This window comes from Candidatus Uhrbacteria bacterium (assembly GCA_016187485.1).
Classification (GTDB): Bacteria; Patescibacteriota; Patescibacteriia; order UBA9934; family UBA10169; genus JACPJO01.
In genome coordinates, this window is sequence record JACPJO010000004.1 from 114,859 (window position 1) to 171,320 (window position 56,462).

At 55.9% G+C, this 56,462-nt stretch carries 56 protein-coding genes and 2 tRNA genes (2 of these 58 only partly in view); 22 read left to right on the plus strand and 36 right to left on the minus strand.

The window, feature by feature from the left end; translation table 11 throughout:
• The 3 genes from murA to HYW18_02000 form a co-directional block, all read right to left on the minus strand.
• On the minus strand, positions 1-1,144 hold the 5' portion of the coding sequence (gene murA / locus HYW18_01990) for a UDP-N-acetylglucosamine 1-carboxyvinyltransferase (protein MBI2484899.1). It extends 161 nt beyond the left edge of the window; only the first 1,144 of its 1,305 coding nucleotides appear in the window; its start codon is at positions 1,142-1,144; its stop codon lies beyond the left edge, outside the window.
• 48 nt (positions 1,145-1,192) lie between these two features.
• Entirely contained in the window at positions 1,193-1,924 is a 732-nt protein-coding gene (locus HYW18_01995) for a hypothetical protein (protein ID MBI2484900.1), read from the minus strand.
• Between the two features lie 469 nt (positions 1,925-2,393).
• On the minus strand, positions 2,394-2,786 hold the full coding sequence (locus HYW18_02000) for a hypothetical protein (protein MBI2484901.1): 393 nt from the start codon (positions 2,784-2,786) through the stop codon (positions 2,394-2,396).
• Between the two features lie 339 nt (positions 2,787-3,125).
• Between HYW18_02000 and HYW18_02005 the strand changes: the two genes are divergently transcribed.
• The gene (locus HYW18_02005) at positions 3,126-3,725 is read left to right on the plus strand and encodes a nucleoside-diphosphate kinase (GenBank protein ID MBI2484902.1); all 600 of its coding nucleotides are present in this window, start codon (positions 3,126-3,128) and stop codon (positions 3,723-3,725) included.
• A 20-nt stretch (positions 3,726-3,745) separates the two neighbouring features.
• Here the strand turns inward: HYW18_02005 and HYW18_02010 are convergent, their stop codons facing one another.
• The 4 genes from HYW18_02010 to HYW18_02025 all read right to left on the minus strand — a co-directional run bounded on the left by HYW18_02010 (position 3,746) and on the right by HYW18_02025 (position 10,988).
• A complete protein-coding gene (locus HYW18_02010) occupies positions 3,746-6,055 on the minus strand; it encodes a DNA internalization-related competence protein ComEC/Rec2 (GenBank protein ID MBI2484903.1) in 2,310 nt (769 codons plus the stop codon).
• On the minus strand, positions 6,000-7,334 hold the full coding sequence (locus HYW18_02015; protein ID MBI2484904.1) for a UDP-glucose/GDP-mannose dehydrogenase family protein: 1,335 nt from the start codon (positions 7,332-7,334) through the stop codon (positions 6,000-6,002). Before HYW18_02015 ends, HYW18_02010 begins: the two co-directional genes overlap by 56 nt.
• A 106-nt stretch (positions 7,335-7,440) precedes the next feature.
• Positions 7,441-9,753 carry a leucine--tRNA ligase gene (locus tag HYW18_02020; GenBank protein MBI2484905.1) on the minus strand — a complete coding sequence of 771 codons (2,313 nt, stop codon included), beginning with the start codon at positions 9,751-9,753 and terminating at the stop codon, positions 7,441-7,443.
• Between the two features lie 53 nt (positions 9,754-9,806).
• On the minus strand, positions 9,807-10,988 hold the full coding sequence (locus HYW18_02025; protein ID MBI2484906.1) for an aspartate aminotransferase family protein: 1,182 nt from the start codon (positions 10,986-10,988) through the stop codon (positions 9,807-9,809).
• 90 nt (positions 10,989-11,078) lie between these two features.
• On the opposite strand from HYW18_02025, the gene HYW18_02030 reads away from it, so the two are divergent.
• Together HYW18_02030 and HYW18_02035 are read left to right on the plus strand one after the other, a co-directional pair.
• Positions 11,079-11,849, plus strand: a complete 771-nt coding sequence (locus tag HYW18_02030) for a hypothetical protein (protein ID MBI2484907.1) — start codon at positions 11,079-11,081, stop codon at positions 11,847-11,849.
• 478 nt (positions 11,850-12,327) lie between these two features.
• Positions 12,328-12,822: a hypothetical protein gene (locus HYW18_02035; GenBank protein ID MBI2484908.1), complete on the plus strand. Its 495-nt coding sequence runs from the start codon at positions 12,328-12,330 to the stop codon at positions 12,820-12,822.
• 107 nt (positions 12,823-12,929) lie between these two features.
• On the opposite strand, the gene HYW18_02040 is transcribed toward HYW18_02035, so the two are convergent.
• From HYW18_02040 to HYW18_02055, 4 genes are read right to left on the minus strand one after another with little or no spacing between them, the layout of a single operon-like run.
• On the minus strand, positions 12,930-14,147 hold the full coding sequence (locus HYW18_02040; protein ID MBI2484909.1) for a Glu/Leu/Phe/Val dehydrogenase: 1,218 nt from the start codon (positions 14,145-14,147) through the stop codon (positions 12,930-12,932).
• Positions 14,148-14,177: 30 nt separating this feature from the next.
• The gene (gene trxB / locus HYW18_02045; GenBank protein MBI2484910.1) at positions 14,178-15,101 is read right to left on the minus strand and encodes a thioredoxin-disulfide reductase; all 924 of its coding nucleotides are present in this window, start codon (positions 15,099-15,101) and stop codon (positions 14,178-14,180) included.
• A gap of 1 nt (position 15,102) precedes the next feature.
• On the minus strand, positions 15,103-15,420 hold the full coding sequence (trxA, locus tag HYW18_02050; protein MBI2484911.1) for a thioredoxin: 318 nt from the start codon (positions 15,418-15,420) through the stop codon (positions 15,103-15,105).
• A gap of 57 nt (positions 15,421-15,477) precedes the next feature.
• A complete protein-coding gene (locus HYW18_02055; protein ID MBI2484912.1) occupies positions 15,478-17,511 on the minus strand; it encodes a translation initiation factor IF-2 in 2,034 nt (677 codons plus the stop codon).
• Between the two features lie 60 nt (positions 17,512-17,571).
• Between HYW18_02055 and truB the strand changes: the two genes are divergently transcribed.
• The 4 genes from truB to HYW18_02075 all read left to right on the plus strand — a co-directional run bounded on the left by truB (position 17,572) and on the right by HYW18_02075 (position 21,154).
• Positions 17,572-18,231, plus strand: coding sequence for a tRNA pseudouridine(55) synthase TruB (truB, locus tag HYW18_02060; GenBank protein MBI2484913.1), 660 nt, complete (start codon positions 17,572-17,574; stop codon positions 18,229-18,231).
• Between the two features lie 172 nt (positions 18,232-18,403).
• Positions 18,404-19,954, plus strand: a complete 1,551-nt coding sequence (rny, locus tag HYW18_02065; GenBank protein ID MBI2484914.1) for a ribonuclease Y — start codon at positions 18,404-18,406, stop codon at positions 19,952-19,954.
• Between the two features lie 3 nt (positions 19,955-19,957).
• A complete protein-coding gene (locus HYW18_02070; protein MBI2484915.1) occupies positions 19,958-20,755 on the plus strand; it encodes a YmdB family metallophosphoesterase in 798 nt (265 codons plus the stop codon).
• A 33-nt stretch (positions 20,756-20,788) separates the two neighbouring features.
• Positions 20,789-21,154, plus strand: a complete 366-nt coding sequence (locus tag HYW18_02075) for an HU family DNA-binding protein (protein ID MBI2484916.1) — start codon at positions 20,789-20,791, stop codon at positions 21,152-21,154.
• On the opposite strand, the gene lysS is transcribed toward HYW18_02075, so the two are convergent.
• The 3 genes from lysS to HYW18_02090 are packed head-to-tail and all read right to left on the minus strand — an operon-like array spanning position 21,108 to position 24,456.
• Positions 21,108-22,583: a lysine--tRNA ligase gene (gene lysS, locus HYW18_02080; GenBank protein MBI2484917.1), complete on the minus strand. Its 1,476-nt coding sequence runs from the start codon at positions 22,581-22,583 to the stop codon at positions 21,108-21,110. The two genes, HYW18_02075 and lysS, sit on opposite strands and share 47 nt — an antisense overlap.
• The gene (locus tag HYW18_02085; GenBank protein MBI2484918.1) at positions 22,580-23,938 is read right to left on the minus strand and encodes a hypothetical protein; all 1,359 of its coding nucleotides are present in this window, start codon (positions 23,936-23,938) and stop codon (positions 22,580-22,582) included. Before HYW18_02085 ends, lysS begins: the two co-directional genes overlap by 4 nt.
• A 44-nt stretch (positions 23,939-23,982) precedes the next feature.
• On the minus strand, positions 23,983-24,456 hold the full coding sequence (locus HYW18_02090) for a hypothetical protein (GenBank protein MBI2484919.1): 474 nt from the start codon (positions 24,454-24,456) through the stop codon (positions 23,983-23,985).
• 94 nt (positions 24,457-24,550) lie between these two features.
• Here HYW18_02090 and HYW18_02095 point away from each other — a divergent pair, with 94 nt between their 5' ends.
• Positions 24,551-25,624, plus strand: a complete 1,074-nt coding sequence (locus tag HYW18_02095) for a hypothetical protein (GenBank protein MBI2484920.1) — start codon at positions 24,551-24,553, stop codon at positions 25,622-25,624.
• A gap of 91 nt (positions 25,625-25,715) precedes the next feature.
• Here HYW18_02095 and HYW18_02100 read toward each other — a convergent pair whose 3' ends face one another.
• Both HYW18_02100 and HYW18_02105 read right to left on the minus strand, forming a co-directional pair.
• Positions 25,716-26,699 (minus strand): hypothetical protein, encoded by a 984-nt coding sequence (locus HYW18_02100; GenBank protein MBI2484921.1) that lies wholly within the window; start codon positions 26,697-26,699, stop codon positions 25,716-25,718.
• An 85-nt stretch (positions 26,700-26,784) separates the two neighbouring features.
• Positions 26,785-26,861: transfer RNA gene (locus HYW18_02105), tRNA-Arg, on the minus strand.
• A gap of 75 nt (positions 26,862-26,936) precedes the next feature.
• On the opposite strand from HYW18_02105, the gene HYW18_02110 reads away from it, so the two are divergent.
• Positions 26,937-27,012 (plus strand) — tRNA-Lys (locus HYW18_02110).
• Between the two features lie 219 nt (positions 27,013-27,231).
• A complete protein-coding gene (locus tag HYW18_02115; GenBank protein MBI2484922.1) occupies positions 27,232-28,050 on the plus strand; it encodes a tyrosine-type recombinase/integrase in 819 nt (272 codons plus the stop codon).
• 417 nt (positions 28,051-28,467) lie between these two features.
• Here the strand turns inward: HYW18_02115 and HYW18_02120 are convergent, their stop codons facing one another.
• The 4 genes from HYW18_02120 to HYW18_02135 all read right to left on the minus strand — a co-directional run bounded on the left by HYW18_02120 (position 28,468) and on the right by HYW18_02135 (position 32,856).
• On the minus strand, positions 28,468-28,806 hold the full coding sequence (locus HYW18_02120) for a hypothetical protein (GenBank protein ID MBI2484923.1): 339 nt from the start codon (positions 28,804-28,806) through the stop codon (positions 28,468-28,470).
• A gap of 39 nt (positions 28,807-28,845) precedes the next feature.
• A complete protein-coding gene (locus HYW18_02125) occupies positions 28,846-29,199 on the minus strand; it encodes a hypothetical protein (GenBank protein MBI2484924.1) in 354 nt (117 codons plus the stop codon).
• Positions 29,200-29,266: 67 nt separating this feature from the next.
• Positions 29,267-30,175, minus strand: coding sequence for a hypothetical protein (locus HYW18_02130; GenBank protein MBI2484925.1), 909 nt, complete (start codon positions 30,173-30,175; stop codon positions 29,267-29,269).
• Positions 30,176-31,524: 1,349 nt separating this feature from the next.
• Positions 31,525-32,856: a hypothetical protein gene (locus HYW18_02135; protein ID MBI2484926.1), complete on the minus strand. Its 1,332-nt coding sequence runs from the start codon at positions 32,854-32,856 to the stop codon at positions 31,525-31,527.
• Here HYW18_02135 and HYW18_02140 point away from each other — a divergent pair.
• Complete coding sequence (locus HYW18_02140) at positions 32,737-33,498, plus strand: recombinase zinc beta ribbon domain-containing protein (GenBank protein MBI2484927.1); 762 nt, start codon at positions 32,737-32,739, stop codon at positions 33,496-33,498. The genes HYW18_02135 and HYW18_02140 overlap by 120 nt on opposite strands.
• Before the next feature lie 144 nt (positions 33,499-33,642).
• On the opposite strand, the gene rnc is transcribed toward HYW18_02140, so the two are convergent.
• From rnc to HYW18_02180, 8 genes are all read right to left on the minus strand, one after another.
• A complete protein-coding gene (gene rnc, locus HYW18_02145; protein MBI2484928.1) occupies positions 33,643-34,347 on the minus strand; it encodes a ribonuclease III in 705 nt (234 codons plus the stop codon).
• Between the two features lie 9 nt (positions 34,348-34,356).
• Positions 34,357-34,833, minus strand: coding sequence for a transcription antitermination factor NusB (gene nusB, locus HYW18_02150; protein MBI2484929.1), 477 nt, complete (start codon positions 34,831-34,833; stop codon positions 34,357-34,359).
• Positions 34,834-34,881: 48 nt separating this feature from the next.
• Entirely contained in the window at positions 34,882-35,169 is a 288-nt protein-coding gene (gene rpmF / locus HYW18_02155) for a 50S ribosomal protein L32 (protein MBI2484930.1), read from the minus strand.
• Between the two features lie 34 nt (positions 35,170-35,203).
• Positions 35,204-37,687 (minus strand): DNA gyrase subunit A, encoded by a 2,484-nt coding sequence (gene gyrA / locus HYW18_02160; protein ID MBI2484931.1) that lies wholly within the window; start codon positions 37,685-37,687, stop codon positions 35,204-35,206.
• 9 nt (positions 37,688-37,696) lie between these two features.
• Positions 37,697-37,897 carry a hypothetical protein gene (locus HYW18_02165; protein MBI2484932.1) on the minus strand — a complete coding sequence of 67 codons (201 nt, stop codon included), beginning with the start codon at positions 37,895-37,897 and terminating at the stop codon, positions 37,697-37,699.
• Between the two features lie 2 nt (positions 37,898-37,899).
• The gene (locus tag HYW18_02170; protein MBI2484933.1) at positions 37,900-38,538 is read right to left on the minus strand and encodes an MBL fold metallo-hydrolase; all 639 of its coding nucleotides are present in this window, start codon (positions 38,536-38,538) and stop codon (positions 37,900-37,902) included.
• Between the two features lie 3 nt (positions 38,539-38,541).
• Positions 38,542-39,213 (minus strand): hypothetical protein, encoded by a 672-nt coding sequence (locus HYW18_02175; GenBank protein ID MBI2484934.1) that lies wholly within the window; start codon positions 39,211-39,213, stop codon positions 38,542-38,544.
• A gap of 119 nt (positions 39,214-39,332) precedes the next feature.
• Positions 39,333-39,692: a hypothetical protein gene (locus tag HYW18_02180; GenBank protein ID MBI2484935.1), complete on the minus strand. Its 360-nt coding sequence runs from the start codon at positions 39,690-39,692 to the stop codon at positions 39,333-39,335.
• Positions 39,693-39,903: 211 nt separating this feature from the next.
• Between HYW18_02180 and HYW18_02185 the strand changes: the two genes are divergently transcribed.
• Genes HYW18_02185 through HYW18_02200 form a run of 4 tightly spaced genes read left to right on the plus strand, consistent with a single transcriptional unit; the run spans position 39,904 to position 45,624 of the window.
• Positions 39,904-41,034, plus strand: coding sequence for a S1 RNA-binding domain-containing protein (locus HYW18_02185; protein MBI2484936.1), 1,131 nt, complete (start codon positions 39,904-39,906; stop codon positions 41,032-41,034).
• A gap of 57 nt (positions 41,035-41,091) precedes the next feature.
• Positions 41,092-42,948 carry an ATP-dependent zinc metalloprotease FtsH gene (gene hflB, locus HYW18_02190; protein ID MBI2484937.1) on the plus strand — a complete coding sequence of 619 codons (1,857 nt, stop codon included), beginning with the start codon at positions 41,092-41,094 and terminating at the stop codon, positions 42,946-42,948.
• On the plus strand, positions 42,926-43,894 hold the full coding sequence (locus HYW18_02195; protein MBI2484938.1) for a hypothetical protein: 969 nt from the start codon (positions 42,926-42,928) through the stop codon (positions 43,892-43,894). Before hflB ends, HYW18_02195 begins: the two co-directional genes overlap by 23 nt.
• On the plus strand, positions 43,891-45,624 hold the full coding sequence (locus HYW18_02200) for a type II/IV secretion system protein (protein ID MBI2484939.1): 1,734 nt from the start codon (positions 43,891-43,893) through the stop codon (positions 45,622-45,624). The genes HYW18_02195 and HYW18_02200 overlap by 4 nt, the downstream gene beginning before the upstream one ends.
• Here the strand turns inward: HYW18_02200 and tsaE are convergent.
• From tsaE to HYW18_02215, 3 genes are all read right to left on the minus strand, one after another.
• The gene (gene tsaE / locus HYW18_02205; protein MBI2484940.1) at positions 45,601-46,059 is read right to left on the minus strand and encodes a tRNA (adenosine(37)-N6)-threonylcarbamoyltransferase complex ATPase subunit type 1 TsaE; all 459 of its coding nucleotides are present in this window, start codon (positions 46,057-46,059) and stop codon (positions 45,601-45,603) included. The genes HYW18_02200 and tsaE overlap by 24 nt on opposite strands.
• Positions 46,056-47,060 carry a tRNA (adenosine(37)-N6)-threonylcarbamoyltransferase complex transferase subunit TsaD gene (gene tsaD / locus HYW18_02210; GenBank protein ID MBI2484941.1) on the minus strand — a complete coding sequence of 335 codons (1,005 nt, stop codon included), beginning with the start codon at positions 47,058-47,060 and terminating at the stop codon, positions 46,056-46,058. The genes tsaE and tsaD overlap by 4 nt, the downstream gene beginning before the upstream one ends.
• A gap of 74 nt (positions 47,061-47,134) precedes the next feature.
• On the minus strand, positions 47,135-48,586 hold the full coding sequence (locus tag HYW18_02215) for a hypothetical protein (protein ID MBI2484942.1): 1,452 nt from the start codon (positions 48,584-48,586) through the stop codon (positions 47,135-47,137).
• A gap of 102 nt (positions 48,587-48,688) precedes the next feature.
• On the opposite strand from HYW18_02215, the gene HYW18_02220 reads away from it, so the two are divergent.
• From HYW18_02220 to HYW18_02245, 6 genes are all read left to right on the plus strand, one after another.
• Positions 48,689-49,540 (plus strand): class I SAM-dependent methyltransferase, encoded by an 852-nt coding sequence (locus tag HYW18_02220; protein ID MBI2484943.1) that lies wholly within the window; start codon positions 48,689-48,691, stop codon positions 49,538-49,540.
• The gene (locus tag HYW18_02225; GenBank protein ID MBI2484944.1) at positions 49,534-50,205 is read left to right on the plus strand and encodes an RluA family pseudouridine synthase; all 672 of its coding nucleotides are present in this window, start codon (positions 49,534-49,536) and stop codon (positions 50,203-50,205) included. Before HYW18_02220 ends, HYW18_02225 begins: the two co-directional genes overlap by 7 nt.
• Positions 50,206-50,323: 118 nt before the next feature.
• Entirely contained in the window at positions 50,324-50,779 is a 456-nt protein-coding gene (locus HYW18_02230) for a hypothetical protein (protein ID MBI2484945.1), read from the plus strand.
• Between the two features lie 111 nt (positions 50,780-50,890).
• Positions 50,891-51,649: a TrmB family transcriptional regulator gene (locus HYW18_02235; GenBank protein MBI2484946.1), complete on the plus strand. Its 759-nt coding sequence runs from the start codon at positions 50,891-50,893 to the stop codon at positions 51,647-51,649.
• Positions 51,628-52,101 (plus strand): NUDIX domain-containing protein, encoded by a 474-nt coding sequence (locus HYW18_02240; GenBank protein ID MBI2484947.1) that lies wholly within the window; start codon positions 51,628-51,630, stop codon positions 52,099-52,101. Before HYW18_02235 ends, HYW18_02240 begins: the two co-directional genes overlap by 22 nt.
• Before the next feature lie 81 nt (positions 52,102-52,182).
• The gene (locus HYW18_02245) at positions 52,183-53,046 is read left to right on the plus strand and encodes a glycosyltransferase family 2 protein (protein MBI2484948.1); all 864 of its coding nucleotides are present in this window, start codon (positions 52,183-52,185) and stop codon (positions 53,044-53,046) included.
• A gap of 59 nt (positions 53,047-53,105) precedes the next feature.
• On the opposite strand, the gene HYW18_02250 is transcribed toward HYW18_02245, so the two are convergent.
• Complete coding sequence (locus HYW18_02250; protein ID MBI2484949.1) at positions 53,106-53,969, minus strand: CAP domain-containing protein; 864 nt, start codon at positions 53,967-53,969, stop codon at positions 53,106-53,108.
• A gap of 90 nt (positions 53,970-54,059) precedes the next feature.
• Between HYW18_02250 and HYW18_02255 the strand changes: the two genes are divergently transcribed.
• The gene (locus HYW18_02255; protein ID MBI2484950.1) at positions 54,060-54,353 is read left to right on the plus strand and encodes a hypothetical protein; all 294 of its coding nucleotides are present in this window, start codon (positions 54,060-54,062) and stop codon (positions 54,351-54,353) included.
• 68 nt (positions 54,354-54,421) lie between these two features.
• Here the strand turns inward: HYW18_02255 and HYW18_02260 are convergent, their stop codons facing one another.
• From HYW18_02260 to HYW18_02275, 4 genes are all read right to left on the minus strand, one after another.
• Positions 54,422-54,754, minus strand: coding sequence for a hypothetical protein (locus HYW18_02260; GenBank protein ID MBI2484951.1), 333 nt, complete (start codon positions 54,752-54,754; stop codon positions 54,422-54,424).
• 312 nt (positions 54,755-55,066) lie between these two features.
• Positions 55,067-55,597 carry a hypothetical protein gene (locus HYW18_02265; GenBank protein MBI2484952.1) on the minus strand — a complete coding sequence of 177 codons (531 nt, stop codon included), beginning with the start codon at positions 55,595-55,597 and terminating at the stop codon, positions 55,067-55,069.
• Positions 55,598-55,726: 129 nt separating this feature from the next.
• Complete coding sequence (locus HYW18_02270; protein MBI2484953.1) at positions 55,727-56,341, minus strand: hypothetical protein; 615 nt, start codon at positions 56,339-56,341, stop codon at positions 55,727-55,729.
• A gap of 4 nt (positions 56,342-56,345) precedes the next feature.
• Positions 56,346-56,462, minus strand: partial view of an NUDIX hydrolase gene (locus tag HYW18_02275; protein ID MBI2484954.1) — the 3' end only. Its footprint extends 465 nt past the window's final position; 117 of the gene's 582 nt are visible here — the last part of the coding sequence; its start codon lies beyond the right edge, outside the window; its stop codon occupies positions 56,346-56,348.

The window sequence follows — 56,462 nt, forward strand, 5'->3', positions numbered from 1 at the left end:
TCTGGATCTCGTCCGCCCGCAGAGCGGTGGGACCATTAATTACGGCCGAGTGCTTACTGTTCCCTCCACGAAAGCGGCAAGAAATTTCCCCAAGACAATTCGAGAATAAGGTCACATCCGCTCCCATGCGGTTCAGTGTTTCTGTATACCCAAAGCGCGATTCGTAGACGGTTTCGTGCACAATGGATGTCCCCGTCGCCTGCGTGAGCACCACGGCAAACGGCGCTTGCCAATCGGTGCGAAATCCCGGATACGTATCCGTCTCAAGTTTAATGCTCGAAAGAGGCCGCTCCGTCCAAAAACGAATACCGTCCTCGCGAATATCGAACAATCCGCCGATACGACGCACGGTGTTTAAAAAAGTCATAAGGTGTTCGTGCACCGCACCCTTCACAAACACATCCCCTTTCGTCGCAAGCGCAATGCAAGCAAAACTCGCTGCTTCGAGCGGGTCGGGCATAACCTTCATGACACATCCGCCGAGCCGCTCCACGCCGACGATCTCCACGACACGCCCGGCGCCCACTTCGATAATCGCCCCCATCTTCTGCAACATTTTGATGAGTTCTAGAATCTCCGGCTCCACCGCCGCGTTGCGAATAACCGTGCGGCCTTTCGCCAAAACACCGGCAAGAATACCGGTCTCCGTTGCCCCCACCGAAGGATAAGGTAGGTCGATGAGCGCACCTTGAAGCGGGCGCGGGGCACGCGCCCTATACCCGTCGGGACGCTCTTCCACTTCCGCACCCATCGCGCGCAACGCTTCGATATGCCACTGCACCGGCCGCTTCCCAATACGATCGCCATCAACAACGGGAACAAACGCTTCCCCTACCCTGTGCAGGAGCGGCGCGATAGCTAAAATGCTTATCCGGTTCTTCGCGGAAAGTCCGCGCACTTCCCCGCTTGGCACGGAACGCGTCTCAAGAGAGAGCGTGTGGTCCTGCCACAGGGCACGCGCACCGACCGATTCCACAATTTCCTGCGTGATCGTCGTCTCTCGATGCCGCGGAACATTCTCGAGCACAACAGACTCTTCAGTGAGGAGAGAAGCGATCATCATCTTTGATGCGGCATTTTTTGCCCCGGAGACCTCCACGCTCCCTTTGACCGGCTGGCCTCCCTCGACACGAAATAATTCCATAGATTGGTCACCAGCATACCAGAAACGGACGGTTTCGGACACGTAATTCTACACGTTCATCGGTTGCTGTTTCTTTACCACCTCAGAGAGAAAAAGCGGCAGGACACGAGACGCCTCAGGCGAGGGCCGGAGGCGAAGCATAACGTACTCAAGCTCACCGGGCGCACCGGCATACGTCTCATGGTACCCAATCAAACGCGCGGCGAGATCATCTTTATCAGACTCCGCCTGAAACTCCAACGCGTAAATCCCCTCGCCCGGAAAACTCCAGGCCATCGTGGAACACCCGTCAGAAGAAAGCAAAACGGCGGCTTCCTCCGGCGGACGTTCCATGCGATCCACATGCGCCAATTGGACAACAAAAGTGTCAGGAAGGTGTCGGAAGATCGGGTCCTGTGCCGCGGCCACGCATTTTCGGACGGTGTAGGAGCCGACCTCCCGGTGCTCTTCATCATGCGAGACGGATCCTCCAAAGGCAATCGTCAAAATGTGCGCGCCAAAATTGATACCAAGCATGGGGATACGGCGGCGGCGCGCTTCATGCGCGAAACACGAAAAAGACTCAACGCGTTCTCGTGATTCGCGCAGAATGCACGTTTTTCCCGTCGCTCCGAGGATGATCGCATCTACTCCAGAGAGACGAATATCTTCCAAAGTTGTTTTGTGACTATCTATACCGTGAATATCCGAAGGAGGGAGACCGAGGCACTCTGTGATGCACGCGCGTTCGTGAGCGCGCATCTCCGGCTCAACACGGGATTGAATCAAAAGAATCTTCATACAACAGTCAACTCTAGCGCGACCAAGCAATCTGTCAATAAAAACACGGAAAACAAACAACGTCGCGTTTGACTTCCCTTGTCGTAAAGTCAAAGCGACGTTGCATGGCGACCCCAGAGATTGCACGGGCATTGAATCCACCTTTCGGAGGACGGTATGTGAACGGACGTCTCTGACAGCCGAAGCCGTCTTCACGTTGTTTACATGGCCCTTACCCGCGTGACCAGCCCTCTCTCCTCGAAGAGAGGGTATCGGACAAAATGGTTTGAAAGTGTGCCCGCGGTTCCTCTGAAGTCACTTAAGAGTGTATCACTCAAATATGGATTTGTCGTGAGACGCAAGGAAAAATACTCCGTGGTTATCCCACCTGTATCCACAGATTATGCACAAACGAAAGACCAGCCGAGGCTGGTCGAGCAGAAAGAAGGTACGAATAGGCCAGAATGCTACGGGTCGAGCTCCCCGATAGCTAGACGGAGCAGGCGCCCCAGTGGCGACCGCTGTTGGCCGCACGGCGGGTGCCGCGGCGAATGACGGCGTACGTGCCGGTGTTGGCGCGCACGCGCTCGAGACCGAGGACGCGGCGCAAGTTCTGGTAGAGGCCCTTGGGCTCCTCGAAGCGCCACGCGTTCACGGCGATGCGGCGCTTGGCCCCGCGCGCCCACTCGGGCGCATCTTCCGGGCTCTCCTCCACCACCCAGCCCCGTCCGAGCGGCTTGCTGTAGATGGCCGTCACCTCCACTCCGGCGAACGCCTCACTGTCGAGCAGGAAGTGCACCTGAACCTTCAGGCGCTTTTCGAGCATCTTCGTGAGGGCGTCGAAGTGCGGGTCGTCGGCCACCACCACCGTGCTATCAGGCATGAAACTCTCTCCCTTATGATTCAAGCCGGGCCTTGAATCACGACACGAGGGAAAACGTGCTCCGGAGACGATGCACCGCATGCACCGTCTTCGGAACATTTTCATCAAAAACCGCGCTCTACTCCGAGCGCGGCTTCATGGTCTCTTTTAAAGATAGCTTACCCATGAGCCCGCTCGTCTGCATAATCAAAGGCAACAAACGCAATGTTCGTGTAGAGCTTAAATGCCTTTGTGCCCATGCAAGCTGTCATATCTGTATTTAGGTTATCAGAACACGAGAATGCGTCAAGGCTTGCTTTTCCACAGAGATTTGTATATTATTTTGGCCAAATTCTTCTTATGTCTAGCCAACATCCAAAACAAGAGCGTACATTCCTCATGGTAAAGCCCGATGGTGTGAAGCGCGGCCTCACGGGCGAGATCATTCGCCGGCTTGAACAGCGCGGCCTCAAAATCGTCGCCCTCGAAATGTTCCAGGCGACCCTGGAGCAAGTAGATAACCACTATCCCAAAGAAGAAGCGTGGATTCGCCGCTTGGGACAAAAGACGCTGGCGACGTACGAAAAGTACGGGTTTGATGTGATGACAGACATGGGAACGAAAGATGATTTGGAACTTGGAAAGATGGTGCGCGGGTGGCTCATCCAGTTTATGGTGAGCGCGCCTATGGTGCGCATGGTCATAGAGGGCGTTCACGCCGTGGACATGGTACGGAAAATTTCAGGTCCCACAATGCCCTATGCCGCCGAGATGGGAACTATTCGCGGAGACTACTCGGTAGACTCTGCCGCTGCGGCAAACAAAGAAAAGCGTCCGGTGCATAACATCGTGCACGCCAGTGAAACGGCCGAAGAGGCGGCGCACGAAATCGCCCATTGGTTCGGAAGTGGAGACCACATCTATACATACTCTCGAGGAGAAGAAGAGATGATGTTTTAGGCGGATCCTGTCAGCAAACCTCAAAAAGATAACGCATGGGTGGTGAGGATCGGTTCCTCACCTTTTGATTTTACAAAAATGTCTCCGTCGGTGTCGGTACGAAAAACCTGCACCCGAAATCTTTTAAGCCGCTCAAGCACCGACGCATGCGGGTGTCCATACCGATTATTCTCGCCAGCAGAAATAATCGCCGCCGTCGGCGTCGTCGCCCCAAGAAGTCCGGCAGAAGTAGAGGTCTTACTTCCATGATGTGCGGTCTTTAGCACGTCTATATGTCCCAGGCGATCCACAAGCGATACCTCAACAGGGGAAGAAATATCTCCCGTGAGGAGGAGCGTCGTCTCTCCATAGGTCAGGCGAAGCACGAGCGACGCGTCATTGCGATCCTTTGCGGCACGGAGACGGTCCGGTGAGGGAGAGAGGAGATCGAGCACAACGGATGATTCGGTAAATGTTTCTGGCGCCGTGACGACATGCAGACGCTCCGGGACATCCTGCTTAAGAGCCCGTATCGTGGGAGAGGTACGATCGATCTCTGGGAGAAGGATGCGCTCAATGTCGTAGCGACGCACAAGCTCCTCGGCACCCGTTACGTGATCCGCATCGGCATGCGTGAGCACAAGCGTATCAATGTGGCGATCAAACCACGGCAGGATCTGTCCTACTTTCCAGAGCACCGTATTGTCAGGTCCGGCATCCACAAGCCAACGCGCACCGTTCGGAAACTCAAGAAGCGTGGCGTCTCCTTGCCCAATGGAGAGGGAGAAGACCCGCAGATCATGATGCGGGATAGCCCGCCAGAGACTTGGCAGAGAAAGAACCAGGAACAGGCCCGCAAGCGCGAAGACTGGGTACGTTGTGCGAGACGTTGTCCCAGAAAAAATGCGGCGCAAGAGAAAACGGATGGAGAAGGCGCTCCCAAGAAGGATCGCCAGCAAGGCAAGCGGGTGCTCACGAGGAGTGAATGAGGCAAACGGCAAACGCGCAAAATGGCCTGAAAGTTCGAGGATATAGGAAAGGCCACCCACCAGGGGCAACGCCAAGGCTCGCGCAAGAAAGACAGAAACAAACGAGAGTCCAAGCACTCCAAGTCCGAGTCCCATGACAAACGGGAGGACAGGCAAGACAAACAGGTTGGCCAGCGGTGCCACAAGCGAAAACGTTGTAGAGGAGAACGCCAAAATGGGGGCCGTGGCAAGAATGGCGGCCAGTGAGCTTGCAAGTGCGCTTCGCAGCCCACCCGTCGCTGGGACCCAAGAAAGAAGCCCGTTGAGCTTCTCTTCAAACAACAGGAGGCCAGTCACCGAAGCAAAGGAGAGTTGGAAACCGAGGTCGTCACGCAAAAGCCTCGGTTCAAGAAGAAGCATGAGCGTGAGAGCAAATAAGAGAACATTACGCGTCGAAGCACTTCGTCCGCCGGCACAGCCAAACAGAACAATCGCTCCCATCACCGTGGCGCGAATAATCGGCGCCTCCGCACCGGCAAGAAATACATACCCGAGAAGAACAAGCACCGTAAGAGCCGTCGCCTTTTTTCGTGAGAGGAAAAACGATATAAAAAGAGAGAACGCGAATGAGGAAAGGAGCGCAACGTTCTGCCCGCTTGCCACCACAAGATGGGCCAATCCAGCACGACGAAACGCCTCCTCGATGGGAGCTGGGAGCAAATCCTCCCCTGTGAGAAATCCAAGAAGAAGGGAGGCGTAAGGCTCGTGTAGAATAGTCGCCGCGTGATTTCGTACCGCAAGCTGCACGCGCTGGACGGGCGAAAGCAGACGAGATCCGGCAAACCGCGCCGGTTCTTCAAACGTACGACAGATCCCATAGATGCCCCGCACCGCAAGAAAACGATCGTAGGCAAAACCGTCAAACGGTTCTGGCCGTTCGATACGGCAAGAGATAGAGAGCCGTTCCCCGCCCACAAGACGAGGAGAACGCGGTACATAGGCAAGAACCTCTCCATACGCATCGCTCGCAAACGTAAAACGCTGCGAGGAACCGCGCACCGTGGGAAGACTCCCCACCCACCCAGACAGAACAATACGTTCTTTGGGGAATGCCGGAGGGGAAGTCTGCGAGAGAATTTCAAATCGGAGAAATCCACCCCACAAAAACCCCACAAAAGAAATAAGGCAAAGCGCGGCGCGCCATTTCATGCGCAACCCTGCCGCACACAACAAGACAGAAAGGCCAACAAGGATTGTCGTTGGTGAGATAACAAAGGAGGCGATCGCCACCCCAAACGGAACTCCCGCAAACACGCAGGCAAATTGATTACTCTTCCGTTTGAGCCACTCCTCCAAGTCCCACCCCATGATAGCGAAGACCATAGGGGGTCATGTTCATATCTGCAAGTAAGTTTCGACCGTCAAAAATATCTTTGCCGCGCATAAGTGTCGCGAGACGTTCGAGGGAGACAGCGCGGAACATCGGCCACTCCGTGAGAATGCACAGCGCCTCAACTCCGGCCACCGCTTCAAGCGGCGAAGATGCGTAAGAGACCGATGCCCCAAGCACGCGCTCGGCATGGGGCATGGCCTGTGGATCAAAGACGACCACGTCCGCTCCCTCGGCATAGAGACGCGCAATGATGTCCACAGATGCAGACTCACGGACATCATCTGTGTTTGCCTTAAACGCCAATCCCCATACGGCCAACGTCTTTCCGGTGAGTTCTCCAAGCGTTTCTCGCACGCGCGCAACAAAGCGTTCGCGCTGGCGACGGTTCACCTCGATCGTCGCCGCAAGTAGGCGAAAGTCCACACCGGAACTCCCCGCGATCTGTGCAAGCGCGCTCACGTCTTTAGGAAAGCACGATCCTCCATAACCGATCCCGGCGCGCAAAAAGGCGCTCCCGATACGCGGATCCTGTCCGATGCATTGCACGATCTCGCGGATATCGGCTCCTGTACGCTCGGCAACTTCGGCAATTTCATTTACAAAGGAGATTTTCGTGGCGAGAAACGCATTGGCAGCATACTTTGCGAGTTCTGCCGACTCGAGCGATACCACAATCTTCGAGCACTCAAACGGCGCGTAGAGTTGAAGAAGAATATCGGCTCCCCACTGTTCGTCAGCACCCACCACAATACGGTCCGGTTTCATAAAATCCTCGACCGCTGTCCCCTCGCGGAGAAACTCCGGATTCGACAGTACCGTGACATGCACTTGCTTCGCACTCCGGCCCACTTCCTCAAGCGCTTCCTCCACAATGGCGCGCAGATGACGGTTCGTCCCCACCGGCACGGTACTCTTGGTCACAAGGTAGATGTCGTGGTTCAGAGCAAGCCCGATGGCGCGCGCGGCCGTTTCGATCGCAGAGAGATCCGCACTCCCGTTTTCTTTGGGCGGCGTTCCAACACACAGAAAAACAAAACTGGCGTCACGAAGTGCCTGCGAGAGGTCGGTGGTAAATAGGAGATGCTCGTTTGCCACGGCTGACCTCACCAGCTCCGAAAGTCCAGGTTCAAAGAATGGCATGCGGCCGCTCTGAAGAGCCGTAACTTTGCCCATATCCGTATCAAAACACACCACGCGATTGCCAAGCGAAGCCAGAGCTGCGCCCGTGACAAGTCCTACATAGCCCGTTCCGATAATGGTGATGTCCATAAGGCAGAAACGCTACCACAGTCCCTTGAAAAGACAAACTCCCCAGCCATTTCAGCATTGGGGAGTTTGTACTGTGCTGTCATTCCATCACGAAAAACTGCTTTTGTCAATCCTCTTTTGTGGACAAAACGACAAAGTTAATGAGCCGGCCGGGAACAAATACGACGCGTGCCACCTTCCTATCAGCAAGATGCCCGCCCACCTGCCTGCGAGCCTGCGTTTCCACATCCGCTTGACTCGTGTCTTTGGAAAGAGAGATGGTCGCACGCAGTTTTCCATTTACCTGTACCGCGAACTCAACGGTGACATCTTGTGCAAGCGCGGGATCATACGACGGCCATACACCATCAAAGATAGAGACCGAGTGTCCGAGCTTCTCCCAAATCTCTTCTGCAAGGTGCGGCGCATAGGGAGCCAGGATTTTCACAAACATCTCGAAAGATTCCCGGCGCACCCCATCCTGCATCGCATTGGCACAAATCATCATCTGCGCAATCGCGGTGTTAAACCGCATGGCGTCCGTGTCTTCACTCACTTTTTTTATCGTTTTGTGAATTTCCCGCTCAACCTCCCCAACCTTTTCAACTTTTCCAGCCTTTCCAACATCTCCAACCTCCTCGCTCACCCTCCACACCCGATCTAGAAATCGTCGCACACCGAGCACCCCATTCGTGTCCCACGGCTTCGCCTCTTCAAACGGCCCCATGAACATCTCATACATCCGCAGCGTATCGGCACCGAACGCTGCAACCACCTCGTCGGGATTGATGACGTTGCCGCGCGACTTGCTCATCTTCGCCCCATCGGGACCGAGAATCATACCTTGGTTGCGCAGTTTCAAAAACGGCTCGTCAAAAGAAATAATACCGAGGTCCTTGAGCGCGTAGCAGAAGAACCGCGCATAAAGGAGATGCAGCACCGCATGCTCGACCCCGCCTACGTATAGATCCACCGGGCACCAATAGTCCAGAGACTTCGCATCGGCAAACTTCTTTTCATTCGTCGGATCGACATACCGCAAGAAATACCAACTGGAGTCCACGAACGTGTCCATCGTATCGACTTCAAAACGCCACCCCTTGCCATACAGCTTCTCCGCACGCTTGGCGTACTCCTCTGATCGCGCAATGGGAGATTCGCCCGTGGGTCGAAAATCCACATCGGTGGGAAGCAGAAGCGGCAAATGTTTTTCTTTCACGGGGTGTGGCTGGCCCTCTGGATCGTAGACAATCGGAATGGGCGCGCCCCAAAAGCGCTGACGCGACACAAGCCAGTCGCGTAGACGGTACGTCGTTTTCTTAGTTCCAAAGTTATTCTCTTCTGGAACAATATTTTTGATGGGAAGGTTGTAGATCTCGGCAAAAGCGCGGTCACGTTCGTCGTGTGCAGGAACAGCCATGATAGCGCCCACTCCATAGGACGCGAGGACATAATCGGCAATCCATATGGGAATGTTCTCCCCTGTTGCCGGATTGATGGCATAGGACCCCGTAAACACGCCGGTCTTCTCGCGAGAAAGTTCGGCGCGTTCGAGCGCGGTTTTTTTAGCAGCAGATTTTTTGTAAGCTTCCACCTCCTCTTCGCGCGCACTTGTTGTAAGTTCTCCCACAAGCGGATGCTCGGGCGCCAACACAAGATACGTCGCCCCAAAGATGGTGTCAGGACGCGTGGTGAACACACGGACAGCTGCCGGCTGCCGGTTGCCAGCTACCAGAAGAAAATCAATCTCGACGCCCTCGCTTCTGCCAATCCAATTCCTCTGCATGGCCTTCAACCGCTCCGGCCAATCAAGATGTTCGAGACCAGCCAGCAACTCCTCGGCGTACTTTGTGATGCGGAAGAACCACTGCTCGAGTTCCTTTTGCACAACAGGGTTGTGGCAACGATCACACCTCCCGTCTACAACCTGCTCGTTCGCAAGCACCGTGTGGCACGACTCACACCAATTCACCGGCGCCTTTGCTTTGTACGCCAAGCCCGCTTCATACAGTTTCAAAAAAATCCATTGCGTCCATTTGTAATAAGCGGGATCGGCCGTGGAGAGAGTGCGCGACCAGTCAAAGGAGAGGCCGACAGATTTCATTTGCCGCGTGAAATTCTCTATCGCCGCCTTTGTCGTCTCTGCAGGATGAGTACCGGATTTGATGGCATAGTTTTCTGCCGGTAAACCGAAAGCATCAAACCCGATGGGAAAGAGCACGTGCTTCCCCTCCATCCGCGCTTTGCGCGTCATGATATCCACGCCGGTGTAGGATTCCACATGCCCCACATGGAGTCCCGCTCCCGAAGGATACGGAAACATAACCAAGTGATACCGCGCATCCTCGCGTTTCCTTTTTTCCTCTGTCACTTCTCCCGCATGATTCTTCTCCCATCTTTTTTGCCATTTCGGTTCAATCTCTCGGTGATTGTAGGGCATAACGGAGAAAGTATAGCAGGGACCAGAGACCGGGGGCCAGCGACCAGAAGAAGCTAAAGCGCCAGGGCGTTCACTGCGTCGTGGAGGATGCGCGCTGCCTGGCGAGCTTCGCTTGAAGAGAGGGAGAGCGGTGGGGAGAAGAAGAGCGTGCGAGAATCGGAAAACGCGACGAGCGCTCCTCGACGCACACAGCGTAAAAAGATGAGGGGTGCGATGGGACGCTTGAACTCGATGGCGAAGACCATGCCGATGCCACGTACCTCCTTCACCTGCTTGAGCGCCTTCAGGGGCTCGAGAAGTTTGAGAAGCTCGGCGCCAACGCGGCGAGAATTTTCAACAAGCCTCTCATCCCGGATAAGCCGAACATTTTCTCGCACCGCCGCCAAATCCTGCGCGAGCCACCCAAACGTCGCATAGACGGGAATACCCCTGGCGCGTCGCCACACACGTTCGGTGACAAGTGTTGCCGCCATCGTAGCGTATCCGCCCGTAAATGATTTTCCAAGACAGATAATGTCGGGCTCAATTCCCCACCACTCGCTTGCAAACATTTTTCCGGTACGTCCCACCCCTGTGGCCACCTCGTCCATGACAAGAAGCACACCGTGCTTGCGACAGACTCTCTCGATGGCGGGATAAAAATCAGCGGGAGGAATGAAGCAACCGGCGTTTGTCCAAATCGGCTCGCTCATGAACGCGGCGATGTTGCGGCGTCGGCAGAGTTTTTCAAATTGCTTTACGACCTTGCGCGCCTCATCGTCCGTCTTTGGAAGCGGAAGCGAGACAAATCCCGGCAGACGTGGCGCCATCGTTCTCTGCCACGCGTACCCGAGCGAGGCCGCTCCGTAGGTGTGCCCGTGCCAGGTGTCGCCAATAGAGACGACTGTTTGTTTTCCCGTCGCGGCGCGTGCGCACTTGATGGCGAACTCCACCGCTTCCGAACCGCTCGTACAGCGAATGGCACGGTTCATCTTCCCCGGAGCCATACGGCAGAGTTCCTTCGCAAACACTTCCTGATCGTCGTCGTGGAATAGCGCCGGAATGTAAAGGCCCCGACGTCCTTGCGCCGCGATCGCTCTCGCCATCCCCGGATGCGCCCAGCCGACGGTCGCCACACACCACCCGCCGACGAGATCGAGATACTTCTTCCCTTTCTTATCCCACAGAAACGACCCTTTCCCCTTCACGATACGGACGGGATTGTAGTCAAAAACTTGAGCGATGTGCGAAGTCATAGGCCCTAAGTATAACCTTGACCCGATGAAAAAACCACGCTATCCTATGGCGTCCGTGGCAATCACGCCCCGGATACATGTGGAGGGGCCATGCCCCATCAAAAGGACGAAGCTAGCCTGAAGGCACTCATCATCGTCGTGGGAATCGCCCTCGTGGCGACCAGCGTGTGGTTCGTCGTGGCCACCGACCTCCGTTTCGAGGACATCGGGCCCGCGGCAAGCAGGGAGCCCACCCCGCCGCCCGAGGCGGTGGTGGAGCCGGTTCCCGTCGACGTGAACACTCCGGAGTGGGATAGCCCTCTCGAAGGACTCCATGTCGTCTCCCTGCGGCCTGGGTACGAAGGCGAAACGGCATTCGTCGCCATCAAGCTCGAGTCGGAGGGCAGTAGCATCGTCACGGTAGGCGCGTGCCCGGACGACCCGAACCCCCAGGTGGTGGTGGACCAGAGCGCCGTGGGCGGAGAACCGCCCGAACAGGACGGCAACGTCAGACGCGTGGACGGCCTCACCGGCAAGACGCTGCCGCCGCGCGCGATGTGCGCCACGTCGTACCTGGTGCAGATTGCCAACCAGCAGGTTGCCGTGGACAAGCCGTTTTTCCAGGTGATCGTGCCCGTCGAAGAGCTTCGCCAGGGGCTCAAGATCACGGCTCCTGCGAAGATCACGAAGGTCACCCACGACAAGATCCTCTTCCCACGGATAGAGAAGTTCTCAACCCGTACCGAGTACACGTTGGAAGGTGAAGCGACTCACGTGGTCCGCGACGTTCCGAAGGACCCCGAGGAGGCCGTGCCCGTCACCTTCACCTACACGGCGAAGGTGACCGAACTTCCCGACAGTGAACGGCAACAAGTGCCATAGAGGAGACCGCCATGCACGCAGACGAGAAAGACCGACTGACGCTACCGCGAGTGGAGAGCCAAGACGCGCCGCCCCGGGCACCCGAACCGGAATGGTCGAACCCCGACCGCGTCCCCGGCAGCATCATCCTGCACGTGAGCGGCCCACCCACCCTCAACCCCGCCGAGTTCCTCCGTTTGGAGGCTCTGGCCCCCATGATCTAGCCGCCACAGCGGCAATGTCCTTTCTTCCAAACCGGCCCCCGCCGGTTTTTCCATTTTGTTACATGTCTCTTAGTGATCACTTAGAGAGAAAGATCAGGCGAGAGGACTTTTTGTTCTTACTTTAGAGATATTTTCAGTCAACCCCACTTATCCTCACTTAGTGATCACTTAGAGAGAAAGCGGGCATGATGACTTAGAGAGCAAATGAGAGGCTTCGTCGCTTGCAAAAATCAAAATTTCCTGCTAGGTTCCCCTTATTCCAAGCCGGTGCTTGGATGGAGGACCTTGCCATGTCTGTGCGACCCGACCCCAACCTCTCCACCGAGGCCAACCGGATCGGAATCACCCGTCTCGAATCGGAGGCTGCCTGGCACGACTTCCGGCGCCTGTCCCAACTGCTCACCACGCATCTCGTGACCTTCCTGCGCGGGATCCACAACCAAGACCCCCGCAACATGGGGCTCGCAGTGTCGCGCCTCTCCGCCAACGCGATCACCCTCTACATCACCCGCAACTGCAACGTACGAGAGGTGGCCGCGGGTCTGGAGATGCTCGATATCTCCTCTCGGGAGGAACGGCGCGTCAGCTTCTCCATCGTCGTCCGCGACGGCGCGCTCTGGGTCATGGACACCGATGGGGTCCGCAGTGGGAGCTCCTTCGACGAGATCCACGATGCGCTCCTCGCGCAGATCTGCGACTGGCTCCGCTTCCCCGTCCCCCCGCACCTCCTGCGCAACCGGCTCCGCGTCGAGCAGGGTCCGACCCCCTAGCCAGACCCTCCCGCTCTTGTCACCGGTCTCGACCACCCCTCGGTGGTCTTTCCATTTAAATTCAAACTTATCCCTATTAAGGGTCAGACCCTTGATGGGGATAAGTCCTATTCCATAGCCTCGGCCAGTCGCTCAAGCGCCAAAATGAATGCTCCTCGGCGGAGGTCCGTCTTCGCCGCTGTCGCACGATCAAAAACGGCACGAGCCTGCTCGCGCATAAGCGGTTCTAATTTTGCAAAAACGTCCACTTCGCTCCAGTGCTCTCCTTGTAAGTTTTGTTCCCACTCGAAATACGATCCAGTGACGCCGCCGGAGTTCGCCAAAATATCCGGAACCACCGGGATCCCGCGGGCAAACAGGATGTCATCCGCCTCCACATTCGTGGGGCCGTTCGCAAGCTCAAAGATGACGCTCGCCCGTATCGCCGCCGCGTTGTCCTTTGTGATTTGATTTTCAAGCGCCGCGGGAATCAGCACGTCGCAATCGCTTGTGAGAAGTTCCGCGTTTGAGATGGTCTGCGACCCCGCAAAGCCCGTGACGGATTCCGTGGTTTTCTTGTGCGCCTCAAGATCTGCCGGATCAATCCCGTCTGCTTTGTAGATTGCTCCTTTGGAGTCAGACGCCGCAGTAAGCGTGTGTCCCGCTTGCGTCCAGAGATACGCGGCGTGGAGTCCTGCATTTCCAAACCCTTGAATAGCTACGCGACAGTGCTCCGGCAAACTCAAACGCCCGCGCAATTCTTCAAACACATAAAACCCGCCTTGCGCAGTGGACGTTCCACGTCCCTCCGATCCGCCGTGCTCAATCGGTTTACCCGTGATCACTGCTCCGCTCATGTCCCCCGTGATTTTTCCAAACTCGTCCGACATCCACGCCATGATCTCCGGCGTCGTGTTCACGTCGGGCGCCGGAACATCCTTGCGAGGTCCGAGCACATCGGCCAGGGCGCGCACCCACCCACGCGACAAACGTTCAAGTTCTCCTTTGGATAACGTTTTGGGGTTCACCGTTACGCCTCCTTTGCCCCCACCCATCGGAATCCCTGCGACGGCGCACTTCATCGTCATCCAAAGAGAGAGCGCCCGCACTTCGTTGATCTCTACTTGTTCGTGATAGCGAATCCCTCCTTTGTAAGGACCGCGAGCGTTGTTGTGCTCTACGCGAAAACCCGTAAACATTCGTAGCGTGCCGTCATCCATACGCACCGGGATGGAAACCATGATCTCCCGGTCGGGGTGGCGTAGACGCTCAAGCACGTCATGAGGAAGATGCGTGAGAGATGCGGCACGGTCAAGTTGTGTAAGGGCAGTTTCAAATGCAGACATAGAGAGTGTAGTGAAGACAATAGGAAGATACTATTCCTCCTGAGCCGACAGCCACCGTTCCACATCCATCGCCGCCATGCAGCCCATACCGGCGGCAGTCACTGCCTGGCGATAGACGTGATCCGAGACATCCCCTGCCACAAACACACCCGGAATCGCCGTAGCACTTGAATCCGGTTTGTGCACAAGATACCCCTTCACATCGAGTTCAAGTTGGCCCCGGAACAACTCGGTATTCGGCTTGTGCCCAATCGCCGCAAAATATCCCTGTACGCCAAGCTCGGAGATCTCCTTCGTTTGACTGTTCATGATCCGCACGCCCGTTACGTGGTCCTCTCCAAGAACTTCTTGCGCCTCTGTGTTGAACAACACCTGAATCTTCGGGTTGGAGAATACCCTCTGCTGCATGATCTTGCTTGCTTTCATCTCCTCTTTACGCACTAATACATATGCCTTGTTGACGAATTTCGTGAGAAATGTGGATTCTTCCGCCGCCGAATCTCCCCCGCCAATCACAACCACATCCTTGCCTTTAAAGAAAAACCCGTCGCATGTCGCGCAGGCCGAAACACCCTTTCCCATCAATCGCTCTTCTCCGGGAATACCGAGCCACATGGCTGAAGCACCCGTGGCCACAATTACCGCTTCCGCTTCATGTGTCTCTTTTGCCGTGGAGATGGCAAACGGTCGCTTGGAAAAATCCACCGCCGTGACCTGTTCAGAAATTACCTTCGTGCCAAATCGAACCGCTTGCTGTTTGAACTGCTCCATGAGTTCGGGCCCCATGATACCACCCGGAAACCCGGGGTAATTTTCTACTTCAGAAGTAATAGTGAGTTGTCCGCCCGGCTGCGGCCCCTCAAATAAGACCGTGGGAATTTCCGCACGCGTGGCATACAGCGCCGCCGTCCAGCCCGCCGGTCCCGCACCGATAATCATGAGCTTGGACGTCATACTAGACGTGTGCAGAAACCTTCTCCATCATCTGCTCTTTACTCACGGCGCCGGAAAATTGCTCAACTACTCGGCCACCCTTGAAAATAAGAAACGTTGGAATGGAAAGAATATTGAATTGCTGTGCCAAGTCCCCTTGTTCATCCACGTTCACTTTCCCCACGGTAAGCTTTCCTGCGAGGTCTTTTGCCACTTCCTCCACAATGGGACCAACCACTTTGCACGGGCCGCACCACGGCGCCCAAAAATCCACGAGCACCGGCCCTGAAGCTTGGAGCACTTCTTGAGTAAAGTTCTGCGAGGTAAGAGTGAGAGGCATAGAGGAAAATAAAAAGCAGAGGTATGGTAATCCAAACCTCTGCGGGGTGCAACACACTTATCGAGAAGCAAATCCGGGGATTTCCAGTTTGCGACCCTGATACTCTTCTTCGTAAAACTCTACACGGTCACCGGGTTCCGCTTTTACCTTTCCTTTATAGGAAATACCGAACTCCTCGCCCGGTTGAACGGACTTCACAACTCTGGCCCCCGTCTTCATTTCAAGCACACTACCTTCTCCGATAATTTCCGTGCCGCGGAACATGCGCATCTTGGCTCCGGGTTTCGCCGTCCCGTTTTTGAGACGCCCGCCCACAATCCATCCGTGTTCGATTTTACGAAACGCCGCGAGAACCTCCATATCGCCAAGCTCGCGGATGACATAGGCGTCCGGAAGCATCTCCTGCAAACGGCGGAGCACATCCTCGACAATTTTATAGATGATTTTCTCTACAAACAGTTCTACTTTTTTGTCCCGGGCAAATGCTTCCGCCCCCGGCGTAGGCGCGACACCAAACGCATAGACAATCGCATGGGATGCTTCGGCGTTTTGCACATCCGATTCCGTCACATTGCCCAGTCCACGCGACACCACCGTCACCCCCACATCGGGGTGCTCAATACGGTCGAAGAGTCCAAGCAGGGCCTCGAGCGATCCAAGAACATCCGCTTTCACCAGCACGGGAAGCAGCTTCTTCTCTCCTTGTTCCGTCGTACCGGAGATCTTGGAAGCCGTCATCTCCACAAGCTGGCCGGACCCTGCAGAGTGCTCAAACTTCTCGCGGCGCAGGATTTTTTCATTCTCCGCCACCTCCATAATATCCCCCACCGACGGCGTCGTCTTCCAACCAAGCACTTTCACAGGTGTTGATGGGGGGGCTTCCTTCACCTCAACCATGCGCCAATTTTTCATAGCGCGGACTTTGCCATAGTGGACACCACGGATTCCAAGCACGTCGCCCACGCGAAGCGTCCCCGACTGCACAAGCACCGTTGCCACCGGCCCCTGCCCCTTATCAATATGCGAGTCAATGATCGTTCCCACAGCCGACGTAGCGGGATTCGCGCTAATGGTTTCTTTTTCCATTTCGGCCACAAGCAAAACCATGTCGAGAAGTTTATCGATGTTTGTTCCCTGCTTGGCGGAGAGAGGCACGGTAATCACTTTGCCGCCCCACTCATCGGGCAAAAGATTACGCTCCGACAATTGCGTAAGCACCCGCTGTACGTCGGCACCCGGCACGTCAATTTTGTTGATCGCGACCACAAACGGCATCTTGGCCGCCAGAATGATGTCGAGCGCCTCGATAGTCTGCGGGCGAATGCCATCGTCCGCCGCGATCACCAGAATGGCGATGTCTGCCACCTTGGCGCCACGCGAGCGCATCACGGTAAACGCTTCGTGGCCCGGGGTATCAATAAACGTGAGGGGAGACTTTCCCCCTTCTTTGCTCTGATACTCCACTTGGTAAGCGCCGATGTGCTGGGTAATACCGCCAGCTTCGGTCGCTACCACGTCGGTTTTGCGAATCGCGTCCAATAGTTTCGTCTTTCCGTGGTCGACGTGTCCCATCACCACGACAACTGGCGAGCGTGCGCTCCCTGCCGCGCGGCTTTCCCGAAGCACTTCTTCCAGATGTTGATGTTCCACCTCTTCGGCCTTCGATGTTTCGGATGTCGTCGCCTCGCGCGTCGCCTCATAACCAAGATCGCCCGCAAGAATAGCCGCCGTATCAAAGTCAATGTTCTCATTAAGCGAAGCCAAGATGCCCGCGCGCATAAGTTCTTGCATGACGCGCGCAATGGGAAGTTGCAGACGTTCCGCAAACTCCCGTACCGTAAGCACCGGAGGAAGCGTTACGTTTTTGTCCTTCACCACTTCTTTGCGTTCCTGCGTTGCTTTTTGCGCCTCCATGCGTTCCTTAAGTCGCTCGCGACGGCGCATCTCGCTCCACGCGTTTTGAATCTGGCTCGCGATGCGATTGTCCACCTTAATCGCACGGCGTCCAATGCTAAACCCGAGCTCGGGCAGACGGCGGTAGAGCTCTTCGGGCGTAGCATTCAGACGGCGAGCGAGTTCCGTAATATTCATGTGCGCGAAGAATAGCCAAAATTTGCGGTGCGGTCAACCCTCCGGTATCCTGACCACGTTATGCTTCCGCAAGGAATCCTCCTCATCGACAAGCCCGCAGGAATGACGTCGCACGACGTGATTGACGTCCTGCGGCGCCAAACAGGCGAGCGGCGCATTGGGCATGCCGGTACGCTCGATCCCTTTGCCACGGGTCTTTTGATCGTGGCCGTAGGACGCGAGACCACAAAAACGCTTTCCGCGTACGTTGGGCTCGACAAAGAGTACGAGGCGGAAATCATTCTCGGCGCGCGCTCGCAGACGCTTGATCCTGAAGGCCCCGTGGAAGTGCTTGGCGCCCCCTCCCTCTCTTCAGCACAGATCGAAACAGCTTTGCAGTCTCTGACGGGCAACCTTGCGCAAGTTCCGCCAATGTACTCGGCAATCAAAATAGGGGGAAAGAAACTCTACGAGCTCGCGCGCGTCGGAAAAGAAATCGAGCGCAAGCCACGCGCCGTGCACGTAAAAACATTTGTTCTTCTCTCTCCTCCCCTCGCTCTCAAAGACGGCACGACCAAACTTCACGTCTGTATAGAGTGTAGCAGCGGCACCTATATTCGCGCCCTTGCCCGAGACCTCGGGCACGCGCTGGGGACCGAGGCCTACGTATCCGTCCTCCGGCGCACGCGCATTGGGCCGTATATGGCAAGGGATGCCCACCCCGTTGACGCAGCAAGGTAGCTTTTGGTATCATCCGGCTGTAATTCTTGATGTTTTTTGGAGCCTGTTCGCTTGTTGAAGACTGCTTCAGACGCTATGATTTCTCTCGCTTTCTCCCCGTGGAACACTCTGTCCCTTTCGTGATTGCGGGCCTGCGCCTTGTGTCTTTTGCGTGCGAACACTCCGTGTTCGTATGTCCCCACAAATTATTGGATCTGTCGTTATCGCCCTTCTTGCCGGAGGGGTAGTTGGGTTTTTCCTCCGGCGTGTCACAGCCGGTAAAAAAATCGCTACCGCCGAAGCGCAGGCCGAGAAAATCCTGGCGGACGTAAAAGTGCGCGAGCAAGAAGCGCTCATCAAAGCACGCGAGAAGGCTCTCGCGATTATTGATGAGGGAAAAAAGGACGAAGCACGCCGTCGAAGTGAGATTACCGAATTGCAATCTCGTTTGGAAAAACGCGAAGCTTCGTTCGATCAAAAACTCACCGAGCTTGACCGCAAATCCACCGCGCTTGAAGACAACAAACATCGATTAGACGAGGAGACAAAACGATTGGAGGAAACACGAGGAGAGATCGAGCGCGTGAAAGCCGAGGAGGTGGCAAAGCTCCAAGAGGTTTCCGGACTGACGAAGGAAGAGGCTATTGCACGGCTCGAGCAATCCGTGCAGGCAGAGTACAGCAATGCTCTCGCAAGCCGTCTGCGAAAACTCGAACAAGTAAACGAAGAGGAGATCGAGGCGAAAAGCCGGCAGATTCTGTCGTTGGCTATCACGCGATTCGCCGCTGGCCAGTCGGTGGACACTACAACGTCAAGCGTGGAACTTCCTTCGGATGAAATGAAAGGACGCATTATCGGTAAAGAGGGGCGCAACATTAAAACCGTTGAACTCATGACGGGCACCGAAATCATCGTGGACGAGACGCCCAACATGATCACCATCTCTTGTTTCTCTCCTATCCGCCGGCAGGTCGCCAAACTTGCGCTTGAGGAACTCATCAAGGACGGCCGTATTCAACCGGCACGCATTGAGGAGGCCGTGAAAAACGCAAAGCAGACGCTCTCAAAGGAAATCCGCAAAGCAGGCGAAGAAGCTCTGGTCGAACTTGGTATTCCCGTCTCCTCCATTGATCCAAAGCTGGTACAGATTCTTGGACGCATGAAATTCCGGACCAGCTACGGCCAGAATGCGCTTCAACACTCCATAGAAGTTGCCACTCTTGCAGGTCTGATGGGAGCGGAGCTCGGCGCCGATGTGTTCAACTGCAAAAAGGGCGGGCTCTTTCACGACATCGGCAAAGCGGTGGATCATGATATGCAGGGAGCACACCCCGAGATTGGTTATAACATATTGAAAAAGTTCGGTTGGCCCGAAGAGCTTTGCTATCAATCGATCGCGCATCACGAGGATCGCCCGCGCACCATCGAGGGCGCCATCGTAAAGGCGGCAGACGCGATTTCGGGAGCGAGACCCGGCGCGCGCAAGAATTCGCTGGAACAATTTATCCAGCGTATGGAAGCACTCGAGAAAACCGCTTCCTCATTTGACGGCGTGGAGAAAGTCTACGCCATCCAAGCGGGGCGCGAAGTGCGTGTGTTCGTGGAGCCGAAGCTCATTGACGACTTAACCGCCTTCCGTCTTGCAAGCGACATCGCTAAAAAGATCGAGGCAGAACTGCAATATCCCGGCGAGGTGAAAATCACCCTGATCCGCGAAACGCGCGTCGTTGAGTACGCCCGGTAGTGTATGACGATCCTCGTCTTTGGGGACGTCGTGGGAAAAATTGGCCGCGAAGCGGTTCGTCTTGTTCTTCCCAAGTGGCGTGAGCACTATACCCCCGCGCTGATTCTGGCTAATGCAGAAAACCTCGCCCACGGGGCGGGCATCACCACAAAAACAGTGCGTGAAATGCACGACATGGGTATAAACGTGCTCACAGGGGGGAACCACCTCTGGGATAAACCGGCTTATGCGGACGTGTTTGCCGATCCAGAACTTTCACCCATGTTCGTCCGGCCCCTGAACGAAGTCCGCACCGTGCCGGGAGTTGGCGCACGTCTCGTGGAGCGCGGAGAGACATCCTTTGCTATTCTCAACTTGATGGGACAAGCTTTTTTCAAAGACGCATACCCCTCGCCGTTTGCGGCTGTTGATGAAGCTCTCGAAAAGATTCCCCCCGAAGCTATCGTGCTTGTAGACGTCCACGCAGAGGCCACCTCGGAAAAAGCGCTTCTTGGAAAATACCTCGATGGACGTGCAACAGCCGTCTGGGGTACGCATACACACGTACCTTCTGCCGACCAACGCCTTCTCCCGCGGGGTACAGCCTTTGCGACCGACGTGGGGATGAGCGGGGCCCATAACGAGTCTATCGGTATCCGGTACGACTTGGCTCTCGCGCTCATGAAGGACAAGAAAAAATCCCAGCTTGTTCCCCCGGAAAATGGCCCGGCCGAGGTAAATGCTCTGCTGGTTACCCTCGATGAAACGAGCAGGCGCGCCAAAGATATTCTCCGTCTACGGGAGATTGTCGAGATTCCTTAAGTGAGCTATACTTGGGCAAAATAATGACTATTTATGAACAAAGCCGAACTCGCCATGAAGATCGCCGAGCGCCTCAATATCCAAAAGAAACAGGCAGAGGATTTCATCGAAGCTTTTGAGGCTATTACCACGGCTACGCTCGCAGAAGGAGGCGAGGTGACTATTGCCGGATTCGGCACGTTCAGCGCACGCACGCGCGCGGGACGCATTGGCGTCAACCCACAAGACCCCAAAGAACAAATTACGATTCCTCCCGTGTTTGTTCCAAAGTTTAAAGCAGGCAAGGCCCTTAAGGACACATTAAAAGCCGCGGGGAAATCCCGCGGGATCGGTTCAGCCTCTGCCCCTCTCCCTACTCCTCCTTCGGGCGGAGCGTCGGGAACGCCATCACCTCTTTGATGTTTTTGGCACCCGTAAGCAACATGACCATGCGGTCGAAGCCAATGCCAAGCCCGCACGTGGGCGGGAATCCGTGTTTGATTGCTTCTAGATAATCCTCGTCGGTTTGGTGGGCTTCGTCGAAGCCTGCCTCTTCTTTTTTCTTTTCCTCTACAAATCTCTGCCAAAGATCCTGCGGATCATTTAACTCCGTATAGTTGTTGCCAACTTCCATCCCAAGCGCAAACGCCTCGAAGCGCTGCACAAACCGAGGATCTTCACAGCGCTTTGCAAGCGGAGATGTCTCCACGGGATAATCATAAACGATTGTGGGTTGGATAAGCTGCTCCTCCACTTGGTCTTCAAACAACAGCCCGATCACTTCTCCGATACGGTGAAGCTTATCCAACTCTGCACGCCCTTTTTCTGTAAGACATTTACGCGCAGATGCTTTTGCGAGATCCACTTCGTTCCAGCCAAGCACATCTTCGCCTGTCACCGCGTGAATGGCTTCCACCATCGTCATGCGCTTCCACGGACGCGCCACAGAAATCACAGCCTCTTCGTGCACGATGTCGGTTGTGCCAAGCGCGCGCTTGGCAGATTCTTCAAACAACCGCTCAAAGATGTCCATGCCCCACCGGTAATCTTTGTATGCAGCCTGCGCTTCAAACATGGTGAACTCCGGATTGTGATCGCGGTCGATCCCTTCATTGCGGAACACTTTCGTAATTTCGTAGACTTTTTCAAAACCGCCAACAATCAGACGTTTCAAATACATCTCGTCGGAGATGCGCAGATAAAAGTCCGCGCCAAGTGCGTTATGATGCGTTGTAAACGGACGGGCAAATCCGCCCCCATAGATCGGTTGCAGCGTGGGCGTCTCGACATCCAAAAAACCCTCCTCTTCCAGAACATTTCGCAGGGCCCTCATAATAGCCGCGCGCTTGCGGATATAATCCTTCGCGAGAGGATTGGTGAGAAAATCCAAATAACGCTGGCGCATACGCGCTTCGGGATCGGCAAGACCATGCCACTTTTCCGGAAGCGGAAGGAGGGCCTTTGCAAGCATGCGAGAGAGCGTGACGGAGATCGTCATTTCTGCTGTTTTCGTCTTAAAAAGTGTGCCCGTTACTTCAATAAAATCCCCCATCGTAAAAAATTGATGGAACTGATCGTAGGCCACCTCGCCCACCACGTCCCGTTTGAGCGCAAACTGGATGCGCCCCGTCTCGTCTTCCACATGCCCAAAAGTAAGGCCGCCATGCTTGCGGATAAGCCGCACGCGCCCCGCCACCGTCACTGCTTGCCCGCGCAAGGAAAGTCCATCGAAGTCCAGAAGAACAGACCCGATCGTATGCGTGCGAAAAACCTCCGCTGGGTACGGATCCATGCCTGCCGCACGCATGATCGCTACGCGCTCAATATTGTCATGTTCTTCCTGAATCATACCTCGCGTAAAAATGTTTGGATGTCTTCAAGAACATCATCGAGCCGCACCATCTGCGCCTCTTCTGCCATACGACGTTTCCACTCAACCGACTGCTCTTTCATGGTGCGCTCTGAAAGCACCAGGCGCAGGGGCAGCCCAATCAAATCGGCATCGGCAAATTTTTCTCCCGCTGAAAGATCGGCACGATCATCCCACAAAACCTCGATCCCTTGCTTCTCCAGCTCATCATGAAGCGATGCCGCCGTCACCTCAAGCTCTTCGGCAAGGACAGGGTCTTTCGCCCGTAAACTTACCAGATGCACGTGGAACGGCGACACGGACTTTGGCCAACACATGCCGCGCTCGTCATGATGCACCTCTACAATGGAGCCCAGAACACGCGACGGACCAATGCCGTAACAACCCATAAGCACAGGGAGCATTTTACCGTCCGGTCCTGCCACCTGAAATCCACACGCGTCAGAAAATCGCGTCTTCAGAGGAAAAATATTTCCCACCTCGATACATTTTTGGATGTCGTACTTTTTTGTATTCTCCCAATCTGCCTCTGGCACAATTTCGCGGTTGAATGCCTCACCTGTTTGCCGATCAATGTATACGTGGTCCTCCCCCGCGGGCGTAAGGACTTGAAATTCGTGCGAGTGTTTGGAGAACACGCCGCCGGATGCCGCCACCACGAGCGCAGAGAGACCGCAGTGTTGGAAGACGCGCATATACGCCTGCTTTGCTTTCTCATAGAAGGCCATCAAGTCTTCCTCGGTGAGATGAAAACTGTACAAATCCTTCATGGAAAACTCGCGACCGCGAAGCAGACCGGATTTCGCGCGCGGTTCGTTACGGAATTTATCCTGAATTTGGTAGAGCGCAAGCGGCAAGTCCTTATACGACCGCACGTATTCCTTCGCAAGTGGCGTAATGACCTCCTCGGCCGTGGAGCTTAACGCATATTCTTTTCCGCCGGCACCCTCCAGCTTGAAAAGCACGTCAATAGTGTCCCACCGTCCCGTCGCGTCATAAAGCGCTTTGGGATGGAGGGCTGGCATCAACACTTCCTGCGCACCAAGCGCATTCATTTCTTCGCGCACAATGCGTTTCACCTTTTCGAGGACACGAAGTCCAAGCGGCAGATACGTATAGATACCTGCGGCAAGCTGATTCACGAATCCGCCTTGAAGAAGAAGCCGCGCGTTGGTGGAGTCCGCGTCTGCCGGAGCCATCTTGTTGGTTTTACCGAACATCTGAGAGTAACGCATAACAGGCACTATGGTACTGTTTTCACTCCGTTTACGCAACGACTCCCCGTCCTCACGCTCCCCTTCGGCGAGTGCCACTAAAATACGAAACCACGTCATAGGACGTGGTGAGTACTGACCTCCGCAACCAGATAGGTTGGGGATCAGAAGGTGAAGAACTGCGGAACGCTGTGCCAGGCCGTCTGGCGCTTTGGAGAAAGTTGGCTTTGCGCAAAGAGCATCATCGTCTCGATGGACCTGACCCGCATGGCCACACCGAAGCCTTCAAGCACCTTGAGACCCGCTCCCGTGAGTGCCAGGCTCTTTGTCTCTGGATCGCTTTCCCAGATCTCAGGATTCGTGTAGTCCCAGCGCTCCCCGTCGAAGAGGGCGTCACACTCCCCGGCCGCATCTTCGACGGCGACAACCCCCGGCGCGAGTTCCGCCATGCGGGTGGGAGCGTACTGCGGAAGCTGACGAGCAACTTTCCGGTAGTACTGGATGGCCTTCTGCCGCATCGTATCCATTGCTCCGTCTCCCTTCTTGGTGGAAAAAACGTATCCAAAACCCCCTGGCTCTGGACGTTCGCTACAGTAGCGTGCCGGTAGATAAAAATCAAAGGCGACTTCTTTTGACACAAAAGAAAGGCGGCACACTCCATTTTCTGAAGTTGTGCCGTCGACGCCTACTGGCTGATGAGATGAAGGAACGTGTCCGGCCTCCGAAATAGTGATGTCTGGTGCAGTATTCTTGAATTGGTCCGAACGCATTTCGCCGTCTGCGACGTTTCGCAAACCTGACCGCTCGGGTGCTGCCGAGAAAGAAAAGTCCCGCCTGGGACTGAAGAAAAAATCCCTAGACGGGGCGAGCGGCCATATTGGCGTGCCGTTGACGTTGGTAGCAACTGGAGCAGATGGCCTTGCCGGTCTCGTTGCGAACCTGCACCGGTTTGACCTCACCACACGTGAAACACTTCTCGTGCGTGGAGGGGTCTCGATAACGAGCTTTGTGATAGCAGTTCAGACAGATGGCTTCGCCGGTCTCGTTGCGAACCTCCACTCGTTTGACCTCGCCACACATGAAACACTTCTCGTGCCTGGAGGGGTCTTTGCGATAGCAGCTCGGACAGACGGCCCTGCCGATCTCGTTGCGAACCTCCACTCGTTTGACCTCGCCACACGCGAAACACTTCTCGTGCCTGGAAGGGTCTTTGCGATAGCAGTTCGGACAGATGGCTTCGCCGGTCTCGTTGCGAACCTGCACTCGTTTGACCTCGTCACACACGAAACACTTCTCGTGCGTGGAGGGGTCTCGATAACGAGCCGTCTGATTGCAGTTCGGACAGATGGCTCCGCCGGTCTCGTTGCGCGCAGCCACCGGTTTGACCTCTCCACATTCCGAGCACTTCTCGTGAGTAGAAGGGTCGTGGTAGCGAGCCCTCTGATAGCAGTTCAGACAGATGGCCTCGCCGGTCTCGTTGTGCATTGTCAGCGGTTTGACCTCGCCACACGTGAAACACTCCCCGCACCTGGAAGGGTCTTTGCGATAGCAGTTCGAACAGGTGGCTTTGCCGGTCTCGTTGCGCGCAGCTATCGGTTTGACCTCGCCACACATGAAACACTTCTCGTGAGTAGAAGGATCGTGGTAGCGAGCCCACTGATAGCAGTTCAGACAGATGGCTTTGCCGATCTTACGGTTTTTACGGACAGTCCTGTGCCGTCCGCAGGTATCACAAACACCTTTCACGGCTGCACCTCCTTTCGGTTTGGATCCTGGAAAAGAGCAGACTCAGATCACTTGATCTGACACCGCACCGTACGTTATTACTTGCTCCACGTCAAGGCTAAAACGAAAAAGAAATCCCTCTGGGATTTCTCATGAATTGCATCACTACTTTTTAACAGCTAAATTCTTCGACCGACTTCGGAATCTTAAATTTATCACAAAATTTTACAAACAATGGCAACAAATCACTTTTTACTAATTCCAGTTCACGATATATCCCCATTGCGACGGCGAGTCCGTGTGGAATTTCAAAATGGGTGTCTTCTTCAATTCGGTCAGAAAGTTCATGCCCACCTCTCAAAATTTTCCGCGAGCCGTTTGCGTTTTCTTCCACATCGATTTTTAGACACACTGCTTTCAAAGTCGCGGTCCACAAAATTACTTTCAGTAAAGATTTTTTATTTGTGTACGGGTCGAAGTCTTGTGAAAGTAAAAAATCAAGAAGTGTCTGTGACTGATAAATTGCATGTTTTATCACTTCGCCAAGCCCAGTCGAAATTTGTCTTTCTGAAAGTGTTTCTAAAAATCGTGGGTCGAGAAGTATTTGGTTTGGCTCGTAAAAACTTTTGTAATAGTGCTTAAAAAATCTTCCTTTATCAATCATGTTTACCCTAACCTTTCCACCGCTTCCATCTGCCATACCGATTACGGTTGTTGGAATTTGCACAAGCGGAACACCCAACAGCTCGGCAACATACGCGGCGACGTTAAGTGTCAATCCACCACCAATTCCAACAACCTCTTTCGCTCCGCTTTCTTTGATACGATTTTGTTCAATAAAGTTTTTGAGCCAACCCCATTCTTTAAAGGTTTCTTCTCTCGCTTCTTCAAAAAATACATTTTCTTTCGGGAGAAAATCTTTGAGAAAAGTATTTGATAAACCCTTGTCGCAAAAAATCAATTGTGAATTATTAAATGTATTTTTTGAAAGAGAAGAAACAGAGAGAGAATATGATTTTATCTCGTCACTTCGTGGGTGGAACGAAGGAACATCGAAAAACAATTCGAACGAAGAAAGTTTGTCGTCCGAGATATTTTTAAACTTTTCGTCAGTAGTGAGCGATTCATTAAGAATTTTTGAATAAAGACCGTGCATATGATTAAAAAATTTTCTTCCCCCAAAATTGAATACGAATTAGTCGCCGAGCGAAGCGAACCAAAACTCTTTGACTTTTCCTGTCTGGTGCGGCCGGAAGGAGTCGAACCCTCGACCTCGTGGTCCGAAGCCACGCGCTCTATCCAGCTGAGCTACGGCCGCATAAGAAACGCAGGAACTGTAGCGGAAATCTTGACGTAGGTCAACGAACACGGCATACTTCCTCTGCTTTTTCGTGGGCGCATAGCTCAGTTGGTAGAGCAGTTGGCTCTTAACCAAACGGTCGGAGGTTCGAATCCTCCTGCGCCCACCAGTCACCACAACTTCGAACCTCCAAGAACCCCAGCAAACAAGCCCCGCCATGAGCGGGGCTTGTGCGTTGGCGAAGTCGTCGTTGACGGGCGAATCAGCAGCAGCAGAGCCGCCTGTGGACAAGTCGGCGATGACTGACCACGAATTCGGACCACGATCGCACACGAGGGAGTAGAGTCACCTGTAGAGCACCGTATGAAGAAGAGGGCTATTCATCTCCTTGCGCACCCGCGTCGCAGACCCGCCACCGGTAGGCGGCGTCGACTACGTCAACCGTCCCACTCCGCGCGGGCAGCCGCTTGCTGCCGCGTCACGCAACCGGAAGCTCGTCGTGCTGTCCGGGTTTTTCGCGTTCCTCAAGGAGAAGGGCCATGCGTCCGCAGATCCGACGGCGGGCGTGCCGTGGAGCCGGCTCACCCGGTCGGAGCGGCCTGCATTGACCGGCGCCGAGATCGGGCGGTTGCTCCGAGCCACGGAACGGGCGCGAAGTCCCTGGGCGGCGGCGCGCGACGCCGCGCTCGTCTCGGTGCTGTTCCATGTCGGCCTGCGGCTCGCCGAGCTGGTGGCCCTCGACGTGGACCAGGTGGACCTGCGGGCCGGCCTGCTCTTGGGCGTCAAGCGCAAGGGTGGCAACTCCCAGCCGTTGCCGCTCAACGAGTCAGCGAGGAACGCGCTCTCGGCCTGGCTGGAAGTTCGTGGCGAGGCCACTTCGTCGGCGCTTCTGCTGTCGCAGACCCGCGGTCGGCTGTCGCGTCGAGCCGTCGAAGCGCGGGTCGCGACGCTCGGCCGCGTGGCCGGTTTCTCGTTCAACGTCTCGCCGCACATGCTTCGGCACGGGTTCGCGACGGAGATTCTCGCCGCCGGCGCGAACCTCGAAGAAGTCCGGCGACTGCTCGGGCACACCAGCATCCTGACGACCAGCCGGTATCTGCATCCCGACGGCAAGGCGCTGCGGGCGGCGGTCAACCGCCTGTCTCGACCAGCTCGACGACGGGGTGGCGATGGAACTGGAAAACCAGAAGGGGTCGAAGACCCTTGACCCCGACCATGCGCCCTCTATAGACGAGGACGCAAGCGACGCTGCCGGTCACGGTCACGCTCTTGTATTCTAAACATACGTTCAGTATACTGGTTCCTGACAGCGTGTCGCGACCCGCGCCGTTCAAGCCGCAGCATTCATTGGAGCACACATGAGAGTGCAATACGCACGCCTGATCCGTTCGTTGGCACTCATGACAATTGGCTGGCTACTCCTACTCTACACCCCTCCGAACTTACCACTCCCTCCGCTCGGCCCGCGCCTCACGTCCTCGCAGTACCTTCTCATCCACGCGATCGCCCTCTTCGCGATAATCCTGTCCCATCGATTGGATCTGCCGCGCCGGAAACGACCTTAGGTCGATCCGGCACTGGCCTACCCACCCGCTAAATGCGGGTGTTTCCATCTCCCCAGGAATCAAACGTTGCGAGTTCGCATCCGACCGCGCTGGCGCCGAATCGCGTTTGTGGCGATGACCAACAGAGCGGCGGACGCGCCATTGGCACCCACCAAGATCAACGCACTGACGGCGACATCGGCGAAAGACACGTGAGATTGCGGTGCGTGACCCCAGAGGGTCTTGAGCAGCATCCCGACTAGAAAGACGAACAGCCCGAGTTCCATCGCAACGAGCGTGGCCCGCACACTTAGGCGGGATGCGCCCTCGAATGCCAGTTTCGCTATGTGTTCAGCGACCAGGGAGCCGACGATCACGACCACAGCGAACGACATCCATTGCAAGACTTGTTCGAACACACGAAGTCTCCCGCAGCGCACATACAGTTTCACGCAACCCTACGCGAGTGGTCCCCTCTCCTTCACGATCACGAAAAGTACGAGGAGAGCTTCCAGGAGCAAGACAGCGCCCGCGACGAACAGCATTGCCCCGATGTCAGTCATCCTAAAAGTAACCGCAGCGAGCAGCATGGCGCCTACACACACCAGTGCAACAGACGCAGCGACGAACCCATCTCGGACTCGCGAGTCAACGCGCGCATCGTCAACCGATGGCAACACTGCGGTCACGGCTGCCGGATCGACAGTGTCAGCCCCAAACACGCGACTGAAGGTAGCACCGTCGGGTCCCACGCTCACGGAGAGAAGCAGGCGTTCCATGATCCCTTCCTCTGCGATCCCAGACTTGAGCATATCCCGGCTAATGATCCGTACTTCAGCGAGTCCCGCAGGGTCATCGTCCTTGACGTCTCGCATTCTCCTAGACCTCCCACTCCGGCAGCCGTGCGGAATTTAGGCGCCAGAGGCTGAGGAGCGCCGCAACCGTTGTCTGGAACGCCCGCCCGGAGTCCTTCTCCCGTCGCCACGCCTCGTTGTCGTTGAACTCCGACCACCGGTAGCGCGTCATGGCAGCGAGAATCACACTCCCGGGTATCGACTCACCCAGCGACTCGCCTGCCCGGAGCTTCTGCAGGGCGGCAATGGACGAGGACCCAGTTGAGTCAATACTACTCGCCGGCGCGATCACGCCTCGGAGGACCTTGCGGAGCATGGGGGCAGACTGATCACTCGCCCCAAGAGTCGTGAGAGCCGACGCCACACTCCTGCAACACGAGACGGCGACTTCGACTGCAGCAGGCACGAGATATGGAGATTCCAGGACATCGGCGACTACACGCCGACGAGACTGGACGAGTCTGTCAGCGAGTCTCCGCCACACGTACCCAAAGTACTCCGCGCCATCCGTGCAACGTCTCTCGATCCACCGGCCGAGTATCAGCACGGGTGGACGCGCGATCATCTCCATTGCTTCGAGGAACTCGGCAGCCCCCCAAGAGAGCAACTCGCGCGGCGAGTATTGCTCAACGAGTCCAGTAACCATTCCCATGGCGGCGAAGCGCGCGCAACTCGTTGCCACGGCCGCTCCGAAACGCGCTGAGTCCTGGTACTGCGAGGCGACTACCCCGAACAGCCCCTTAAGATAGCGGTCGGCATCGAGCTCAAAGCCGATACCGAACGCAAACAGGTCTGGCAAGAACTCAACCACCTCCGGGTTGAGCAGCCGCCCGGCGCCTTCGGATGTCCGCGCAACCCGCTCAGCGAAGACATGTCGAGCAGCGAAGTGCCCGGCTTCGTGCGCGATGGGCCACCATCGGTAGACATCGAACATCGATGTCGTCGTCAGATCAATTACACCGAGGCGGTGCGAATACGGGACTCTTGGATCGAACCCAAATGTAACGAGGCCGCCCGTGCGAAGTTCTGCTCCTCGGCAAGCACAAGGAAGTCAACACCTGGACCGATTGGGACCGCTGGCTTTGTGGACACCGCTTCTCCGCGTTTGGGATCGCCAGTCTACGTACAGTAAGTCAAGTAGGTTAGAGTTTATAGCCGAAGCGGAGCAGTCTCGCAAGAAAAGCTCTTGCCACGGAGACATGTCCTTAGCTAGAACGAAAGCGCCCGGCCGGACAGAAGTCCGACCGGGCTAGAGAGCGTCGCGACGACGCGGTGTTCGGGCAGGCACCCGAATCCCCGCCTGCGCGGCGTAGACGGCGCGGTAATGCTGTCGCGCCGCCGCCTTCCACCCGCCCACGGTGCAACACACCGGAGGAGAGCGACATGCAGGCCGCGACGCATCCCTTGTAGCCTATTGAGGCCACAGACCGCAACGTCTGTCAAGCACACGTAACTCTTCAACTTTCCCGGCTCCCCAAGCTGGTGCGGGAATCTCTGTCCCGTGCCGGCTCCCGGTGAGTCCTTGTCCAGGCGGCCCGGCAACCGTCGGGCGACCTTGAGGAACCCCCATGTCCGCTCTGTATCGGCCTGCCCCGACCTCCACTTCTCCGCTCCCCACCCTCGCCCTCGACCTGGTCTGCCGCGACCTCGTGCTCCGGCTTCAGCCCCCGATTCGCATCAAGGTCATCGCCGCACTCGCGGCCGGCGAGCGCGATCCCAGCCGGGTCGCCGAGCACGCCTCGCAGATCCGCCGGAGGATCGGCTGGCCACGCGACGTTCGGACGTCGATTTGCCGTGCTGACCTCGTACGTATCCTGCGTCGCCTGCTCGATGTTCGCCCAGCACGAAGGCGTGACGCGGAAGGCTGCCCCTGCCGACGGACCCTCGAAGAAGTCCAGGCCCGAATCCTGAGCTCCGTCATGCACGAAGTGGTTTCGGACCGAATACGATATGGCAGCAGGCCAGCCGAACGATTGCCGGATCGAGTCGAAGAGCGCCGAAGCGGTGTCTCGCTTCGATGTTTTTCGGACGATGAACTGCGAGATCAGCCGCGCAGGCGACTTCGAGTTGCGGCCGGCTTCAGGAGTGCAGAGCACCCGACCGACAAGCCCAGTAACTGAGTCCGAGATCGCCCAGGTAGTTGTAAGATAAGCGGAAACTCCCAGGAATCGAGCGTTTCGAAACCTGACGCGAGTGGCGCCAAAGGGGACGCGATCGTCACCGTCAACGCGCTTCTCAAGGTCGGCCAAGAAGGTTCGTGCGTCTTCGCGGGCAATGATCAGGTCACGCCACCGATCTACTTCGAGACGACTGTCGACCATGCCCCGGAACCCGTCCTCGACTTCCTTTGGCAACGCGCTTGGACAGCGCAACAACGCCTTGTCGATACCGTCGTGCAGGGCTGTCGGGCCCGCTCAGCGTAGTCTGGATGTGGAACGAGAAGCCCTCGCTCCAGGTGTGCTGCCGTTCGAGCGACGTTGCCGGAACGAGCAGGGCGCTGAGGACACTGGCCCGGGCGGGAGTGGGGGCCTCCCTCGCTACATCCTCGACGAGACAGACACCCAGGCGGGTTGCCGACCCCTCAAAGTCTGACCAAAACCCCGGGCCGCCTGCCAATGTTCTCCCAATGAGGTCCTTTGCCCGCTTTCCGTCGTTCGGTAGGCCACGTGCCCGCCTCGACGCGATTGAGAACTCCTCTTCGGCCACCGAGCAGAGTTCCTGCAGTATTCGATCCGGATCGTCCGCCGCCGTCGCTCCCATCGCGGCGTAGAAGAGCGGCCAGGCGAGCGTCAGGACAACGTCGTCGAGGCCGATGTTCCGCTCACCGAAGAGCCACTCGACGGACTCAGTCCTTACGGAGAGAGTACGCAGGCATCTGCAGAGCTCGACGCAGTCCAGGGGCCGGAACTCGGCCACAAGTTCAAGCAGTTCGCCGATTTTCACCCGCTGAGATGCTGAGCAGCGCTCGATGCCGGCGCGCAACTCGAACGCAAACCGCTCCAGGAGGCCGACGCGCCGTCCTGCTAGTCTCAAGATTCTCTCGCTCCTGGCAAGCGAAACAAGGACCGCGCGTCCTGCAACACTCAGATTCCCGGACAGTGACGCTTCTAGCACGCCCGTCAGTAGCGCTTCCGCGGCCTCCGAGGGTTGCAGCGACGCGGCACTGTCTCCGACATCGACGAACAGCCAGGTGCGCAGGACATGATCGCGAAGTACATCGGGCTTCAGCTCCACCAGCCTGTTCCGAGCGCCCCGTTCCGACAGAGCACGCCTGCGTACGAGGGACGCGATGGCGGCCCTCGCCGCCGGAATGCCAGGAAGCCCGGCGTTCTCGGCCAGGAGTTGGACCTGCGAGTCATCTTCCCGATTGACGGTACCTAGCAGGGCAACCCACCGGAGGAGAGTGTTGACCTGTTCTGCGGGAAGCTCTGTCTGCTGCTCCACCACCTCTCGGAGGTACACGTTCGCCAATCCGTCTGCGGTCTCTGGGCTCGCGTGCAGAGCGTGCAGGAGCGCCGGAGCGTCGACTCGGGCGAGAAGGGCAGCCGCTGCTTCCTCCTGCGAGGGCTTCTCTACTGCGGGCTCTGCCAGCGCCGGATGACGGCCGAACTCCATCCCAAGGGCGCCTACTACCGCTGCTACCCCGATGCCGATGGCCGCCATTGTCCCGCACGCTACACCCCCGTCCTTCAGTTCGACGCGGAGGTGGAGCAGCGGCTGGAGAACATCTCGCTTCCCCGGGAGACCGTGGTGTCCCTCAGCGCGGCCCTGGATCATCTTGCCGAAAAGCAGGAAGCAAGGTGCACCGAGGAACGGCGGAGTCTCGGCACGAAGCAGAGCCTGTTGCAAAACCAGCTCCTGCAGGTGACCGACGGCTACGTGCGAGGCGTGGTCCCCGCGGCTGCGTATGCGCCGCTCCGTGATCGTTACCAGGCGGAACTCAACCAGGTGGAAGCCTGCCTCCGGGCTCTGGACCGCGATGTCCACGCGGACGTGGCTGCGGTGAAGTCCCTGCTACAGATGGCCGGGGCGCTCCGGCGCTTCTACGACCTGGCGCCAACCGAGCGCGAGAAGAAGGATCTGCTGACTCGGGTCTTCCATCGCATCGTCGTCGTCGACCGCACCGTCCAATCCATCGAGTACCAAGCCCCCTTCGACTGCCTGCTCTCCGACGACAGCCGGTTGCGGGGTTCTGAGATTCCACCGGACGCAGCGCGGGAGCTGCTCGAAGCCGGCCAGAGTGCGCTGGCGGCCTGAGAGTCCTCCCTCGAACATCGTTAGTTTGCGTCCACCATCCTACGCGACAGCAGCAAAGCTGGTGGAGCGTAGGATGCCCTCCGGAGCTTTAGCGCAGGAGGGCTGTGTTGTAGGTATTCTCCGTTCAAGCGGAGAATTTTTGTTTTACCCCGCCCATCCTTTTGCTTTTAGTGCATTCTGGGCAGCAGAGACTTGTGCTTCTTGTTTGCTCGTCCCCTCACCCGTGGCCACCAACTCGCGTCCAAGATACACCCCAATCACAAACTTCTTGGCATGATCCGGCCCCGATTCTTCAATCACCTTGTATGCCGGCGTGACGGCAAATCGCTCTTGCGCCTCTTCTTGAAATCGTGATTTTGGATCTACGTACAGCTTGAGCTCAAGAATCTTCGGCAGCTCGACAAGAATATGCGATAAGATAAATTGCTTCGACACTTCCCATCCCTGGTCCAAATACATGGCCCCAATGATCGCCTCGCAGGCGTTGGCCAAGATATAGCGTCGGGCTTTTGAGTTGGCATCTTTTGCTTCTCCACGCGAGAGATAGAGAAACTCCTCCGTCCGCCACCGTGCACAAATATCCGAGAGCGTGTCCGCATTTACAAGCGACGCGCGCCAGTTGGTAAGCTCGCCTTCTGGATTATTGTAGTTCTGATACAGGTGCTCCGTGACGACAAGCTCAAGCACCGCGTCGCCCAAAAACTCCAGGCGCTCGTTGTGCCCGATGGGAAAGTCCGGATGTTCATTGAGGTAGGACCGGTGAACGAGAGCTTGACGCAACATGTCCGTATTCTTGAATGTCACGCCCAATTCTCGTTCAAGGTCTCCAAGAGGTGAGTGGAGATCCATAGAAGTATATTATTTTTTCTCTTCATCTTTTTTCTTCGGTGGTTCTTTGTCTACAGCTTTCTCGTTCCCGCTCGCGATCATATCTTTATAGATGGCCCCAAGCACCCCATTTACAAACCGCCCGGATGCCTCGCCACCGAATCCTTTCGCCAACTCGATGGCTTCGTTAATCGCTACCTTCGAGGGTACGCGCTCCGAATAACACAGCTCATAAATACCCAGACGAAGGACATTCCTGTCAATCACGGTGATGGATTCAATCGGCCAGTCTGGAGCAAAGCGCCGGATGCGCTCATCTATCTCCGTTAACCGTCCCAGAACCCCATCCACGAGTTCTTTGATGAATCCTTCGTCATCGAACTTCGGCGCAAACTCCCCGCGGGCATATTCCCGCCATGCCTCAAGCTGGCCGGCATCCTTGCCGTTGAAATCCCACAGATAGAGCGTTTGGAGCGCGATGGTACGCGCAAGGTGCCTGTTCGACATAGAGCAAAGAGCGTTACAGGGAGTATACCATACAAAAGCGCCTGGGGATTACCCAGACGCATGTTCTTTTTCTTCTTTGTGTTCCTCGTGATCGTGATCGTGTGTCCCGGTCTTTGCCTTCATTTTTTCTTGCGCACGTTTCATGAGGCGCTCCACTGACCGCGCAACATTGAGAACTTGGCGACCTCGATAGAACCCACATTGTGCACACGCCGTATGTGGGCGAACAGGCGCTTTACATTTCGGACAATCCGAAATTTGCATCGGCTTCAAGGCATGGTGAGCCCGACGCCGACGTGTTTTGGACTTGGAATGTCTATGGCCCGGCAATGGCATAACGGCGGCACTCTAGCAAAGGAGTACGTGCATGTCAAACAAGTTCCGCCGTCGCCACGGCGTCCCCTTCTTTCTTAAATCTCATAACTCGTACTCCCTGCGTAGCCCGTCCAAGCACCGAGACAGAGGAAAGCGCCGTGCGAATTACCTGCCCTGCCTCCGAAACAACCAAGAGATCACGCTCGTCGTCGGAACGCACAATTCGCGCAGACACTACTGACCCCGTTTTGTCCGTGACGTTTGCCGTCATAATGCCGGATCCGCCGCGACCTTGTACTTTGTATTCCTCTACCGGCGTGCGCTTGCCGTACCCATGTTTCATGAGCGTGAAGAGCTGATACGCGCCCTTCTTTGCTTTACTTGCAATCACTTCCATCCCCACAATCTCATCCGTGCCGTGCAACTTAATACCGCGCACCCCCGCCGCCACGCGCCCCATCGCGCGCACGTTCTTTTCGACAAACTGAATTGCCTGACCATCAGCCGTTACCAGAATAATATGGTCGTCCCCATCCGTTGGCCGTACCCACTGCAAACTATCACCTTCGTTTAATTTAATGGCAATAAGCCCGCTTCGGCGCACCGATTCAAACGCGCCAAGCTCCACTTTTTTTATTGTCCCGCGTCGCGTTACCATGACCAAATATTTGTACGATTCAATATCTTCAAGCGAGAGAGACGTGGTGACAAGTTCGCCCGGTGCGAGCTGTAGAAAATTCACCAGTGCCTGCCCCTTTGCCGTCCGGCTCGCTTCGGGCACATCGTACGCTTTCAACTGGAAGATACGCCCGCGGTTCGTGAAGAAGAGCAAGTCTTTATGCGTCGTTGTGGCAAAAACTTGTTCTACCGCGTCCTCTTCTTTCGCGGTCATGCCCGAGACGCCTTTCCCCCCACGCGCTTGCGCTTTGAACGTGTCCGGCGGAAGGCGTTTAATATATCCCCCCTCGGTGATCATCACGACGGTCGGCGCATCAGCGATGACATCCTCCATGCGGAAGTTTTTCACGCCGCTTGCCACAATCTCTGTGCGGCGCGCATCGCCGTAGCGTTCCTTCATGTCCTTCGCATCCTGTTTCACGATCATCAGAATTTTCGCCGGAGATTTGAGGATAGCTTCAAGCTCCTTGATAAGCGCCATCTTCTCTTTATATTCCTGTTCCACCTTCAACCGTTCCAAGTTTGCCAACCGGCGTAGCTGCATCTCTAAAATCGCCAGTGCCTGCAGCTCCGAAAGTTTAAATTTTTTAATGAGGTTGGCTTTTGCCTCGTCTTGATCGGCAGATTTCTTTATAGTCTCAATCACTTTATCAATCTGCAAAATAGCAATGCGGAGTCCCTCCAAAATATGGGCGCGCGCTTGCGCTTTATCAAGATCGTATGCCGTGCGGCGGCGAACCACTTCCTGCCGATGCTTTACGTACTCCTCAAGCATGCCGCGCAGGTTGAGGAGGCGCGGCGCAATCCCGTCCACTAGAGCGACAAAATTCGTATGAAAAGTATCTTGCAGTTGTGTGGCTTGATACAGGCGGTTCAACACTTTTCTGGGATACGCGTCCTTCTTGAGTTCAATGACAACGCGCAGCCCGTCTTTGGACGACTCGTCGCGCAAGTCGCGAATGCCCTCGATCTTTTTCTCCTGCACAAGATCAGCAATCTTCTCAAGCAGCGCCGCCTTGTTCACTTGGTAAGGAATCTCGGTAACAATAATAGCGTGCCCTTGCTTATCCTCCACGATTTCGGCTTTCGCCCGCATGACGATGCCGCCTCGGCCCGTGGAATACGCTTGGCGGATGTCCTCACGGTTGTAGATAATCCCGCCCGTGGGAAAATCCGGGCCCTTCACGAACTGCAACAAATCTTCCACGGTCGCTTTTGGATTTTCAATCAAGTGAATGATCGCGTCGCACACTTCGGTGAGGTTGTGAGGGGGAATATTCGTGGCCATACCGACCGCAATCCCAAGTGTCCCCTCCACCATGAGAGTAGGGAGCTTAGAGGGAAGCACGCGCGGTTCCTTGTGCGTGCCATCGTAGTTTGGCGCAAACTCCACCGTTTCTTTTTCCAGGTCCACGAGCGCCTCCTCGGCAATAGCAGAAAGCTTGGCCTCCGTATAGCGATAGGCAGCCGCTTCGTCTCCGTCAATCGAGCCGAAGTTCCCCTGCCCGTGCACAAGGGGGTATCGGAGCGAAAAGTCTTGTGCCAAACGCACAAGCGCCGCATACACCGATGCGTCCCCGTGCGGGTGGTATTTCCCAAGCACGTCTCCAACCACCGTGGCGCATTTTTTAAACTTGGCGCTCGCCCGTAGCCCCGACTGCCACATGGAGTAGAGAATGCGCCGTTGAACGGGTTTCATGCCATCGCGCACATCGGGAAGAGCGCGCTGAACAATGACAGACATGGCATAATCCAAATAACTCGTCTCCATCTCGGTGACAATACTACGATCCACAATGTGCCCAGCGGACGGTGTTACCTGAGTGTCTTCCTGTTTTTCTGGCAGGGGGCGTTTGGCCATACGAAAATATTACTTGGCAAAGGCGTTTTGGAATCCATCTTTCAGCTGATCTTGCGTGGCAGCCCCCCCTTCGAGACTCTGTCCGAACGTCCGAAGTGACTCCCTCACACTCAAGAGCCAAACCGCAAGGCTCCCCGCAAGCACAAGCGCAAAAGCTGTATAGGCAAAGATCCGTGTCCGGTGAGGAAGTTTTGGATCAACAAGCTGCATAGCTATTCGCGGCGTAAAACAACAACTTGAAGAACGTCCTCCGTCAAGTCTTTTTTGGCGACTTTCCATTTGACCTGTTCTTCTTTGGAGGTACTGCCAAGCGCGCGCAAAAATTTTTCCGGCCCCAACTCTTTCACGCCGATAGAAGATGCCCCAAAATAGATCGGGACGACCGCGCGCGGCTCAATGGCCGTCACGACTTCTGCGGCCGTCTCGGCATCGAGCACCACCCCGCCGCCCACGGGCACAAACAGGATGTCTACATCCCCAAGCAATTTCAATTCTTCCTCCGAAAGCGGACGGTCAAGCGCGCCTAAATGCGCGACCTCCAATCCCTCGGCCGTCAGTCGTGAAACGAAGTGTGCACTCCCATCTTTGCGCGGAACGGGAAGGGCGTAGCAGAATATGCCACCCACTTCGTACTCGCCCGGAATATCTATGACGAAAGGCTTTCCTTCTATACCCTCAAGCGCGTGCGATTCCGGCGCATCATGGGAAGCAACAATCAAATCTGCTTTAAGCAACCGCGGCGGACGCATGCCAACGCTCGACGCATACGGATCCATAACCACGCGCATTTCGCCCTGCGCGTGCTTTGCCGTCATATCCACACACCCAAGTCCGTGAGAGACAAATTGCATAGTTTACATTTCCCCCAAAACATCCTTCCAGTAGTCTACGGCGGCCTTTACATCCGTCGGGTCTGGATCACGCTCCGTTACCGACCAGCCCGTGCGGAAGGTCCGTACTTGATTATTGATCTCTTCCGCATAGCGCTTGTCTTTGCCCGCAAGCGTTTCCAGCTCCTCGATCAACGCTTCAATACTCTTGGCCTCCGCCTCCCAATGCGCCACGCGTTCGTCGTACTCTTTGACGTGGTTTTTCACAATACCCTTGTCCTCTTGCTCCATTTTGTAGCGCGCCAGCAGCATTCCATCTTCCACCTGGTAGCGCTCTTCCGGAGAGAGCTTCTCCTGAAACCAGCCGCTTGCCATAACCTCTTCAATCGTCACCCCGTCTTTCAACATGGGACGGAGTTTCTCCGCCACTTTCGCATCCACGTGGTCAAGCACAAGTGCAGCCTCCATCCCCTCACCGTACGTTCCGTGCAAATCCAAAAGCGCATGACGGTGTGGATATTCCTTGCGCCCAAGTTCCGCGAGAGCCTCAAGAACGGTTTCCTCTGTGATAGATTCATCTGCACGAAACTTCGCAACCTGTGCCTTTGCCTGCTTGGCAAGATCCGGCAGAGTCGGGGGAAGTTTCTTGACGGCAAGGTCAAATTCGAGGAGAAGAGACTGATGAGGATGGGCCATAGGAGTAGGGAAAGAATGGGGCTATTGTAGCCCAAGCGGCGATGGTCGTCGAGGGAGTCCGCAAAAAGAGAAACCGACCTGTTGAGGTCGGGCGCGGAGGAAGGAACGAGGGGCGGAGGCTAGGCCACGGCGGCAGGCTTACCCGTGCTGAAGGCGGTAGCCGGAAGCGGAATGAGAGCGACGAGCGGCCGCTCGCGATCCTTCAGCTCCTCGACCGGCAACACCGTGTTCGCCAGGCACTCCGTGAGCGCCATGTGCACGCGGGTGTGCAAGTCGTTGCAGACGTCGGGCGTACGCGTCCCCTTCTCCTTGTAGACGATCTCGACGTAGATCGAACGACCTTCGGTCACGATCGGGATGGGACGGATGTTGTCCGCGTGCGCGCCAAAGTCGGGCGTGCCGATCATGGCCTTCACGATGGCCTCCATGAGCAGGCCGGGGGTGTAGAACAGCGGGCAGTAGAGCTTGACAGCGGGCATGGAGCCTCCAGGGTTGCGTTGGCAATGTAGCAGGATACCAAGAAAAATCAAGGTGGATTCTCTCTTAGTGATCTCTAAGAGAGAATCTTTGCTATGCGCCTATCCGCTCCTTGACACTCGGCCTGGCATCGCCTACACTCCCCCCATTCTTTATTCATAGCCCCGTCCGTCCCCGACTACCTAAAAGTCAGGCTACGGCCGGAAATATCGTATGACCGATCAAATCCCTCTCTCCCCTTTTGGCGCTCTTCTCGCCGAGAACGAGGCCTATTTGCTTTTCCCAAAGCTGGGTGACATCGTGAAAGGTAAGGTCGTCTCTGCCAACCGCCGCGAGGTGCGCCTCGACTTGAGTGGTGTCGCCGTGGGTGTCGTACGCGGCCGCGAACTTTTTGCCGAATCCGAAGAATACGCGTCGCTTGAGCCAGGCAACGAAATCGAAGCAACGGTAATTGGTCTTGAAAACGAAAACGGCGAGATCGAACTCTCCTTCCGATTCACGGGTGCCCAAAAGGCATGGGAAGGACTGCGTGATGGCCAGACCAAGAGCGAGATTGTGAAAGCGAAGATCCTCGACGCCAACAAAGGCGGCCTTATTGTGCAGGTGGGCCATGTCACAGGCTTCCTTCCCGTCTCGCAACTCTCCCCCGACCACTACCCACGCGTATCGGGCGGCGACAAGCAGAAAATCTTGGAGAAGTTGAAAACATACGTCGGGGAATCTTTCGACGTGCGCCTTCTGGATGTGAATGAACAAGATGAAAAACTCATCGTCTCGGAAAAGGCTGTGTGGGAAGAGAAGCGTAAAAGCGAAATCTCTCAGTATAAAGTTGGCAATACCGTGGACGGAGACGTTACCGCGCTTGCGGACTTCGGCGCGTTTGTAAAATTCGACGCGCTGGAAGGATTGGTGCACATCAGTGAAATCGCCTGGCAGCGCATTGACCACCCCAAAGATGTCCTCAAGGTCGGCGACCATGTACGCGCCGAGATCATCGGTATAGAGGGATCAAAGATCTTCCTCTCCATGAAGAAACTTATGGAAGATCCGTGGCGTAATGTGGAGAAGAGGTACAAAGTGGGCGACGTGGTAAAGGGCAAAGTGTTAAAAGTAAATCCCTTCGGCTTCTTTGTAGAACTGGACCAAGACATCCACGGCTTGGCGCACGTAAGTGAGCTTTCGGAAAAGCCCGTGGAAGATCTTCACACCATTGCCAATGAGGGCGACACGATTGATTTCAAAGTGGTGTCCATTGAACCAAAAGAGCACCGCCTGGGCTTGAGCCTCAAGGCAATGAAGGAACCCACGGCTCCTGTCAAAGAAGATGTGCCGCAAGCGGCATAAATAGATAATGAACGGGGCTTCGAGGCCCCGTTCCTTCGTGTTATACTGCCATCGCTTATGAAACCTCTCTCGAAAAATGTCATTGTCTTTCTCCTCGTGATCCTTGCGTTTGGCGCCATTCTTTCGACAACCAGAACAACGCAAGAAAAACCTGTCGAGGCTTCCGTGTCGGAAATTGTTGCAAGCATCCATGCCAGCACTATCACGAAAATTGAGGTGCGCGGCACAGAAATGATCGCGTTTGCGAGCGATGGCCGACAATTGAAGGCTACGAAAGAATCCCAGCCGTCCGTGCCCGAACTTTTGTCCACCTACGGCGTGAGCGGCGACGAATTGGCGCGCTTGCCCATTGAGATCAAACAAAACAGCGGCAAGCATTACCTCTTGAGTGTCCTCCTTCCCTCGCTCCTGCCGCTCTTCATCCTGCTCCTCGTGTTCTATCTCATGTTCCGGCAGTTCCAGGGAGCGAATGGCCGCGCGCTGCAGTTTGGCATGAGCGGTGCAAAGGAAGTAAGTGCGGAAGATCGTGCGCGCGTCACGTTTGCCGATGTTGCAGGCGCGAAGGAGGCAAAGGAAGAGCTTGAGGAAGTTGTAGATTTCTTGAAGCAACCAAAAAAGTTTACCGAGGTGGGCGCAAAGATTCCGAAGGGCGTGCTCCTCATGGGCGCACCCGGCACCGGAAAAACGCTCCTCGCTCGCGCGGTCGCGGGAGAGGCTGACGTGCCGTTCTTTCATATTTCCGGTTCTTCATTTGTAGAAATGTTCGTAGGGGTGGGCGCTGCACGCGTGCGCGACCTCTTCGCAAAGGCGAAAAAGAGCGCTCCCTGCATTGTCTTCATTGACGAGATCGATGCCGTAGGGCGCCATCGCGGGGCGGGACTTGGCGGCGGGCACGATGAGCGCGAGCAAACGCTCAACCAGATCTTGGTCGAGATGGATGGATTTGAAACAAACCTGGGCGTCATCGTGATGGCTGCCACCAATCGCCCCGACGTTCTCGACCCGGCTTTGCTGCGTCCGGGCCGTTTTGACCGGCGCGTCGTCATTGACTTGCCTGACATTAACGACCGTGAGGCCATTTTGAAGATCCACGCAAAGAACAAACCGCTGGCGGAGGGAGCAAATCTTCGCCGTCTCGCCGAGCGCACCGTAGGATTTTCCGGCGCCGATTTGGAGAGTGTTCTGAACGAAGCGGCGATTGCAACCGCGCGCCACGACGAAACGACCATCTCCATGCAGAGACTCACCGATGCCATTGAAAAAGTCCTCCTGGGCCCCGAACGCAAGAGCCATGTACTCACAGAGCGCGAGCGTACCGTCACGGCTTATCACGAGGCAGGCCATGCCTTTGTCGCGCACACGCTTCCCCATGCCGACCCCGTGCACAAAATTTCCATCATTAGCCGCGGACGTGCTGCTGGCTACACCATGAATCTCCCCTCCGAAGATCGCAAAATGCACACGCGCGCTTCATTCCTCGATGACATGGCAGTGTTTCTGGGCGGTTATGTTTCCGAGAGCCTCCATTTTGGCGACGTGACGACGGGTGCGTCCGATGATCTCAAACGCGCCACCGCACTGGCACGCGACCTTGTTACACGCTACGGTATGAGCGAGGCGCTCGGCGCCCGCACCTATGGGAGTGCTTCGCAGGAGATTTTCCTCGGCCGCGACTACCACGAGATGCGTGACTATTCTGACGCCACTGCGGAGGCCATCGATCAAGAGATCTTGCGGCTTGTGGAGGAAGCAAAAGGACGCGCCAGGAAGATCATTGAGGAAAATCGTGATAAGATGAAGATAATCGCCGACGAACTCTTGGTGAAAGAAACCATCGAGAAAGAACGTTTTGAAGAATTGGTCGGCGCTAAAACGTCCATGAAGGAGGAGTATGGCGCACGCGTCCAAACGTAACCCTGCCCGTTACCGAACTCTGCTCCGAGAAGCAGCGCAAGAATCCATTGCCGTGCGTGACGGATGGTTTTTTGGTATACCGGCCGCCCTCATTCTCTCCGGGAGTGCCGTGGGGCCCCTTATGCGCGCATGGCGTGGCATTTCCCTCCCCGAAAACACGTTTTTGGAGCGCCTGTTTCCGTGGAGCGAACCGCTTGGGCAATGGGTCGCACAACTCCCCCTCCTCTCCTCCACACGCGCGACCCTTACGTTGAGTTTTGTTATTACCCTGGGATTTTTCCTGGCTATTCTTGCCGTCTTGTGCCAGGGTGCCCTGGTAGAGATGGCCCGCAACAGGCACAAAAAGTCCCCCCGTTCCCTCCTTCAAAATTCAAAGAAAATATTCTGGCGCGTGCTCGGCATTGATGCTCTTGCCTTCGCGACGACGGCCGCTCTCCTCGCTCTCCTTTTCGCCCCGCTCCCTGCCCCTCTTTCGTGGTTTGATGACATAACGCAGATGCTATTCCTTCTTGTGGGCTTTGCCCTCCTTCTTGTCTCTTCGGCCGTAGCAATTTTTGCTTTGGCTGACACGGCATCGGGGACGGGAGTGTGGCAAAGCTGGCGCACAGCTTGGCGCACTGCACTTGCCCACGGTCTCGCAACAGTGGAACTTATTCTTCTGCTGCTTGCCGCAAGCTTCGTCATTGGTGCTATTGGAGCAGTCGCCCTATCCTTCATCACCGTGCTCTACAGCACCCTCTACCTTGTCTTTGCGTGGGCGGGCTCCCTGGTCCTCACATCGTTTGCCACCACGGTGGCTACGCTCCTGTTCGTGGCCACACTCCTTCTTGGGGCTGGGGTGTTCACGGCCTTTGCCTACCACACATTGACACGGGCCTACACGCACATAAAAAAGCGGCAGTTTGAGAGCCGGACGCGCCGCATGGTACAACAGATGTGGCTATGAGCACGCACATGCCCTCTATTGAAGACCTCTTGAAGAAGCCCGCGCCAGGGGCCGGAGTTCGCGCAAAACTAGAATCCGAAAAAACGGCGCCAGAAAAATTTGAAGAGCGGATGACGTCCATTCAGTTGAAGGAGAAGGAGACGGCAATCGCAGAAGCCGCCGCAGGTTCCGGGGTTCCCTACGTCGCGCTACGCGGCCTCGCCATTTCTCCAGAAGCCCTCTCTCTTTTGCCCGAAACGGATGCGCAACACCTGCGGATGGTTCCCTTTTTTTGGGTGGGTTCGGAAGTGCGCCTTGCCGCAATACACCCAGAGGAGACCGCCGTCCAAGATGCGGCGTTTAGTTTGGGAGAACGCAACAAGGCACATATCGTGGTGTATCAAGTTTCCGAAGACTCTCTCGCCTATGGCCTCGGTCTATACGCGGCGCTTCCCAAAATCACCGCAATCATCAAAGGCGTGCGTCTTACGCAAGAAGAGATCGAGCGCTACCAGCAGGCCATGCAGGCGCTTTCTGATGTCGCCAAGCTCCTTACAAGCAATCGTGTTTCAGACACGGTCTCTATTCTCGTTGCTGCTGCTTTGCAATTCGACTCTTCCGACATCCACATCGAAGCTGAAGAGAACAGCATCGCCGTCCGATTCCGCATTGATGGTGTGCTTACCGACATCATGACCCTACCTAAAGACACATGGAAAAAAATGGTCGCTCGGCTCAAGCTGATCTCGGGTCTCAAGATCAACATCACCGACCGGCCACAAGACGGCCGCTACACGATTTTCTTAAATGAGGGGGATACGGACGTGCGTGTTTCCACACTCCCCACGAATTGGGGCGAGTCGGTCGTCATGCGTATTCTGCGCCCCTCCTCCATTCGCGTAGAGTTTCACGACTTGGGGTTCCGTTCGAAGGCGTTTGCAAAACTGCAAGCGGAAATGCAGAAACCGCACGGGATGATCCTTACGACGGGACCCACCGGTTCGGGAAAAACCACGACACTCTATGCCATGCTGCAAAAACTGAACACGAAAGATGTAAAGATTATCACGCTCGAAGATCCTATTGAGTATCACCTGGCGGGCATCAACCAGTCGCAAGTGGACGCGGCCAGAACCTACACGTTCGCGGCAGGACTCCGCTCCATCTTGCGCCAGGATCCGGACATCATCATGGTGGGGGAAATCCGCGATCTGGAAACCGCTGAGACAGCCGTGAATGCGGCACTCACGGGTCACCTCCTCCTTTCCACCGTCCACACAAACGACGCGGCTGGCGCTATTCCACGCCTCCTCAACATGGGCGTAAAAGGGTTCCTCCTCTCGCAAGCAGTCAATGTGGTTTTGGGACAGCGCTTGGTACGTCGCCTATGCGCCTCGTGCAAACAGCCAGCGGCTCTTTCGCCCGAAGACCTCACCCGCGCGCGCGAACAACTGGAATCTATCCCTGAAGCATCCGGCGAGCGTCTTGCATCGCTCGAGGGGCTTACGTTCTTTACGGCAAAAGGGTGCGATAAGTGTCACGGCGGATACAAAGGCCGGCTTGGTATCTACGAGGTCTTGCTTATGGATGCGCTTGTCGCAGAAAAGATGAAAGAAGGATCGATCTCCACCGAAGATATGCGCACAATCGCCGTCGCGCAGGGCATGGTCACGATGTTCCAAGACGGATTACTGAAAGCACTTGAAGGACTTACAAGTCTTGAGGAATTAACGCGCGTCGCCTCCACATAAAGGAGTCACGTCGATCGTGCGGGCAGTTTCTGTCGCTCCAAACTGAAACAGGATGTCCCACCCGGCGTCATGCCGGTTTTTTGTCTCCTCATCGGGCCACTCCACAACGATAATCGCGTCCTTCCTCTCCGCCCATTCGTCCAGTCCGAGATGTTTCCATGCACCCTCTGCAGAGGAGAGGCGATAAAAATCCGCATGGACAAGATACCGGATGATTGGATGCGTTGTTTTATACACATGCACGAGCGTGAACGTGGGACTCCGCACAGGTGTCGTCGACCCAAGCGATTTGGCAAGCGCGCGGACAAACGCCGTCTTCCCCACGCCAAGCTCCCCGCGAAGCAGGGTCACCTCCCCGCCGCGCATAGACGCAATCAAATCCTTCGCAACAGGAGAAAGTTCCTCTTCTCTTTCTGTGTGCCACGTTTTTGTCATACAAGCGAAAGATGCGGATCAGACTCAAGCGTCAGCGGGTCAACAAATAGTCCTTCCCGTGCTTTCAAAAGCCCCGCCACGCCGATCATCGCCGCGTTATCTGTGCAAAATTTCAACTCCGGAATAAGAAGGGGAAGACGGTGAGACGCGGCAAGCACATTCAGCCGCTCGCGCAGAGGCCGGTTCGCCGATACGCCACCCACCACCGTAAGCGACGCGGGAGCATACGCACGGATCGCCTGCGCGGTTTTTCGCGCTAGTGTATCCACGACCGCTTCTTCAAAACTTGCAGCGATGTCGGCAAGAGAGTGAGGCGCGGCGGCTCCATCATGCACCACCCGGCGAACGGCGGTTTTGAGTCCACTGAAACTTACTTCAAGTGTGTCAGCATCCATCATCGGGCGCGGAAACGCAATCGCCGAGGACGAACCCCCCTCTGCCAGTTGCGAGAGGGCCGGGCCGCCCGGGTATCCGAGCCCAAGCAACTTTGCCACTTTGTCGAACGCCTCCCCCGCGGCATCATCGCGCGTACCGCCAAGATAGGTGCGATGAATAAAACTTTTAAACAAAACCCACTCCGTGTGACCGCCAGATACGATCAGTGCAAGAAGAGGAAACAATGGAGTTTCCTGTCCCAGCCAGGCGCTCGCCACATGCCCTTCCAGATGATTAACCGCGACGAGCGGCTTTTGCCAAAGGTGCGCAAGCGTCTTGGCACACTCCACGCCTACGCGAAGTGCCACGACAAGTCCGGGTCCTTGCGTGACAGCAATGGCATCTATATCTTCTCCCCTTCGCGACACCCCGGCTTCTTTAAGGACAGGAAAAAGGCTTTCCATATGCATGCGCGCCGCCACCTCCGGCACGACACCACCATATTTGGCATGGGTCTGCATTTGAGAAGAGACAAGATTTTTCTCAACAATAAACTTTCCCTCTTGTTCAGAAACAATGGCCACCGCCGTTTCATCGCAGCTTGTTTCAATCGCCAACACGCGCATAAGTGTCCGTAGAGTACCTGACAATACTTGGTAACGAAAGACCGGCGAAGCCGGTCGTAAGAAGAGAAAACGAGCTACTCCTTCCAGTGAGCCTTGCGGAGCACGAGCCCGATGGATGCACCCACCGAAGGGACAGGCGGTTCCCCGACGGCAAGAAGGGCGCCGCCGCCAATCTCGATACGCAGTCCCGCCGCTTTCGACGGCCAGAGCGGGATTTCCACTCCGCCCATCGCGATGGGTCCCACCCTGGCGGGCGAAGTACCGGGAAGATTCGAGAACGTGAAACGCGCCTGCATGCCGACCCACGGCTTCACCTGCCGTTCGGGGCGCAACGAGAGTCGGAGGCCCGCACGAAGAGCGGGAAGAAGAAGCGGCACCGAACCGTAGCCCGAGAACGCTGCCTCGCCGCCAAGTTCGAGTTCGACAGGCCCCTTGAGCCGGAAATCGCCGAGCACCGCGATGTCCACCCAGCTCGTGCCATAGAAGAGGTACCCCGCTGAAATGGCGAGACCGACCGGTCCACTCGTCACGTCGTGACGAGAGGTGTAGCGCTCGACCGGAGCTCCCGCAAGATAGGTAAGCGGGCGCTTGGCGTTGCGGTCGTATGTGTAAATGAACGGGGGTGACTCTTCTCCCTCCGGCCACACCGCAACCGTCACGTTTCCCTTTTCGCGGCCGAAGAGTGTCTCCTGCACCAGACGCGCGTCCACATCATCCGGTCGGCGTCGCAGCAGATGCCGAATCCCCTCCATCGAGACGATGTGCGCACCGTTCTGCACATTCCACAGTCGCGTTTGCCAGGGACCATCTTCAATGCGCCACTGCATCACATGCTCCCCCGGCAGAACCGAGAGACCGCCGACTTCCTCGCCTACATGCACCAGATGATCACGACCGTCCACGAGGAACGCCGTAAGCGTCAGGCCCGCCAGCGAGTAGCGGATCGCCACGCGTGACTCCGATTCGGCCTCGGCAACAGCCGTGTTATACACGGCTTCGAGTTCCGCACCGAAATCGCTGTCCCACTCGGGGTGTCCCCGCAAGACGATGGATTGACGGAAGAGCGTTCGGGCCACAGCGGCGCCGGCGGTCCAGTGCGCATGGATGCCCCGCAGAGTAAGCACGCGAGCCAGTTCTTCGGGCTTGAGACCCTCTGTGGCACAGGGCAAAGCCGCCACCAAGTCGTCGAGATAGATGTCCGCCTCCTCAAGATCGAGCGCAACCAGCGCCTCCTTCGCCTTGGTCGTGTACTCCACGAAATTCTGGTGGAACGGGACACGGCCGGTCTGGCATCCACGGCCAGGAAATCCACCCACAACCCAGAACGGATCGCCGGATTCCTGTACCGATGCCGGCAGGGTGACGTCCGAGATCCACACGGGCGCGATGCTGGACGTGTCCACGCCCTCACTCACGAGTGCCGCAAGTGCCCTCTCAAGCGACACGCCGTCGTAGTAGAGGGTGGTCTGTGCCTCTGCCGCCGTCGGCAGAGCCAGAAGGACAAGCAGAGTTGTAAAGATACGCATGACTTCCTCCGTCGGTCCCTTCAAAGAAGAGCCGAGAGAAGAGCTTGCCTAAATTTTCCCATCTCGTCAACCGTCCTCATTTCTGTTAGTCTACGGACATCTATGCTGCAGCGCGAGAGAGCACAATGGGACGATTATGAGCTGTTGGACTCCGGAGGATTAGAAAAATGCGAACGGTTCGGTTCGGTTGTGTTGGTGCGCCCTGAACCACAGGCCCTTTGGGAAAAGGCTAACGCCGGAAGTCTGTGGAAAAAGGCTCACGCGCGCTTTGTGCAAGAAGGAGCAGAGGGCCGGTGGATCACCGCGCGTCCCTTGCCGGAGCCCTGGGAACTTCGCTGGAACAACTTGGTCTTCGGACTTGAGCTTACCTCTTTTAAACACACGGGCATTTTTCCCGAACAGGCAGCAAACTGGAAATATCTGGAGAGTGTTCTGCACCCGGGTTCTTCCGTTTTAAATCTTTTCGGATACACGGGTGCCGCGAGCCTTGTCGCCGCAGGATGCGGAGCCCACGTGGTGCATGTGGATGCCAGCAAACCCTCTGTGACGTGGGGAAAAGAAAATGTGAAACGGTCAGGGTTGGAGGGCCGGCAGATACGCTGGATTGTGGATGACGCCAAAAAATTTGTCGCGCGCGAAGGTCGGCGCGGCCACCGTTACCATGCCATCCTCCTTGACCCGCCGGCATTTGGTCGCGGTCCGAGCGGCGAAGTGTGGAAGTTTGAACGTGACCTTTTCCTTACCCTGAAAGAATGCGGGAAGATCACTGCAGAACATGGACATGTACTTGTGAACGCTTACTCGCTCGGTTTCTCTGCCGTCATTATCGAACAAGTTGTGAAAAGCGCCCTTCCTTTCGTGCGCGAAACGGAGACGATCGAACTTACGCTCCAAGAATCCACCCCGCGCGCCTTTGTCTTGCCCGGCGGCGTCACGGTGCGCGCCGTATGGTGAAGTTCCCCGTTATCCTCTACGAAGACAACCACCTCATTGCGGTAGAGAAGCCGGCGGGCCTTCCTATGGAGCCCGGCGGAAAGAGTCCCAAAAACCTTCTCGACGAAGTGAAGTCTTTCATCAAAACACGTGACCATAAACCCGGACGCGTTTTTTTGGGACTGGTACACCGGCTCGACCGGCCCGTGAGCGGCGTCGTGTTGTTCGCAAAGACAAGTAAAGCCGCCGCGCGGCTTTCCGCGCAGTTTCGTTTACACACCGTCGAGAAAATCTATCATGCCCTAGTGGAGACAGGAGGGTCGGTGCCGCCGAAGGGTTGGCAAACTCTCGAGCAATTTATTACAAAGGAGGAACCGGGAAAATGTGTGCGTGTGTCAGAGAATGGGGAAAGCAAGGGGCAGAAAGCCGTCATGAAGTTTTGCTTTCTTAAAGAGCGGCACGGAAAAGCCCTCGTGGAAATTAAGCCGCTTACGGGCCGACCGCATCAAATTCGAGCCGGCCTTTCTTCCCGCGGATTTCCCATATTGGGTGATGGTCTTTACGGGTCTACGGAAGCCTATAACAAGGGAATCGCCCTTCATGCAATGTCCCTTTCTTTTGAACATCCCACAACAAAAGAGCGTGTCTATATCGAAAGTGTCGGAGATTTGTCGGAACAAATCTGACAAGTCTCACAGAATTTCTAGGGCCATTTTCTGGCCTTTTTTGTTTGTTACCAGATTTCGCACACCTTTTCTCGGCAGGGATGGAGAAGTCCGGCATACTGGGCAAACGAGGTGGCCCATGCAATTCCGATTCCTTCAGTTCTTTTTCTTCCGCGACAACACGCCCATCGATCGTACCGAAGAAACCCCCTACGTTCTCGGGACGACGTTCTTCTTCCGGCGCGACGGCAATTTCTGCTTCATGGACACGCGGAAGCTCGATGGTGCACGCAGCACGCTTCATCTGTCGGAGGACGGGCGACGCCTGTGCCTCACCGACGAAGAGCTCACCTTCGTGCGTGTAGAGACGGACGAGGGCGATGCCCTGTATCGAGGACAGCGCGAGATCGTCTGCGATAATGTGGTCGCTGCGCATTTCAAGGTAGACAGCATCACCGTGGTGGTCGTAACAAACCCTGACGTGTTCCAGCTCGATCCCATCGAGCGCACGGCCTTCGTGAACCCCCGTGGTCTGCACTTCAATAAGACCTCTAGGCAGTTGTCCCCCGCTCGTTCTTTCGGCGACGACTCCTAGTCGCTCGTTCCCTCCCTCGCCCTGCCTTCGGCAGGGTTTCGACTATCGGCTCCGCCCTCTTTTGCTATTGACAACTTCCCCAAAACTTTCTACGTTTAAATCATGGACGCTATGAAGAAGCCTCTTTACTCGCCGGAACTGTTGGAGACTCTGGGTATCGGCACAAAAGAGATGGATATTTACATGGCGCTCCTGCGGCTTGGCACAGCTCCTCTCCGCCTTGTGGCGGAAGAAGCCCATGTCAACCGCGGTCTGTGTTACGACGCTCTCAAGCGACTGGTCTCGCGAGGACTCGCGGGATACGTAGACGCCAAGCGTCATAGATATTTCCGTGCCGAGGACCCCGGGAGATTGCGCGCGCTTGCCACCAAAAAAGAAGTGGCGATCGAGGAAGCGCGCGAAGAGCTCGGTCGTCTCATCCCCCTCTTACAAGCCACCACGGGCGTGAGTGAATACCGCCCGGCAGTGCGCTATCTGGAAGGGACTGCAGGAGTGCATGATCTTTTAGAAGATGTCTTGCGTGTAAGCGAGGAGACGCGAGACAGACTGTATCGCGTGTATTCCTCCGCGGGATTGCGCGACCTCATCTCTGCCGCATGGCCGAGATTCAAGGAGGAACGCGTCCGTCGAGGTGTGCGTGTACGCGCTATCTCGATCGGTGAAGGAGGGACGACGGTTGGCCTTGATGAGCGGCGATGGCTTTCCAAAAGTGCTGAAGCGCCATCTTACATCTTCATATACGCGGGCAAGACCGCCTGCGTAGCCCAAGACCGTCACCGCCAGCTATTTGGGGTGATTACCGAAGACGCTGCCATCGCCAAGACCCAGCAACTCATTTTTGATGCCCTATGGAAGCAACTGCCCTCGTAACGCCGCCCTTTTACCCCAAGCACATTTCCGCCGGCACGGTCTTGTACCGTGTGAGTCCTGTAGGGGATTACCGATTCCTTATTATGTATCGCCGGAAATCGGGCACATGGCACCTGCCTAAGGGTACGCAACGTCCAGAAGAAACACTTGAAGAGACCGCCATGCGCGAGACGCAAGACGAAACTGGCATGACTCCCAAACTGGAGGAGTTCCTCGGCACTGTCGAGTCCACGTTCGAACGGAGTGGCGAACCCATCCAAAAAGAAACACACTACTACTTGGCGCGGTTGGCAGATGAGTTTTCCCGAATTCCAGACAATGAGCATGACATTCGTGTATTCGTTCATTTTCACGAGGCGGATCGGTTTCTGCGCGAAGGAACGATCTACGAAGAGGAGTGGGGGGTTCTTGAGGAGGCCTACGCACGGCTTCTCGAGCGCGAAGAGAAGTGATGGCTTGCCAGAACTGGCAGGCCGCCACGTCCTTTCGATGGGCTCCAGTGTGCGTGCGCGCGGAAGCGGGAGAAGGGTTTCATGGAAGTAGATGCAACGGTGTTGATCGTGATCGCTGCCCTCAATGAGGCCAGCGGTCTTCCCCAAACCCTGGAAGCACTCAGGAATGAGTGCGGAGAGGAGGCAGAAGTCGTCGTTGTAGACGACGGCTCAACAGACGAGACGGCACTCTTCGCCGAGCTGGGTGGGGCAAGCCTCATCCGGCAGGAGCAATGCACGGGCAAGTGCGCCGCTGTGATGCGGGGCATTCGCGAGCGGATCCAGCCGCATCACCGCGCCGTCGTTACCTGCGACGCGGACGGACAGCACCAGGCGGAAGACGTCCGCCGGGTTCTCGAAGCCCTCCGGAAGTACGACGTGGTCTTCACGTCGCGCTACCGGGGTGACTGCCCCATCGCCATCGGCGAGCCGCCGGTGGATCGGCAATTCCTGAACGCGATGGTCACGGCCGCGGTAGAACGCATCGTCCCGTGGGGTCTCACGGACCCGGTCTGCGGACTGCGCGGATTCCGGGTCCACATCGCGCGCTGGCTCCTCACGCAGGAGTTCGTGACGCAAGGCTACGGTCTCGAGCTTGAGACGGTCTTCCGTCTCTGCTTCCTGCAGGGAGCACGCACGGGCACAGCACCCTTCAGCATGACCGAGATTCCCATCCGGCCGGTCTATGCGGGGACGCCCAAGATGAGTGCCTACTACGCCGAGGGATCTCTACGTGTGGCCGAACGCTCCACGCGAGCCGCCGACCACCTCGAGACGCTCACGAGTCTCATGCGCGCCTTCGGGTTCCATACCATTCCGCGGGATCAAGGTCTCGTGGAGCTGGTGCGGGCCAGCGGGGCCCACCTGCGCGCCGTGGGAGGCCCATCGGGTCCCACCGCCGCATAGCCAGCAAGCCCTTTCTTCTTCCAGAGCACGCATGTGCTCTGTTTCATTTTATGAGGCCCTTATTGCGCATCGGAGAATATCTGTGTGAAGTAGTATATGCCGTTTGACCCAATGGCAATGCCGATGCCTGTCGTGTCAAATACTCTCCGTTCAATGTTTTCTTTGTGATCTGTGCTCTCCATCCATCCGTTCACCGCAACGTGCACTGGATCGCGCGCGTTGTTCGCCGCAACATTTTCCGCAATCATTCCCGCATCCAGGAACGTACGAATGTCTGCCACCCGCTCATTGAACCCATCATGCCCTACGCTGGCAGTTCCGTTGGCCATGTTTTGACTGTGAATTTTTGCGCTTGCGGCAAGTTGGTCGTTCCACACCAGCCGGCCGAGACCCGCGTTGGCACGAACATCGTTGATTTTCTGAAACACAGACTGCTCAAGCTCGCCAGAGGCATTTACCGATAACGTCGCCGCAGGAATTTTCTCCAAGTCCGCAGTGGAAATACCAAGCCCCTTCTCACTCATGAGGAGAAAAGCGCGTGTGGGGTTCCCAAGAAAAGATCCGCGGCGAGTAACAGGATCTACGTAGTACGCTTCCCCCCGTGATTCCACGTCAAGAAGAATACGACCAGAGAGACGCCCGGGAAATTGCGCAGAGAGATATGTGCTAAGTTCATCATGTTTGATGCCGAGACCTTTGTTCCGCATGATCCAAAAGGCGTCCGCTGGCCGACCAAGGTAATAACGTTTGTTATCGAGCGGATCTACATAATATGCTTCGCCCCGCGATTCCACCTGCAGAAGAATTCTTCCGGCAAGCCTTTGCGTGAGCGAAGGAGATTCCGCGGTATACGTGATTTGTACAGGCGGCGAGAGAAGCCCAAGCGAGAGCAGGCCACCGAGGGTTGTAGAAAGATATGGCATACATCATAAGATTAGATGGCATGCCATAGATGACGGACGGCGGGAAAAAGTCTGTCATGTCTGTGATATACTGGAAAAAATCACATCTTTATGACTATTCAAGAAATTCTCTCTCTAGAAAAAGAGATTTGGAAGGAGCAGAATCTCACGCTGCCAGAAATGATTATTCGTCACGGCGTCACCATGGGAGATCTGTGCCGCATCGCGCGCAGAGCTAATAAGGATAGCGCCTTACAGACGCCAGAGGAGTTACAAAAAGAGTTGGGAAATCTCATCACATCGAGCGTACGCTTCTGTGCCGATTTGGGTTTTGATCCAGACGTGTGCGTCGAGAGATCCCTCGAGTGCCAGAGAAAATTCGTCCGCGAAAATCCACAAACATAGGCCATAAAAGCAAGAACGCACCCGGCGGGCGTAGACCGAGTGGTCTTGCACCGCGCGAGCGCGCAGATTTAGGTTGGGGGAACCCAGATGCCGGTACGGAGGTACTGGTAGCCCTTGACGTAGGCATGAGCCCGCATCATCCACAGGTGGGCATACTTGAAGAGGGCACTCGAGAAAAAAACGGTGGCCCAGTAGTACGTGAACGGCTCGTCGGTAAGCTCCACGCCGTAGAAGATGGCCGTCGTCCCGTAGTAGGAGTCGTGCCCGAATTGTCCGATCCCGATGTGGCTTCCCGTGAAGAGGTCCACGAGCGGGAGAGCGAAGGCGAACCACGCCAACATGACGAAGATGCTCGCGCCGAAGACGAGCCACCACCAGCGTGATCCGCTGGTACGGTTCACGGCCTTTTGAAGAACGTCCAAGCTTCCTCCTCGCGGTTTTACCGCTGTGTGAGTTTCTCGCCGAAGTGGCGAGAAGTACTCCTAAAATAACAAAAAGTGAGCATTTTGTCAATGCTTCGCGTGCTTTTGTGGGCATTTCAACTAACGAGAACTCATATCAAAAACACTCTTTGGTCGTTTCGGATCAAACGACATCTGAAACGCCTTCAAAGCTATTTTTGATATGAGCTCTAACTAGCTCTTGCGTCTACGCTCAATTGCTTCCCTGCTCCGAAATCCGTTCATGACCCGACTAGTGATCCGGCCGGATCACTAGTCGGATTGCTTAGCAATGTAAACCCGGATCCAATCTCCCGCTCCTGCCATCTTAATGAGCTGTGAAAGTGGTTTGGCAATATCAAAATTCGACGCCCAAACACTCTGTTGTATAGGAATAAAACCTATGGAGGACAAAAATCTTCGCCATTGAAGTCGCAAAGGCCGTAAACTTTCTGGAATATCAAACACGACGAGGCAATCGGTATCCTCGGGTAAAGTGGCTGCGAAATGCAGCTGGAGGCGGACGTACTCAAAAAGGCCTTTCTGTGTCAGTGCTGCCTCAAAAATTCCAGCTTTTTCTCGCAGCTTCAAAAGCTTTTGCTTTTTCAGTTGGTGCAACGCGTTGATTTTTTGTCTTTTTGCCAGATCGAGACGCATTCTCTCAAGATCAAACTGATAATACCAAAGAGCTTTTCTCCCTCGATACGTCTGTATATGCTCAAGTGTCATATACAAATTTCCAAACGCTTCAAGAAGTTTTGAAACGCTTGAATTTTGACGGAGAGGTCTTTCAAAACTTTTCATAGCGGTTTGATTAGTGATCCGGCTGGATCACTAGAGATCCAAAAATTTTCGAGCGCCGCCAGATCTCTGACATCTTTATCGTAATGGTGGGTGGGGACACCAACAGAGCGGGCGCTTTTGACAGCCTCTTCAGATTCCTGCACTTTCGAGAGACTTTTTTATTTCCTCAAATATCAACAAGTGGCCTTTAGCATTGGGATGCAGGCCATCATCCGTTAGATCGCGCAGATCGCTCCGCGCTTCTAGCACAGAAAATATTTCGATAAACGGCACGTGCTCCGCCTGACAAACCTCTTTGGCAATACGTTCGTACATTTTTATGCGCTCATTGAGAAAGAAGATATAACCCTTCCACGGATTACAAACATCCTCCACAACAGGGCTATCGCCAACCCATAAAACATGCCCCGTAAGTTCTTTCGCTAGGGTAAGGATTCTCAAGACATTCTCACGGTACTCATCCTCTGGAACCTTTGAGACATCGTCCTCTACCCGTGCGTCATTTCCCCCAAGACTAATGAACATCGTCCACTCTTTCTTTGGTTTTCCGCGGAGACGCACACGTGTTTCTGACTCCATCCGTCCGAGAACATCACGCGTTGTATCTCCCGAAATAGCAAGGTTGTGAAAATGGCAACGCTTCTCTTTTGTATCGAGCCACTGGCGCAAACGTCCAGCCCAGCCGCCGTGCTCATAATCAGTCTGCCCAAAAGCCGTGCTCATGCCAAATAAAAGATAGCGCATACCGTCACCCAAGAATCAATTTCTTCAATTCGGCCATTTTGTTCGCATCCAATTTGGCCTCCAAGAGTTTTACTCGTAACTCCTTCTCTTCAAAGTTTGGGTCCACAGCTCTCTGTACAAA

Excerpts from the sequence above, each read along its gene's own strand:
- HYW18_01995 (MBI2484900.1), bottom strand. The coding sequence starts at position 1,924 with ATGAAGATTCTTTTGATTCAATCCCGTGTTGAGCCGGAGATGCGCGCT.
- HYW18_02000 (MBI2484901.1), bottom strand. The coding sequence starts at position 2,786 with ATGCCTGATAGCACGGTGGTGGTGGCCGACGACCCGCACTTCGACGCC.
- HYW18_02005 (MBI2484902.1), top strand. The coding sequence starts at position 3,126 with ATGTCTAGCCAACATCCAAAACAAGAGCGTACATTCCTCATGGTAAAG.
- HYW18_02010 (MBI2484903.1), bottom strand. The coding sequence starts at position 6,055 with ATGGTCTTCGCTATCATGGGGTGGGACTTGGAGGAGTGGCTCAAACGG.
- HYW18_02015 (MBI2484904.1), bottom strand. The coding sequence starts at position 7,334 with ATGGACATCACCATTATCGGAACGGGCTATGTAGGACTTGTCACGGGC.
- HYW18_02020 (MBI2484905.1), bottom strand. The coding sequence starts at position 9,753 with ATGCCCTACAATCACCGAGAGATTGAACCGAAATGGCAAAAAAGATGG.
- HYW18_02025 (MBI2484906.1), bottom strand. The coding sequence starts at position 10,988 with ATGACTTCGCACATCGCTCAAGTTTTTGACTACAATCCCGTCCGTATC.
- HYW18_02030 (MBI2484907.1), top strand. The coding sequence starts at position 11,079 with ATGCCCCATCAAAAGGACGAAGCTAGCCTGAAGGCACTCATCATCGTC.
- HYW18_02035 (MBI2484908.1), top strand. The coding sequence starts at position 12,328 with ATGGAGGACCTTGCCATGTCTGTGCGACCCGACCCCAACCTCTCCACC.
- HYW18_02040 (MBI2484909.1), bottom strand. The coding sequence starts at position 14,147 with ATGTCTGCATTTGAAACTGCCCTTACACAACTTGACCGTGCCGCATCT.
- trxB (MBI2484910.1), bottom strand. The coding sequence starts at position 15,101 with ATGACGTCCAAGCTCATGATTATCGGTGCGGGACCGGCGGGCTGGACG.
- trxA (MBI2484911.1), bottom strand. The coding sequence starts at position 15,420 with ATGCCTCTCACTCTTACCTCGCAGAACTTTACTCAAGAAGTGCTCCAA.
- HYW18_02055 (MBI2484912.1), bottom strand. The coding sequence starts at position 17,511 with ATGAATATTACGGAACTCGCTCGCCGTCTGAATGCTACGCCCGAAGAG.
- truB (MBI2484913.1), top strand. The coding sequence starts at position 17,572 with ATGCTTCCGCAAGGAATCCTCCTCATCGACAAGCCCGCAGGAATGACG.
- rny (MBI2484914.1), top strand. The coding sequence starts at position 18,404 with ATGTCCCCACAAATTATTGGATCTGTCGTTATCGCCCTTCTTGCCGGA.
- HYW18_02070 (MBI2484915.1), top strand. The coding sequence starts at position 19,958 with ATGACGATCCTCGTCTTTGGGGACGTCGTGGGAAAAATTGGCCGCGAA.
- HYW18_02075 (MBI2484916.1), top strand. The coding sequence starts at position 20,789 with ATGAACAAAGCCGAACTCGCCATGAAGATCGCCGAGCGCCTCAATATC.
- lysS (MBI2484917.1), bottom strand. The coding sequence starts at position 22,583 with ATGATTCAGGAAGAACATGACAATATTGAGCGCGTAGCGATCATGCGT.
- HYW18_02085 (MBI2484918.1), bottom strand. The coding sequence starts at position 23,938 with ATGACGTGGTTTCGTATTTTAGTGGCACTCGCCGAAGGGGAGCGTGAG.
- HYW18_02095 (MBI2484920.1), top strand. The coding sequence starts at position 24,551 with ATGTCTGGTGCAGTATTCTTGAATTGGTCCGAACGCATTTCGCCGTCT.
- HYW18_02100 (MBI2484921.1), bottom strand. The coding sequence starts at position 26,699 with ATGCACGGTCTTTATTCAAAAATTCTTAATGAATCGCTCACTACTGAC.
- HYW18_02125 (MBI2484924.1), bottom strand. The coding sequence starts at position 29,199 with ATGCTCAAGTCTGGGATCGCAGAGGAAGGGATCATGGAACGCCTGCTT.
- HYW18_02130 (MBI2484925.1), bottom strand. The coding sequence starts at position 30,175 with ATGTTCGATGTCTACCGATGGTGGCCCATCGCGCACGAAGCCGGGCAC.
- HYW18_02135 (MBI2484926.1), bottom strand. The coding sequence starts at position 32,856 with ATGGAGTTCGGCCGTCATCCGGCGCTGGCAGAGCCCGCAGTAGAGAAG.
- rnc (MBI2484928.1), bottom strand. The coding sequence starts at position 34,347 with ATGGATCTCCACTCACCTCTTGGAGACCTTGAACGAGAATTGGGCGTG.
- nusB (MBI2484929.1), bottom strand. The coding sequence starts at position 34,833 with ATGTCGAACAGGCACCTTGCGCGTACCATCGCGCTCCAAACGCTCTAT.
- rpmF (MBI2484930.1), bottom strand. The coding sequence starts at position 35,169 with ATGCCATTGCCGGGCCATAGACATTCCAAGTCCAAAACACGTCGGCGT.
- gyrA (MBI2484931.1), bottom strand. The coding sequence starts at position 37,687 with ATGGCCAAACGCCCCCTGCCAGAAAAACAGGAAGACACTCAGGTAACA.
- HYW18_02165 (MBI2484932.1), bottom strand. The coding sequence starts at position 37,897 with ATGCAGCTTGTTGATCCAAAACTTCCTCACCGGACACGGATCTTTGCC.
- HYW18_02170 (MBI2484933.1), bottom strand. The coding sequence starts at position 38,538 with ATGCAATTTGTCTCTCACGGACTTGGGTGTGTGGATATGACGGCAAAG.
- HYW18_02175 (MBI2484934.1), bottom strand. The coding sequence starts at position 39,213 with ATGGCCCATCCTCATCAGTCTCTTCTCCTCGAATTTGACCTTGCCGTC.
- HYW18_02180 (MBI2484935.1), bottom strand. The coding sequence starts at position 39,692 with ATGCCCGCTGTCAAGCTCTACTGCCCGCTGTTCTACACCCCCGGCCTG.
- HYW18_02185 (MBI2484936.1), top strand. The coding sequence starts at position 39,904 with ATGACCGATCAAATCCCTCTCTCCCCTTTTGGCGCTCTTCTCGCCGAG.
- hflB (MBI2484937.1), top strand. The coding sequence starts at position 41,092 with ATGAAACCTCTCTCGAAAAATGTCATTGTCTTTCTCCTCGTGATCCTT.
- HYW18_02195 (MBI2484938.1), top strand. The coding sequence starts at position 42,926 with ATGGCGCACGCGTCCAAACGTAACCCTGCCCGTTACCGAACTCTGCTC.
- HYW18_02200 (MBI2484939.1), top strand. The coding sequence starts at position 43,891 with ATGAGCACGCACATGCCCTCTATTGAAGACCTCTTGAAGAAGCCCGCG.
- tsaE (MBI2484940.1), bottom strand. The coding sequence starts at position 46,059 with ATGACAAAAACGTGGCACACAGAAAGAGAAGAGGAACTTTCTCCTGTT.
- tsaD (MBI2484941.1), bottom strand. The coding sequence starts at position 47,060 with ATGCGCGTGTTGGCGATTGAAACAAGCTGCGATGAAACGGCGGTGGCC.
- HYW18_02215 (MBI2484942.1), bottom strand. The coding sequence starts at position 48,586 with ATGCGTATCTTTACAACTCTGCTTGTCCTTCTGGCTCTGCCGACGGCG.
- HYW18_02220 (MBI2484943.1), top strand. The coding sequence starts at position 48,689 with ATGCTGCAGCGCGAGAGAGCACAATGGGACGATTATGAGCTGTTGGAC.
- HYW18_02225 (MBI2484944.1), top strand. The coding sequence starts at position 49,534 with ATGGTGAAGTTCCCCGTTATCCTCTACGAAGACAACCACCTCATTGCG.
- HYW18_02230 (MBI2484945.1), top strand. The coding sequence starts at position 50,324 with ATGCAATTCCGATTCCTTCAGTTCTTTTTCTTCCGCGACAACACGCCC.
- HYW18_02235 (MBI2484946.1), top strand. The coding sequence starts at position 50,891 with ATGAAGAAGCCTCTTTACTCGCCGGAACTGTTGGAGACTCTGGGTATC.
- HYW18_02240 (MBI2484947.1), top strand. The coding sequence starts at position 51,628 with ATGGAAGCAACTGCCCTCGTAACGCCGCCCTTTTACCCCAAGCACATT.
- HYW18_02245 (MBI2484948.1), top strand. The coding sequence starts at position 52,183 with ATGGAAGTAGATGCAACGGTGTTGATCGTGATCGCTGCCCTCAATGAG.
- HYW18_02250 (MBI2484949.1), bottom strand. The coding sequence starts at position 53,969 with ATGCCATATCTTTCTACAACCCTCGGTGGCCTGCTCTCGCTTGGGCTT.
- HYW18_02255 (MBI2484950.1), top strand. The coding sequence starts at position 54,060 with ATGACTATTCAAGAAATTCTCTCTCTAGAAAAAGAGATTTGGAAGGAG.
- HYW18_02265 (MBI2484952.1), bottom strand. The coding sequence starts at position 55,597 with ATGAAAAGTTTTGAAAGACCTCTCCGTCAAAATTCAAGCGTTTCAAAA.
- HYW18_02270 (MBI2484953.1), bottom strand. The coding sequence starts at position 56,341 with ATGCGCTATCTTTTATTTGGCATGAGCACGGCTTTTGGGCAGACTGAT.